50 protein-coding genes (1 of these 50 only partly in view) are annotated in these 57036 nt (G+C 72.5%); 26 read left to right on the forward strand and 24 right to left on the reverse strand.

Annotated elements, in window-relative coordinates; all coding sequences use genetic code 11:
* The 3 genes from FHS37_RS04485 to glgB form a co-directional block, all read left to right on the forward strand.
* Positions 1-135: alpha-glucosidase C-terminal domain-containing protein (locus FHS37_RS04485; RefSeq protein WP_184817725.1), on the forward strand; the 135-nt coding region annotated here is incomplete at its 5' end.
* 155 nt (positions 136-290) lie between these two features.
* Positions 291-1709 carry a maltokinase N-terminal cap-like domain-containing protein gene (locus FHS37_RS04490; RefSeq protein WP_184817726.1) on the forward strand — a complete coding sequence of 473 codons (1419 nt, stop codon included), beginning with the start codon at positions 291-293 and terminating at the stop codon, positions 1707-1709.
* A 41-nt stretch (positions 1710-1750) separates the two neighbouring features.
* Positions 1751-4441 carry a 1,4-alpha-glucan branching enzyme gene (gene glgB, locus FHS37_RS04495; RefSeq protein ID WP_184817727.1) on the forward strand — a complete coding sequence of 897 codons (2691 nt, stop codon included), beginning with the start codon at positions 1751-1753 and terminating at the stop codon, positions 4439-4441.
* A gap of 15 nt (positions 4442-4456) precedes the next feature.
* Here glgB and FHS37_RS04500 read toward each other — a convergent pair whose 3' ends face one another.
* The 4 genes from FHS37_RS04500 to FHS37_RS04515 form a co-directional block, all read right to left on the reverse strand.
* On the reverse strand, positions 4457-6688 hold the full coding sequence (locus FHS37_RS04500; protein WP_184818735.1) for a HelD family protein: 2232 nt from the start codon (positions 6686-6688) through the stop codon (positions 4457-4459).
* A gap of 161 nt (positions 6689-6849) precedes the next feature.
* Positions 6850-7182 (reverse strand): thioredoxin family protein, encoded by a 333-nt coding sequence (locus FHS37_RS04505; RefSeq protein WP_221499385.1) that lies wholly within the window; start codon positions 7180-7182, stop codon positions 6850-6852.
* On the reverse strand, positions 7179-7604 hold the full coding sequence (locus FHS37_RS04510; protein ID WP_184817728.1) for a MerR family transcriptional regulator: 426 nt from the start codon (positions 7602-7604) through the stop codon (positions 7179-7181). The genes FHS37_RS04505 and FHS37_RS04510 overlap by 4 nt, the downstream gene beginning before the upstream one ends.
* A 231-nt stretch (positions 7605-7835) precedes the next feature.
* Positions 7836-9230, reverse strand: coding sequence for a cation:dicarboxylate symporter family transporter (locus FHS37_RS04515; RefSeq protein ID WP_184817729.1), 1395 nt, complete (start codon positions 9228-9230; stop codon positions 7836-7838).
* Positions 9231-9384: 154 nt separating this feature from the next.
* Between FHS37_RS04515 and FHS37_RS04520 the strand changes: the two genes are divergently transcribed.
* The 4 genes from FHS37_RS04520 (at position 9385) to FHS37_RS39100 (ending at position 13028) form a co-directional block, all read left to right on the forward strand.
* The gene (locus FHS37_RS04520) at positions 9385-11073 is read left to right on the forward strand and encodes a sensor histidine kinase (RefSeq protein WP_184817730.1); all 1689 of its coding nucleotides are present in this window, start codon (positions 9385-9387) and stop codon (positions 11071-11073) included.
* A complete protein-coding gene (locus FHS37_RS04525) occupies positions 11070-11756 on the forward strand; it encodes a response regulator (protein WP_184817731.1) in 687 nt (228 codons plus the stop codon). The genes FHS37_RS04520 and FHS37_RS04525 overlap by 4 nt, the downstream gene beginning before the upstream one ends.
* Before the next feature lie 317 nt (positions 11757-12073).
* A complete protein-coding gene (locus FHS37_RS04530; protein ID WP_245005408.1) occupies positions 12074-12811 on the forward strand; it encodes an XRE family transcriptional regulator in 738 nt (245 codons plus the stop codon).
* Complete coding sequence (locus FHS37_RS39100) at positions 12801-13028, forward strand: phosphorylase family protein (protein ID WP_229889945.1); 228 nt, start codon at positions 12801-12803, stop codon at positions 13026-13028. The genes FHS37_RS04530 and FHS37_RS39100 overlap by 11 nt, the downstream gene beginning before the upstream one ends.
* A gap of 176 nt (positions 13029-13204) precedes the next feature.
* On the opposite strand, the gene FHS37_RS04540 is transcribed toward FHS37_RS39100, so the two are convergent.
* Together FHS37_RS04540 and FHS37_RS04545 are read right to left on the reverse strand one after the other, a co-directional pair.
* Positions 13205-15499 (reverse strand): N-acetylmuramoyl-L-alanine amidase, encoded by a 2295-nt coding sequence (locus FHS37_RS04540; protein ID WP_184817733.1) that lies wholly within the window; start codon positions 15497-15499, stop codon positions 13205-13207.
* Between the two features lie 442 nt (positions 15500-15941).
* Positions 15942-16967: an ATP-dependent 6-phosphofructokinase gene (locus FHS37_RS04545; protein WP_184817734.1), complete on the reverse strand. Its 1026-nt coding sequence runs from the start codon at positions 16965-16967 to the stop codon at positions 15942-15944.
* 177 nt (positions 16968-17144) lie between these two features.
* Between FHS37_RS04545 and pta the strand changes: the two genes are divergently transcribed.
* From pta to pyk, 3 genes are all read left to right on the forward strand, one after another.
* Entirely contained in the window at positions 17145-19247 is a 2103-nt protein-coding gene (gene pta, locus FHS37_RS04550) for a phosphate acetyltransferase (protein ID WP_184817735.1), read from the forward strand.
* Positions 19244-20503 (forward strand): acetate kinase, encoded by a 1260-nt coding sequence (locus FHS37_RS04555; RefSeq protein ID WP_308439477.1) that lies wholly within the window; start codon positions 19244-19246, stop codon positions 20501-20503. The genes pta and FHS37_RS04555 overlap by 4 nt, the downstream gene beginning before the upstream one ends.
* A gap of 74 nt (positions 20504-20577) precedes the next feature.
* Entirely contained in the window at positions 20578-22005 is a 1428-nt protein-coding gene (gene pyk / locus FHS37_RS04560) for a pyruvate kinase (RefSeq protein ID WP_184817736.1), read from the forward strand.
* A gap of 94 nt (positions 22006-22099) precedes the next feature.
* Here the strand turns inward: pyk and FHS37_RS04565 are convergent, their stop codons facing one another.
* The 4 genes from FHS37_RS04565 to FHS37_RS04580 all read right to left on the reverse strand — a co-directional run bounded on the left by FHS37_RS04565 (position 22100) and on the right by FHS37_RS04580 (position 26521).
* On the reverse strand, positions 22100-23473 hold the full coding sequence (locus tag FHS37_RS04565; protein ID WP_184817737.1) for a hypothetical protein: 1374 nt from the start codon (positions 23471-23473) through the stop codon (positions 22100-22102).
* The gene (locus tag FHS37_RS04570; protein WP_184817738.1) at positions 23463-24059 is read right to left on the reverse strand and encodes a DUF6114 domain-containing protein; all 597 of its coding nucleotides are present in this window, start codon (positions 24057-24059) and stop codon (positions 23463-23465) included. The genes FHS37_RS04565 and FHS37_RS04570 overlap by 11 nt, the downstream gene beginning before the upstream one ends.
* Before the next feature lie 187 nt (positions 24060-24246).
* Positions 24247-24888: a DUF6230 family protein gene (locus FHS37_RS04575; protein ID WP_184817739.1), complete on the reverse strand. Its 642-nt coding sequence runs from the start codon at positions 24886-24888 to the stop codon at positions 24247-24249.
* Between the two features lie 655 nt (positions 24889-25543).
* Positions 25544-26521, reverse strand: a complete 978-nt coding sequence (locus FHS37_RS04580) for a tetratricopeptide repeat protein (RefSeq protein ID WP_184817740.1) — start codon at positions 26519-26521, stop codon at positions 25544-25546.
* 237 nt (positions 26522-26758) lie between these two features.
* Between FHS37_RS04580 and FHS37_RS04585 the strand changes: the two genes are divergently transcribed.
* Both FHS37_RS04585 and FHS37_RS04590 read left to right on the forward strand, forming a co-directional pair.
* Positions 26759-27382, forward strand: a complete 624-nt coding sequence (locus FHS37_RS04585) for a TetR/AcrR family transcriptional regulator (protein ID WP_184817741.1) — start codon at positions 26759-26761, stop codon at positions 27380-27382.
* A 148-nt stretch (positions 27383-27530) separates the two neighbouring features.
* A complete protein-coding gene (locus tag FHS37_RS04590; protein ID WP_184817742.1) occupies positions 27531-28343 on the forward strand; it encodes an SAM-dependent methyltransferase in 813 nt (270 codons plus the stop codon).
* A 56-nt stretch (positions 28344-28399) separates the two neighbouring features.
* On the opposite strand, the gene icmA is transcribed toward FHS37_RS04590, so the two are convergent.
* The 5 genes from icmA to FHS37_RS04615 form a co-directional block, all read right to left on the reverse strand.
* Complete coding sequence (gene icmA / locus FHS37_RS04595) at positions 28400-30100, reverse strand: coenzyme B12-dependent isobutyryl-CoA mutase large subunit (RefSeq protein WP_184817743.1); 1701 nt, start codon at positions 30098-30100, stop codon at positions 28400-28402.
* An 84-nt stretch (positions 30101-30184) separates the two neighbouring features.
* Positions 30185-30523: a DUF3817 domain-containing protein gene (locus tag FHS37_RS04600; RefSeq protein WP_184817744.1), complete on the reverse strand. Its 339-nt coding sequence runs from the start codon at positions 30521-30523 to the stop codon at positions 30185-30187.
* Positions 30524-30580: 57 nt separating this feature from the next.
* Entirely contained in the window at positions 30581-31090 is a 510-nt protein-coding gene (locus tag FHS37_RS04605) for a MarR family winged helix-turn-helix transcriptional regulator (RefSeq protein ID WP_184817745.1), read from the reverse strand.
* Between the two features lie 102 nt (positions 31091-31192).
* Positions 31193-31495, reverse strand: coding sequence for an MTH1187 family thiamine-binding protein (locus FHS37_RS04610; protein WP_184817746.1), 303 nt, complete (start codon positions 31493-31495; stop codon positions 31193-31195).
* A complete protein-coding gene (locus FHS37_RS04615) occupies positions 31492-31836 on the reverse strand; it encodes a DUF3817 domain-containing protein (protein WP_184817747.1) in 345 nt (114 codons plus the stop codon). The genes FHS37_RS04610 and FHS37_RS04615 overlap by 4 nt, the downstream gene beginning before the upstream one ends.
* 218 nt (positions 31837-32054) lie before the next feature.
* Between FHS37_RS04615 and FHS37_RS04620 the strand changes: the two genes are divergently transcribed.
* The 4 genes from FHS37_RS04620 (at position 32055) to FHS37_RS04635 (ending at position 34709) form a co-directional block, all read left to right on the forward strand.
* On the forward strand, positions 32055-32687 hold the full coding sequence (locus FHS37_RS04620) for an AIM24 family protein (RefSeq protein ID WP_184818741.1): 633 nt from the start codon (positions 32055-32057) through the stop codon (positions 32685-32687).
* A gap of 1 nt (position 32688) precedes the next feature.
* Positions 32689-33339, forward strand: a complete 651-nt coding sequence (locus tag FHS37_RS04625; protein WP_184817748.1) for an AIM24 family protein — start codon at positions 32689-32691, stop codon at positions 33337-33339.
* On the forward strand, positions 33336-34136 hold the full coding sequence (locus FHS37_RS04630) for an AIM24 family protein (protein ID WP_184817749.1): 801 nt from the start codon (positions 33336-33338) through the stop codon (positions 34134-34136). The genes FHS37_RS04625 and FHS37_RS04630 overlap by 4 nt, the downstream gene beginning before the upstream one ends.
* A 96-nt stretch (positions 34137-34232) precedes the next feature.
* Positions 34233-34709 carry a MarR family winged helix-turn-helix transcriptional regulator gene (locus tag FHS37_RS04635; protein WP_184817750.1) on the forward strand — a complete coding sequence of 159 codons (477 nt, stop codon included), beginning with the start codon at positions 34233-34235 and terminating at the stop codon, positions 34707-34709.
* Positions 34710-34741: 32 nt separating this feature from the next.
* On the opposite strand, the gene FHS37_RS04640 is transcribed toward FHS37_RS04635, so the two are convergent.
* Positions 34742-36187, reverse strand: a complete 1446-nt coding sequence (locus tag FHS37_RS04640; protein ID WP_184817751.1) for a sensor histidine kinase — start codon at positions 36185-36187, stop codon at positions 34742-34744.
* The gene (locus FHS37_RS04645) at positions 36184-36849 is read right to left on the reverse strand and encodes a response regulator transcription factor (RefSeq protein ID WP_184817752.1); all 666 of its coding nucleotides are present in this window, start codon (positions 36847-36849) and stop codon (positions 36184-36186) included. Before FHS37_RS04645 ends, FHS37_RS04640 begins: the two co-directional genes overlap by 4 nt.
* A gap of 116 nt (positions 36850-36965) precedes the next feature.
* Here FHS37_RS04645 and FHS37_RS04650 point away from each other — a divergent pair, with 116 nt between their 5' ends.
* Positions 36966-37622, forward strand: coding sequence for a PepSY domain-containing protein (locus tag FHS37_RS04650; RefSeq protein WP_184817753.1), 657 nt, complete (start codon positions 36966-36968; stop codon positions 37620-37622).
* 193 nt (positions 37623-37815) lie between these two features.
* On the opposite strand, the gene meaB is transcribed toward FHS37_RS04650, so the two are convergent.
* Together meaB and FHS37_RS04660 are read right to left on the reverse strand one after the other, a co-directional pair.
* Positions 37816-38772: a methylmalonyl Co-A mutase-associated GTPase MeaB gene (gene meaB / locus FHS37_RS04655; protein ID WP_184817754.1), complete on the reverse strand. Its 957-nt coding sequence runs from the start codon at positions 38770-38772 to the stop codon at positions 37816-37818.
* A gap of 57 nt (positions 38773-38829) precedes the next feature.
* Positions 38830-40044: an acetyl-CoA C-acetyltransferase gene (locus FHS37_RS04660; RefSeq protein ID WP_184817755.1), complete on the reverse strand. Its 1215-nt coding sequence runs from the start codon at positions 40042-40044 to the stop codon at positions 38830-38832.
* Between the two features lie 149 nt (positions 40045-40193).
* Between FHS37_RS04660 and mce the strand changes: the two genes are divergently transcribed.
* From mce to FHS37_RS04695, 7 genes are all read left to right on the forward strand, one after another.
* Positions 40194-40634, forward strand: coding sequence for a methylmalonyl-CoA epimerase (gene mce, locus FHS37_RS04665; RefSeq protein ID WP_184817756.1), 441 nt, complete (start codon positions 40194-40196; stop codon positions 40632-40634).
* Between the two features lie 232 nt (positions 40635-40866).
* Complete coding sequence (gene scy, locus FHS37_RS04670) at positions 40867-44748, forward strand: polarized growth protein Scy (RefSeq protein WP_184817757.1); 3882 nt, start codon at positions 40867-40869, stop codon at positions 44746-44748.
* A gap of 183 nt (positions 44749-44931) precedes the next feature.
* On the forward strand, positions 44932-45870 hold the full coding sequence (locus FHS37_RS04675) for a coiled-coil domain-containing protein (protein ID WP_184817758.1): 939 nt from the start codon (positions 44932-44934) through the stop codon (positions 45868-45870).
* An 85-nt stretch (positions 45871-45955) separates the two neighbouring features.
* Entirely contained in the window at positions 45956-46909 is a 954-nt protein-coding gene (locus FHS37_RS04680; RefSeq protein ID WP_184817759.1) for an ABC transporter ATP-binding protein, read from the forward strand.
* 2 nt (positions 46910-46911) lie between these two features.
* A complete protein-coding gene (locus tag FHS37_RS04685) occupies positions 46912-47682 on the forward strand; it encodes an ABC transporter permease (RefSeq protein ID WP_184817760.1) in 771 nt (256 codons plus the stop codon).
* Positions 47683-47813: 131 nt separating this feature from the next.
* Entirely contained in the window at positions 47814-49121 is a 1308-nt protein-coding gene (locus tag FHS37_RS04690; protein WP_184817761.1) for an ABC transporter ATP-binding protein, read from the forward strand.
* Positions 49118-49993 carry an ABC-2 transporter permease gene (locus FHS37_RS04695; protein ID WP_184817762.1) on the forward strand — a complete coding sequence of 292 codons (876 nt, stop codon included), beginning with the start codon at positions 49118-49120 and terminating at the stop codon, positions 49991-49993. The genes FHS37_RS04690 and FHS37_RS04695 overlap by 4 nt, the downstream gene beginning before the upstream one ends.
* Before the next feature lie 19 nt (positions 49994-50012).
* Here the strand turns inward: FHS37_RS04695 and FHS37_RS04700 are convergent, their stop codons facing one another.
* Positions 50013-50345, reverse strand: a complete 333-nt coding sequence (locus tag FHS37_RS04700) for an Rv1322 family protein (protein WP_184817763.1) — start codon at positions 50343-50345, stop codon at positions 50013-50015.
* A gap of 240 nt (positions 50346-50585) precedes the next feature.
* Between FHS37_RS04700 and FHS37_RS04705 the strand changes: the two genes are divergently transcribed.
* The gene (locus FHS37_RS04705; protein ID WP_184817764.1) at positions 50586-51614 is read left to right on the forward strand and encodes an LLM class flavin-dependent oxidoreductase; all 1029 of its coding nucleotides are present in this window, start codon (positions 50586-50588) and stop codon (positions 51612-51614) included.
* An 85-nt stretch (positions 51615-51699) separates the two neighbouring features.
* Here FHS37_RS04705 and FHS37_RS04710 read toward each other — a convergent pair whose 3' ends face one another.
* On the reverse strand, positions 51700-52092 hold the full coding sequence (locus tag FHS37_RS04710) for an SCO5389 family protein (protein ID WP_184817765.1): 393 nt from the start codon (positions 52090-52092) through the stop codon (positions 51700-51702).
* A gap of 288 nt (positions 52093-52380) precedes the next feature.
* Between FHS37_RS04710 and nucS the strand changes: the two genes are divergently transcribed.
* Entirely contained in the window at positions 52381-53052 is a 672-nt protein-coding gene (nucS, locus tag FHS37_RS04715; RefSeq protein WP_184817766.1) for an endonuclease NucS, read from the forward strand.
* A 67-nt stretch (positions 53053-53119) separates the two neighbouring features.
* On the opposite strand, the gene FHS37_RS04720 is transcribed toward nucS, so the two are convergent.
* From FHS37_RS04720 to FHS37_RS04730, 3 genes are all read right to left on the reverse strand, one after another.
* Positions 53120-55690 carry an ATP-binding protein gene (locus FHS37_RS04720; RefSeq protein ID WP_184817767.1) on the reverse strand — a complete coding sequence of 857 codons (2571 nt, stop codon included), beginning with the start codon at positions 55688-55690 and terminating at the stop codon, positions 53120-53122.
* A gap of 311 nt (positions 55691-56001) precedes the next feature.
* Positions 56002-56325 (reverse strand): STAS domain-containing protein, encoded by a 324-nt coding sequence (locus tag FHS37_RS04725; protein WP_159535825.1) that lies wholly within the window; start codon positions 56323-56325, stop codon positions 56002-56004.
* A 153-nt stretch (positions 56326-56478) separates the two neighbouring features.
* Positions 56479-57036, reverse strand: partial view of a 3-hydroxyacyl-CoA dehydrogenase family protein gene (locus FHS37_RS04730; protein ID WP_184817768.1) — the 3' portion only. The gene runs 291 nt beyond the window's last position; the window shows 558 of its 849 coding nt (coding positions 292-849); the start codon falls outside the window, past its right edge — the gene reads right to left on this strand; it ends in the stop codon at positions 56479-56481.

The following is a 57036-nucleotide window of genomic DNA, read 5'->3' on the forward strand; positions in this document are numbered from 1 at the left end:
GAGTTCGACGGACGCCATCCGGTCGAGCTGTTCGGCGGGGTGCGCTTCCCGGCCATCGGCGAACTGCCGTACCTGCTGACCCTCGGGGGCCACGGGTTCTACTGGTTCCGGCTGCGCAAGGAGCACACCGCGTAGTACCGGGACCGAACGGCGAGGACGCCGACGGTGCCGGTTCCCGCGCTCGACGCCGGTTCCTCCGGCCGTATTCGGGGGCGGGGCGGTTTTCACCGCCCCGCCCTGGGCACGCATCATTCACCACCCCGACGACCCCGGGGAAAGGACGCGACGCCATGTCGGAAGCCGCCACACGCACCGTCACGACCCCGCCCGGCCTCCTTGCGTCACTGGATCCACTGCTGAGGGAATGGCTGCCGCGGCAGCGCTGGTTCGCGGGCAAGGGGCGTCCGGTCACCGGATTCAGCCTGGTCGCGGCCACCGAGCTGCTGCCGTCCACGGCCACACTGGGCCTGTACCACCTGCTGGTGCGCGCGCACCAGCCGCTCCTGCCGGGCCACGTCGGTGCGGAGCAGCCCGGCGACTGCTACCAACTGCTCATAGGCGTGCGCGAGGCGCTGCCGCCCCGGCTCGCGCCCGCGCTGATCGGTCATGTGACGCAGGGCCCCCTGGCCGGACGGACGGTCTACGAGGCCCTGCACGACACCCGGCCCGCCGAACTGCTCCTGGAGGCCCTGCGCACCCAGGCCCGGATCGGCGGGCTCCGTTTCGAGCGGGACCCGAACCGGGAGATCCGGTCCGGTCTGGTGCCGCGTCTGGTGACCGCCGAGCAGTCGAACTCGTCGATCGTCTACGGAGACACGTTCATCCTGAAACTGCTGCGCCGGGTCGTGCCCGGGATCAACCCGGACCTGGAGCTGCCGCTGGCGCTGGCCCGTGCGGGCTGCCCCCGGGTGCCCCCGCCCACGGCCTGGCTGGTCGCGGACCCCGAGGTGCCCGCCGGTGCGCCGCAGCCCGTCGAGCCGTACGTCCTGGGGGTGCTCCAGCCGTTCGTGCAGGGCGCGACGGACGGCTGGGAGCTGGCGCTGCGGGAACTCGCCAAGGGCGAGGACTTCGTCGCCGAGGCACGGGACCTGGGACGCGCCACCGCCGAGGTGCACACCGTGCTGGCCCGCGCGCTGCCGACGGTCACCCTGGGCCACTCCCAGCTGCGGCTGATGGTCGACGGCATGACCGAGCGGCTGGAGGCCGCCGTGCACGCGGTGCCCGCGCTGCGGCCGCACGCCTCCGGCCTGCGCTCGGCGTTCACCGCGCTGGACGACCTGGCCGCCGAGGGACACACCTGGACCGCCCAGCGGGTGCACGGCGACCTGCACCTCGGGCAGTGCCTGCGGTCCCCGGCCGGTGAGTGGTCGCTGATCGACTTCGAGGGCGAGCCGGCCCGGCCGCTGGCCGAACGGCGGATGCCGCAGCCCGCGGTGCGGGACGTGGCGGGCATGCTGCGGTCCTTCGACTACGCGGCGCGTTCGGCGGACCCGCCGCAGCCGGAGTGGGCCGAGCGGTGCCGGGCGGCGTACTGCTCCGGGTACGCGGAGGCCGCGGGCCGGGACCCGCGCACCGATCCGGTGCTGCTGCGCGCGTACGAGACCGACAAGGCGGTCTACGAGGTGCTCTACGAGGCCCGGCACCGGCCCGAGTGGCTCTCCGTGCCGCTGACCGCGGTACGCCGGCTCGCCGCGTCCGGCCTCACCTGATCCGACCCGACCACCCGACCTTCGTCCAGGAGGCTCTGCCCGTGACCCCCCGCCCCGAGTCCAGCGGTCCGCATCCGGAGCAGTCGGCCGAGCAGCGGCGCACCGAGCCGCCGACGGCCACGCGGAAGAAGGCGGCCGCGAAGAAGGCGGCCGTCGAGAAGGCAGCCGCGGCGTCGTCGACGGCGAAGGCGGCGGCACCCGAGAAGAAGGCCACGACCAGGAAAGCGGCGGCGAAGACGGCGGCCGTGCGGAAGGCGGCGGCGAAGACGCCCGCCGCCGAGAAGACCACCGCGAAGAAATCCGCCACCGGGAAGACCACCGCGAAGACCGCGGCCAAGAAGACCACCGCCAGGACCACCGCGGCCGAGAAGGCCACGGTGAAGAAGACCGTGGCGAAGAAGGCCGTGGCGAAGAAGGCCACGACGAAGAGGACCGTGGCGAAGAAGGCCACGACGAAGACGGCCGCGGCGACGGACGCCGTCCTTCGGCAGGCGCCGCCGACCGGGTCCGTCGCGCAGCCCGCCCCTCCCGAGATGGAGATCGCCGTCTCCCCCGCCGTGGAGGCCGCCGACCGGGAGCGGCTGCTCGGCGGGACGCACCACGCCCCGCACTCCGTGCTCGGCGCGCACCCGGTGCCCGGCGGGATCGTCTTCCGGGTGTTCAAGCCGTACGCCCTGGCGGTGACCGTCCTCTCCGGGGGCCTCACCGTCGAGCTGCACGACGACGGTGACGGGTTCTTCTCGGGCCTGCTGCCGCTGCGCGAGGTACCGGCGTACCGGCTGCTGGTGACGTACGAGGGGACGGTGCAGGAGACGGAGGACGCGTACCGCTTCCTGCCCACGCTCGGCGAGCTCGACCTGCACCTGATCGGCGAGGGCCGGCACGAGGAGCTGTGGACGGTGCTGGGCGCGCACCCGATGACCCACCAGGGCGTCACCGGCACCCGGTTCTCGGTGTGGGCGCCGAACGCCCGCGGGGTCCGGGTGGCCGGCACCTTCAACTTCTGGGACGGCACCGGCTTCCCCATGCGGTCGCTGGGCTCGTCCGGGGTGTGGGAGCTGTTCGTGCCGGGGATCGGCGAGGGCGAGCTGTACAAGTTCGAGATCACCCGCCCCGACGGCTCGAGGACGCTGCGCGCCGATCCGCTGGCCCGCCGCACGGAGGTCCCGCCGGCCACCTCGTCGATCGTCACGTCCTCGCACTACGAGTGGGGCGACGCCGAGTGGCTCCGGCGCCGGGCCGAGGTGCCCGCGCACCGGGCGCCGTTCTCCGTCTACGAGGTGCACCTGCCGTCCTGGCGGCCCGGACTGACCTACCGGCAGCTCGCCGAGCAGCTCCCCGCGTACGTCAAGGACCTCGGCTTCACGCACGTCGAGCTGATGCCGGTCGCCGAGCACCCCTTCGGCGGCTCCTGGGGCTACCAGGTCACCGGCTTCTACGCGCCCACGGCCCGCCTCGGCACCCCCGACGACTTCAGGTACCTGGTGGACCGGCTGCACCAGGCGGGCATCGGCGTCCTGATGGACTGGGTGCCGGCGCACTTCCCGCGCGACGAGTGGGCACTGGCCGAGTTCGACGGCCGGCCGCTGTACGAGCACGAGGATCCGCTGCGGGCCGCGCACCCCGACTGGGGCACCCTGGAGTTCGACTTCGGGCGGCGCGAGGTGCGCAACTTCCTCGTCGCCAACGCCCTGTACTGGTGCGAGGAGTTCCACATCGACGGGCTGCGGGTGGACGCGGTCGCCTCGATGCTCTACCTGGACTACTCGCGCGAGCCGGGCCAGTGGAAGCCGAACGAGCACGGCGGCCGGGAGAACCTGGACGCGGTGGCGTTCCTGCAGGAGATGAACGCGACCGTGTACCGCAGGGTGCCGGGCGTGGTGACGATCGCGGAGGAGTCCACGGCCTGGGACGGCGTCACCCGGGCCACCCACCACCAGGGCCCGAGCGGCTTCGGCGGGCTCGGGTTCGGGCTGAAGTGGAACATGGGCTGGATGCACGACTCGCTCCAGTACATGAGCCACGACCCGGTCCACCGCCGGTACCACCACCACGAGATGACCTTCTCGATGGTGTACGCCTACAGCGAGAACTACGTGCTGCCGATCTCCCACGACGAGGTGGTGCACGGCAAGCGGTCCCTGGTGTCGAAGATGCCCGGCGACTGGTGGCAGCAGCGCGCCAACCTGCGCGCCTACCTCGGCTTCATGTGGGCCCACCCCGGCAAGCAGCTGCTCTTCATGGGGCAGGAGTTCGCGCAGGGCGCCGAGTGGTCGGAGGCGCACGGCCCGGACTGGTGGCTGCTGGACCCGCACTACGGCGCCGAGGCCGACCACCGCGGGGTGCGCGACCTGGTGCGCGACCTCAACACCGTCTACGGGCACACCCCGGCGCTGTGGGAGCGCGACACCGAGCCGGACGGTTTCCGGTGGGTCGCCGGGGACGCGGCCGAGGACAATGTGCTCGCGTTCCTGCGGTACGACGGCGATGGCTCGCCGCTGCTCGCCGTGTCCCACTTCGCCCCGGTGGTCCGGCACGAGTACCGGATCGGCGTGCCCGACGACGTGCCCGCCTGGCACGAGGTCCTGAACACCGACGCCGGCCGGTACGGCGGCGGCGACGTCACCCGTCCGGACCCGGTCAAGCCGGAGCCGCAGGGGCGGCACGGCTACCCGGCGAGCATCCGGCTGACCCTGCCGCCCCTGGCGACGGTGTGGCTGCGTCCGGCCTGACCTCCCGCGTGCGGGTCACGCCAGGGCGTCGGCCAGCGCCTTCGGCAGCGGCTCGGTGTGCAGGACGCCGAGCCGCTGGGTGGCGCGGGTGAGCGCCACGTACAGGTCGCTGGTGCCGTAGCGCCCCGGTTCGACCACGAGGACCGAGTCGAACTCCAGTCCCTTGGCCTGGCGCGGGTCGAGCAGCACGACGCCGTGCGTCAGGTCGGGTTCGGCGCCCGCCGTCACCCCGTCCAGCCGGGCGGCCAGGGCGTGGTGCAGCGCGCGGGGGGCGATGACGGCGAGGCGGCCCTCCGCGGGGGTGAGTTCGCCGACGGCCTTGGCGACGGCGCCGGGCAGGTCGTCGGTGGCGCGGGCCCAGGGCCGTACACCCGTGGAGCGCACCGAGCCGGGCGGCTCGAAGTCGGGGTGCTCGGCGCGGACCACGGCCGCGGCGACGTCCATGATCTCGGCCGGGGTGCGGTAGTTGACGCCGAGCCGGGTGTGCTCCCAGCGGTCCTCGACGTAGGGGGTGAGGATGTCCGCCCAGGACCCGACTCCGCCCGCCTCCGAGGTCTGCGCCGGGTCGCCGACCAGGGTCATCGAGCGGGTCGGGCTGCGCCGCATCAGCAGCCGCCAGGCCATCGGGGAGAGCTCCTGCGCCTCGTCGACGATGATGTGCCCGAACGCCCAGGTGCGGTCGGCGGCGGCCCGCTCGGCGGCGCTGCGGTGGTCCTCCTCCTCGTGCCGTTCGGCGAAGCGCTCGGCGTCGATGATGTCGTGCGCGGACAGCACCTCGGAGGCCTCGGGGTCGTCCTCCTCCTTGTCCTCGAACTCGTAGGTGCGGGAGGCGTACGACACGTCCAGCACGCCCTGCGCGTAGGCGATCTGCGTCCGCCGCTCCCGTTCGGCCCGCTCGCGGACGAGCCGGTCGTCCTCGCCGAGGAGTTCGGCGGCCTCGTCGAGCAGCGGCACGTCGGAGACCGTCCAGTGCCGGGTCACCGGGCGGCGGACCGCGGCGGCGTCCTCGTCGCTCAGGAAGCCCTCGGGTTCGGCGAGGAAGTCGGCGACGAGGCGCTGCGGGGTGATCCTGGGCCACAGCTGGTCGATGGCGGACCACACCTCGGGGTTCTCGGCGAGTTCGTCGCGGATCTGGGTGAGGTCGCTGGGGTCGAGCAGGCTCGAGCCGTCGAACGGGTCGGTGCCGATGCGTTCGGCGTACAGGTCGGTGAGCGTGTTGAGGATGTGGCCCTCGAAGTGCTCGCGGGCCGCGTTGTGCGGCAGCTTGGCGGCGCGGGTGCGTTCCCGGGCGACGTTCACCAGGCCGTCGTCCAGCATGAGGACCTCGCGGTCGTGCTCGACGGTGATCACCGGGTCGGGCAGCGCCTGCCGGCTGCGGACGACCTCGGCGAGGACGTCGGCCATGTCGGCGCGGCCCTTCACGGCGGCCGCCTCGGGGGTGTCGGTCCTCGTGGCCCTCACGCCGGGGAACAGCTCGCCGACCGTGGCGAGGAGCACGCCGGTCTCGCCGAGGCTGGGCAGCACCTCGCCGATGTAGCCGAGGAACGCCGGGTTGGGGCCGACGATCAGGACGGCGCGGCGGGCCAGCAGCTCGCGGTGCTCGTAGAGCAGGTAGGCGGCGCGGTGCAGGGCGACGGCGGTCTTGCCAGTGCCGGGCCCGCCCTCGACCACCATGACCCCGCGGTGCGGGGCGCGGATGATGCGGTCCTGGTCGGCCTGGATGGTGCGCACGATGTCGCCCATGCGACCGGTGCGCGCGGAGTCGAGCGCGGCGAGCAGCACGGCGTCACCGGTCGGGTCCTCGTGGCCGGTGCGGGTCTCGTCGTCGAGATCGAGGATCTCGTCGTGCAGGGCGGTGACCCGGCGGCCCTCGGTGGAGATGTGCCGGCGGCGCCTGAGGCCCATCGGGGTGTGGCCGGTGGCCAGGTAGAACGGGCGGGCGACGTCGGCGCGCCAGTCGATGAGGACGGGGGTGCGCTCGGCGTCGTCGGCGCGCAGGCCGATGCGGCCGATGTGGTGGGTGGCGCCGGAGGAGAGGTCGATCCGGCCGAAGCAGAGGGAGCCGTCCACCGCGTTCAGGGCGGCGAGCAGCCCGGACCGCTCGGCGACGAGGATGTCCCGCTCCAGCCTGGCCTGCATGGGCGTGTTCCCCTGGGCGAGCGCGTCCGTGACGGACACCTCGGTGTCGCCGCGCAGGGCGTCCACGCGTGCGTACAGCCCGTCGATGAATTCCTGTTCCCGGCGCAATTCCTCGTCCGGAAATTCGGTGTTTGACAATTCCGCTCCCGCCCGGATATACTGTGCTCACTGAACTTCTCCACGGCTTCCCTCATGGAAGTCGCGAATCAATGAATATACGCAAGGAAAACCCCCGGGCGCAATTGCCCGGGGGTTTTCCTTGCCGTGGGTCAGAGCACGTCGGCCAGTTCCTCCAGCAGCCGCCGCTTGGGCCTGGCACCCACCGTGGACCACAGCGGCTCCCCGTCGCGGAACACCATGAACGTCGGCATCGACAGCACCCTGTACGCGTGGGTCGTGTCCGGGTTGGCGTCCACGTCCAGCTGGACGACCTTCAGCCGGCCGGCCTCCTCGGCGGCCAGTGCGCTGAGCACCGGCGCCATCTGCCGGCAGGGCGGGCACCAGTCGGCGGTGAACTCCACCAGCACCGGCAGCTCCGCCCCGATCACCTCCGCCGCGAAGTCCGCGTCGGTCACCTCGGTCACGCCGCTCGCCCTGCTCATCGTTCCCCTCCCAGTTCGCACACCGGCTCCGGACCCCCCGGAACCGCCGCCTCGGCGGCCAACGTGTCGCGTGCCGACTCCGCCCGCGCCAGCTGCCGGCCGACCTGTGCCCGTACCGCCCGCAGCTCGCCGATGAGCGCGTCCAGCTCGTCCAGCTTGCGGCGGTAGACCGCGAGCGAGGCGGGGCACGCGTCGCCCTCGGGGTGCCCGGCCCGCAGGCACTCCACGAAGGGCCGGGTCTCCTCCAGGTCGAACCCGAAGTCCTGGAGCGTGCGGATCTGCCGCAGCAGCTTCAGGTCGCTCTCGTCGTAGGTCCGGTATCCGTTGCCGGCCCGCCGCGCGGGCAGCAGTCCCCGTGACTCGTAGTACCGCAGCGTCCGCGTGGTGGTCCCGGCGCGTGCGGCCAGCTCGCCGATTCGCATGCCGACGAACGTACGCCTTGACGTCGGCGTCAGGGAAAGGCCGGAGGCGGCCCCGGCGCGAAGAAGCCGAGCGGCCAGGCTTCCGGGGGAGGAACCTGACCGCTCGGCGGTGGTGGAGACCCGGCGAAAAGGCGGCGCACCTGCGGGTCTCCGGTGACCGGGCGGCCGAGCGACGGGGGAGCTACTCGGCCGCCCGGGGTCTGCGGGGCGGGGCGGAACGGGCCGTCGGCGTCAGGCCCTGGCCAGCTCCTTCTCGCCGCCCGGTTCGGACGCCTCGGCTGCGGCGTCGTCCGGTCCGCCGGTGCCGTGGTCGTCCAGCAGGGTCTTCTCGTCGAAGGGCAGCCGGCCGGCGAGCACCTGGCCCACCCGCTCCTTGTCGATCTCCTTGGTCCAGGTGCCGACCAGGACCGTGGCGACCGCGTTGCCCGCGAAGTTGGTCAGGGCGCGGGCCTCGCTCATGAAGCGGTCGATGCCGACGATGAGGCCGATGCCGTCCACCAGGGCCGGCTTGTGCGACTGCAGACCACCGGCCAGGGTCGCGAGGCCGGCGCCGGTGACGCCGGCGGCGCCCTTGGAGGCGACCAGCAGGAAGAGCAGCAGCGGGATCTGCTCGCCGATCGACATCGGCGTGCCCATGGCGTCGGCGATGAACAGCGAGGCCATGGTCATGTAGATCATGGTGCCGTCGAGGTTGAAGGAGTAACCGGTCGGGACGGTGATGCCGACGACCGGCTTGCTGACGCCCAGGTGCTCCATCTTCGCGATGAGCCGCGGCAGCGCCGACTCGGAGGAGGAGGTGGACAGGATCAGCAGGAACTCGCGGCCCAGGTACTTGAACAGGGTCCAGATGTTCAGGCCCGCGACGATCCGCAGCATGGCGCCGAGCACCAGGAAGACGAACAGCACACAGGTGACGTAGAAGCCGAGCATCAGCACCGCGAGGCTCTTCAGCGCGTCCAGGCCGGCGGAACCGGTGACCGCGGCCATGGCGCCGAACGCGCCGATCGGGGCGGCCCACATGATCATGGCCAGGACCCGGAAGACCAGCCGCTGGATGTGCTCGACGCCCCGCAGGATCGGCTGCCCGGCGTTGCCCATGGCCTGCAGTGCGAAGCCGCACAGCAGGGCGATCAGCAGGGTCTGCAGGACCTCGCCCTGGGTGAAGGCGGACACGATCGTGGTCGGGATGATGCCGAGCAGGAACTCGGTGGTGTCCTTCGCCTCGGCGTCGACCTGGGCGTGGCCGGTCTCCTTGACCGAGTCGGTGATCGCGAGGCCGGTGCCCGGGTCCAGGATGTTGCCGACGACCAGGCCGATGGCGAGCGCGACGACCGACATCACCATGAAGTAGCCCAGGGCGATGCCGCCGACGGCGCCGACCTTGGCGGCCTTCCGCACGGAGCCGATGCCCAGCACGATCGTGCAGAAGATGATCGGCGAGATCATCATCTTGATCAGGTTCACGAAGCCGGTGCCGATCGGCTTCAGCCCGACCGCGAAGTCGGGTGCGATCAGACCGACGGCGATACCGAGGGCGACCGCGATGATCACCGCGATGTAGAGATAGTGCGTGCGGTCCCGCTTGGCTTGGGGTGCGGCAGGTGCCGTAGCGGTTGTGCTGGTCACGGCGGCCCTCCTTGACGACGTCGTCGGCATCACCGGCGTGCGGCTCACGTCCCGGGATGGGGTTGGGGAATGCGGTGACTATCTCCCGGCCTGTGAGTGCGGTCACCCTTCCGTTCATTTAGTTCATCGGTGAAACGGGAGGCAGACTGGCGGCATGCGCCTCCCCGTCCCCCGACCCCGCAGCCTGGCGGGCCAGCTGTTCGCCATGCAGGCCGTGCTGATAGCGGTCGTCGTCGCCGGGTACGCGCTGTTCACCTACGTCAGCGACCGCAGCCAGGCCGAGGAGGCCGCCGGCCGCCAGGCCACGGCGGTGGCCCGTTCGGTCGCCGACTCGCCCTCGGTGCGGGAGGCGATCCGTACCTCCGACCCGTCGTCGAGGCTCCAGCCGTACGCGCTGGCGGTGGTGCGGGGCACCGACGTCGACTTCGTCACGATCATGGATCCGCGGGGCACCCGCTGGACCCACCCCGATCCGGATCAGATCGGCCTGCCCTTCCAGGGCCACACCGCCCCCGCCCTGCGCGGCCGCACCTTCACCGAGACCTACACCGGCACCCTCGGCCCGTCCGTCCGCGCGGTCACCCCGATCCGGGACGGCGACCGGATCGTCGGCCTGGTCAGCGCGGGGATCCGGGTCGAGGAGATCAGCCAGCGCGTCCGGGGCCAGCTGGCGGCCCTGCTCGGGGTCGCGGCCGGCGCCCTCGGGCTCGGGGCGGTCGGGACGTACGTCATCAACGCCCGCCTGCGCCGGCACACCCACGGGATGAACGCGACCGAACTCAGCCACATGCACGACTACCATCAGGCCGCGCTCCACGCCGTGCGCGAGGGGCTGCTGATGCTGGACGGCCGGTACCGGGTCGCGCTGATCAACGACGGCGGGCGGGAGCTGCTGGGCGTGGCTCCGGAGGAGGACGTGGTGGGCAGGTCGGTGACGGAGCTGGGGCTGCCCGCACCGCTGACGGGGGCGCTGCTGGACTCGCAGCCGCGGGTGGACGAGGTGCACCTGACGGCGGACCGGGTGCTGGTGGTGAACACCTCGCCGGTCTCCGGCGGCCAGCGGCGCGGTTCGGTGGTGACCCTGCGGGACGTGACCGAGCTCCAGTCGCTGATGGGTGAGCTGGACTCCGAGCGGGGCTTCACCCAGGCGCTGCGTTCGCAGGCGCACGAGGCGGCGAACCGGCTGCACACCGTGGTCTCGCTGATCGAGCTGGGCCGGGCCGAGGAGGCGGTGGACTTCGCGACCGCCGAGCTGGAGCTGGCCCAGGCGCTCACCGACCAGGTGGTGGCGGCGGTGGGCGAGCCGGTGCTGGCGGCCCTGCTGCTGGGGAAGACGGCACAGGCCAACGAGCGGGGCGTGGAGCTGGTGGTGTCGCCCGAGAGCCGCCTGGACGACGGCCTGCTGCCCGACACCCTGCCCGCCCGTGATCTGGTCACCATCCTCGGCAACCTGATCGACAACGCCGTGGACGCGGCGCAGGGCGGGGTGCGGCCCCGGGTGACGGTGACGGCGCTGACCGAGGGGGGCGCGGAAGGCGCGGAGGGCACGGCGGGCGCCCGGGGCCCGGAGCTGATCCTGCGGGTGTCCGACACCGGTCCCGGCGTGGCCCCGGACCACGCGGAGGCGGTCTTCCAGCGGGGCTTCACGACCAAGCCGTCCGGTCCGGGCGGACGGGGGCTCGGCCTGGCGCTGGTCCGGCAGGCGGTGGGCCGGCACGGCGGGTCGCTGTCGGTGACGTCGGCGGAGGGGGACGGCGCCCGGTTCGAGGTACGGCTGCCGCTGCGGGCCGCCGACTCCGGCGGTGCGGTCGTGCGGGGCGGGAGACCGGGAGGCGACGCATGACGGACGAGCGGCCCATCAGGGTCCTGGTGGTGGAGGACGACCCGGTCGCCGCCGACGCCCACGTGATGTACGTCGGCAGGGTGCCGGGGTTCGTCGCCGTCGGCAAGGCGCACACCGGCGCGGAGGCCCGCCGGGCCCTGGAGCGCACGCCCGTCGACCTGCTGCTCCTCGACCTGCACCTGCCCGACGTGCACGGGCTGAAGCTGGCCCGCTCGCTGCGGGCTGCCGGACACCACGCCGACGTGATAGCGGTGACCTCGGCGCGGGACCTCGCGGTGGTGCGCGAGGGGGTGTCGCTGGGGGTCGTGCAGTACGTGCTGAAGCCCTTCACCTTCGCGACGCTGCGGGACCGCCTGGTGCGGTACGCCGAGTTCCGCGCGGCGGTCGGCGAGGCCAGCGGCCAGGCGGAGGTGGACCGCGCGCTGGCCGCGCTGCGCGCCCCGGGCCCGGCCGCGCTGCCCAAGGGGCTGAGCGCGCCCACCCTGGAACGGGTGTCCGTGGCCCTGCGGGACGCCGGGGAGGGCCTGACCGCCGCCGGGGTCGCGGAGGCCGTGGGCATCTCCCGCATCACCGCCCGCCGCTACCTGGAGCACCTGGTGGAGGCCGGCCGCGCGGCCCGGCGCCCGCAGTACGGGACCGTGGGCCGGCCGGAGCTGCAGTACCGGTGGGTGTCCGGGCCGTGAGCGCGGGGGGTCGGTTCGCGCCGCGGGAACGGCCGCCGTCCGGGTTCCGGCCGCTCCACTCCCCCGCACGGACGTTCGGCGACCGCACGCCCGACGCCGTCCGGGGCGCACCCGAGTCGGGGGCGCGCCACCGGTGCCGACTCCCCGCATATGCCCCCTGAGCTTTCCGTTCGCGCTCCGGTCACCCGGGAGGGCAGCGGCCGCCCCTTCGGGTGACCACCCTCCGCCCGGCGGCCGACCCGTCGGTAGCCGTACCTTCCTACAATCGGTGATCCTGGCCGAACAGACCGTAGTCATCCCCTCCGGGCGGTCCTAGCTTGTGGGCCGTGTCCCGACCCTCCGCACGGCCGAACCGTCCCCTGTCCCCCGGCGCCCGTCCGGCTCCGCCGTTCAACGCCCCCGCGGCCCGCCGGCTGCGGGCCGCCCTCGGCATGGGCCCGCACCACGTCGCCCACACCCTGCGCGCCTCGTACGGGCTGCCGTACGCCACCCCCGATCTCGTCGTCGCCTGGGAGCGCGGGACCGCCGCCCCCTCGCACTCGGAACTGACCGCGCTGGCGGGCGTGTTGTGGTGCTCGCCGGGCGAACTCATCGGACGGCCGCGCACCCTGCGCGAACACCGCGTCGCCCGCGGTCTGGCGCCCGAGGACGTCGCCCGCGCGGTCGGCCACGAACTGCAGGCCTACCTGCGGATGGAGGAGACCGGCCGGTGGCGCGGCACCGAGCGGCAGTCCGCCGCCCTGACCGAACTGCTCGCCCTGTCCCTGGCCGACGTCGTCACCGTCACCGGGCGGGAGGACAGGCTCGCGGAGCTGCTGCGCAGTGCGGCGACGACGCGCTGGCAGGCGTACGTACGGCCGGTGGCGAAGATCGCCCCGCTGGAGCGGCGGCTGCTGGAGAGGGTGCTCCAGCGGCTGCACCAGGACTACCAGGGCCACATGGCCGCGACCCTCAGCTGGGGCGGCGGCCACGGCGACGCGGGGGCCGGCGGCCGGGAGTTCCTCGACCGGATCGTCGAGCACTTCTGGGCGGCGGTCGAGCGCGGTGGCCGGTGAGGGCGCCGAGCGGGCCGCCGCCCTCACCGCACGGCTCGTCAACCGGCTGCACCCCGGGGCCGTGTTCTCCGTCGGTGTGGCCGGCGGCCTGAAGGACGACGCCGGGACCGGCGACGCCGTCGTGGGCACGAGGGTGTACGAGAGCCACGGCGGCAAGCGGACTCCGGGTCCGGGATCGCCCGGTTCCTCCGCGGGAACTGCGACGACGCGGGCGTGATCGAGGTGGAGGGCTCCGGTGCGCTCCGGGCGGCCACTCGAACGGCCGGTCGGACGCCCCGATGTTCCGAGGCGGAGTCCCGCGCGGGTCCGCCGTGCTTCCGAACGGCCCGGGGCCCGGCCGCACACACGCGGTCGGGCCCCGGGCCGTCGTGGTCCGCCGAGGGCGGACAGCCGTCACTTGAGGTAGACGACGCCGTCGGTGGTGACGGCCGGGCGGCCGCTGGTGCCGGCGACGACGATCTTGATCGTGTGCTTGGCGCTGCCGCTCCAGGTCTTGGTCCAGATCGCGTCGCGGTACTTGGTGGTGGACGACTTCAGGTCCACGGTGGCGGCCTTCTTGCCGTCCACGTAGATGTGGGCCTGGCCGGAGGTGGTGGCGCGGGAGACGGTCCAGGCGACGGACCGGCCGGTGAAGGTCCAGCTCAGCGAGGCGTTCCTGGAGGAGCTGGTGTACGACTTGCCGCCGAGGTAGCTGGAGGAGGACTTGGTCGTCCACTTCCCGGACCTGGTGGCGGAGCTCTCCTGGAGGATGACCGGGGTGCCGGCGACCGAGGCGGTGGCCGTGTTGCCGGCCCGGTCGTAGGCCTTCATCGACCAGGTGGTGGCGGAGCCGGACCTGGCGGTGTGGTTGGCGCTGGTGACCGTGGGCCCGTAGGTCCTGGCGGTCGGGGCGGTGAGCCGGACCTCCTTCAGCGCGACGCCGTCGGTGGCCTTCCACTTCAGCGTCAGCGGAACGGCGGCGGTGTTGACGGTGCCGGTGCGCAGGGCCAGGTTCGGCTTGGTGGTGAAGGCGGGGGCGGTGGTCTCGGCGACGACGGTCGCGGCCGCCGTCGTGGTCGTCCTGCCCGACTGGTGGACGGCGCGGACGGCCACCTGGTGGGTGCCGGCGGTCAGGGTGGCCTTGGCGGAGGTGGCGGTGCCGGCGGTGGTGGCCGCGGTCTTGCCGTCCACCAGGAGTTCGTACTTCGAGATGAGCGCGGCCGGGGTGGTGGCCGACCAGCTCACCGTGATGCCGGCCTTGGTGTAGGTGGTCGTGCCGGAGGTGCCGCCGCCGGTGACGGACTTCAGGGTGAGGCCGGAGACCGGTCCGCCCGCCCAGGTGCGGACGGTGGCGAGCTTGCCGTAGAAGGCGTCACCGGGGCACTGGGTGTTGTAGCCGTCGCGGTGGCCGTGGATCGCGGGCAGGGTCATCCGGTCGCCCTTGGCCCAGGTCTTCCCGGAGTAGCTGCGGCCGCTGTCGCCCGCGGTGAGGGTGGCGGTGCCGGTGGGGGCGACGCCGTACTGGCCGAGCTTCCACGCGGCGATCCGGGCGACGGAGGTCATGGCGGCCGTGGAGGGCGCGGTGGAGGTGTAGGTGCCCAGCACGGATATGCCGGTGGTCTCGCTGTTGAAGCCGTAGGCGTGGGCGCCCATCACCGGCCGGTCGACTCCGCCCTTGCGGCCCTCGTAGACCGTGCCGCACTTGTCGACCAGGAAGTTGTAGCCCAGGTCTTTCCAGCCCAGCTGCTTCACGTGGTACGCGTAGATGCCGCGCACCACGGCCGGGCCCTGGGCGCAGGTGTAGTCGTTGGACTCGGCGGTGTGGTGCACCACGACCGCCTTGATCTTCTCGCCGGGCAGGTAGCTCGGCTCCTCCGGGCTGATCGACTCGTCCGCGCCCCAGGCGGCGCGGGAGGTGATCGACGGGCGCGGCGCGGTGGACGGCGGCGCGGGCGGGGCGCTCACCGAAGGGCTGGGGGAGGCGGTGGGCGAGGGGGTGACCGGGGCGGACGACGGCTCGGTGACCGACGGCTCGGTGACCGAGGGCTCCGGCGCCGAGGGCTCGGAGGGGGACGGCACGGTCGGCGTCTCGGGGACGGGGGTCTCCGGGAGGGTGGCGTCCGGCTGCGGCTCGGTGCCGGTGCCGGTTCCCGGCTCGGTGGCCGCCGGGGTGGGCTCCTCGCTCCCCTCGACCGCGTACGCCGCCGGCTCCAGCGCGGTGACCTCGCCGCTGCCGGGGTCGACCATGTCCAGCCGCAGCCCCTTCGGCAGCCTGGTCGAATCCTTTCCGTCGACCCGTACTTCGACGCCGTCGGAGGGGCCCACCCACGCCGGTTCGGTACCGCCGCGCTCGGCGCCGCCCTCGCCCTGGCCGCTGTCACCGTCCAGCGTCAGCCACCGTGACCAGTTCTGCGTACCGGCGGCCCGGGTGCGGACCTCGACCGTGCCGCCGACGCGGGCGGACGGGTCGGACCAGGTCACGCCGAGCATGCTGAACGGCTTGGTGTCCCGCTTGCCCAGGGAGGCGGAGGTCCCGTCCCCGGAGACCCGCAGCGCGGTGGTCTCCGCCTTGCTGGTGACGGGTCCCGGCGCACCGCCGGCATGGGAGCCGCCGCTCTCCTGCCCCGTCATGGCCTGCAGGACGAGTGCCCCGGACAGGCCGGCCGCGACGACCGCGGACGCCTTCCAGAAATGCCGTGGTGTGCGCATGTCAGTTCGCGAGGTCCTTCTGCGTGAGGGAGGAGGAACGGAGCGGGAAGCCCGCCGCCCAGACAGGCGGCACACGAGAGACTCACACGACCGGGTGAAGGTTGTACGACGGCGCGGACCACGTGACACAGACCACGCCTTCGGGGGGACCGCCGTGGAACTCCACCCACGGCAAGGCCGGTTCCAGCGGCGCGGCCGGCGACGGCACGCTGCTCGAGGCCTGCCGCCCCGGCCGTCGCTGCACCGGATTCACCGCGGGTCCGGTAGAAGAGCCGGGCACCCGCCCCGGCAACACGAGGGGAGCGTCTCTCCCGGCGGAACACCGCGTGGGTGTCACGCCGGGAGAGACGCTCCCCTCATCGAACGACGGCAGGACGCGCCGACAGCATCCGGGAAGGGGCGGCGGGGGCGAGGAGCCCTCCCGCCCTCCGGCGCACCCGGCCTAGAAGACCGACTCCGCCTCGTCCATCCGGTCCTTGGGGACCGTCTTCAGTTCCGTGACCGCCTCCGCCAGCGGCACCATCACGATGTCCGTGCCGCGCAGCGCGGTCATCTTGCCGAACTCGCCCCGGTGCGCGGCCTCCACCGCGTGCCAGCCGAAGCGGGTGGCGAGGACGCGGTCGTACGCCGTCGGCACGCCGCCGCGCTGGACGTGGCCGAGGATGACCGGCTTGGCCTCCTTGCCCAGGCGCCGCTCCAGCTCGTGCGCCAGGGCCGTGCCGATGCCCTGGAAGCGCTCGTGACCGAACTTGTCGATCTCGCCCTTGCCGTAGTCCATGGTGCCGTCGGCCGGGTGTGCGCCCTCGGCGACGCAGATCACCGCGAACTTCTTGCCGCGGGAGAAGCGCTCCTCGACCATCTTGACCAGCTGGGCCGGGTCGAAGGGGCGCTCGGGCAGGCAGATGCCGTGGGCGCCGGCAGCCATGCCGGACTCCAGGGCGATCCAGCCCGCGTGCCGGCCCATCACCTCGACGACCATCACCCGCTGGTGGGACTCGGCGGTGGTCTTCAGCCGGTCCATCGCCTCCGTGGCGACGCCGACGGCGGTGTCGAAGCCGAAGGTGCGGTCGGTGGAGGAGATGTCGTTGTCGATCGTCTTCGGGACGCCGACCACCGGCAGGCCCGCGTCCGACAGCATGTGCGCCGCGGTCAGCGTGCCCTCGCCGCCGATCGGGATCAGCGCGTCGATGCCGAAGTCGCGGATCATGTCGGAGGCGTTCTCACAGGCCTCGCGCAGCCGGTCGCGCTCCAGCCGGGAGGAGCCGAGGATGGTGCCGCCGCGGGCCAGGATGCCGCTGACCGCGTCGAGGTCGAGCGTGCGGTAACGGCCGTCCAGCAGTCCCGAGTAGCCGTCCTCGAAGCCGATGACCTCGTCGCCGTAGTTGTCGACCGCTCGGTGCACGACCGACCGGATCACTGCGTTCAGGCCGGGGCAGTCGCCGCCTGCGGTGAGAACTCCGATACGCATCGCGCTGTGTCTCCTGGTCCCTGTCGATACCGGTGAGCCAGTCCCGATTGTTTCATGCCCTCCAGGGCCGTGCCGACACCGCAAGGAAGGCGCCTTAGCCATCGCCAGAGGTATTGTCAAGAGGGATCCGCTCACCTCGGTGGGTGATTTTTGTGGCCCCGACGAAACGGAGACCGCGTGACCCGCAGCGTGTACGTGACCGGTATCGACCGCGGCGACGGCCGCCAGGTCGTCGAGCTGGGAGTCATGGAGCTCCTGACCCGGCAGGTCGACCGGGTGGGCGTCTTCCGTCCCCTGGTGCACGACGGGCCCGACCGCCTCTTCGAGCTGCTGCGCGCCCGCTACCGGCTCACCCAGGACCCGGCGACCGTCTACGGCATGGACTACCAGGAGGCGTCCGCGCTCCAGGCCGAGCGGGGCACGGACGAGCTGGTGTCCACCCTCGTCGACCGGTTCCGCCTGGTCGCCCGCGACTACGACGTCGTCCTCGTCCTCGGCACCGACTACGCCGACACCCAGTTCCCGGACGAGCTGAGCCTGAACGCCCGGCTCGCCAACGAGTTCGGCGCCTCGGTGATCCCGGTCGTGGGCGGGCGCCGGCAGACCGCCGAGTCGGTGCGCGCCGAGACCCGCAACGCCTACCGCGCCTACGACACCCTCGGCTGCGACGTGCTCGCCGTGGTGGTCAACCGGGTGGCCCGGGAGGACCGGGACGAGATAGCCGAGCGACTCGGCAACCGGCTGCCCGTGCCCTGCTACGTCCTGCCGGACGAGCCGGCGCTGTCCGCCCCGACCGTCTCGCAGATCGCGCACGCCCTGGACGCGAAGGTGGTGCTCGGCGACGACTCCGGGCTGGCCCGCGACGCCCTCGACTTCGTCTTCGGCGGCGCCATGCTGCCCAACCTCCTCGCCGCCCTGACCCCGGGCTGCCTGGTGGTCACCCCCGGTGACCGCGCCGACCTGGTCGTCGGCTCGCTCGCCGCGCACAGCGCCGGCACCCCGCCGATCGCCGGGGTGCTGCTCACCCTGGACGAGGTCCCCGACGACGCCATCCTCACCCTCGCCGCCCGGCTCGCCCCCGGCACCCCGGTGCTGTCGGTGCCCGGCAACAGCTTCCCCACCGCCGAACAGCTGTTCTCCCTGGAGGGCAGGCTGAACGCGGCCACCCCGCGCAAGGCGGAGACCGCGCTCGGCCTCTTCGAGCGGTACACCGACACCGCGGAGCTCGACAAGCGGGTCTCCGCCCCCAGCAGCGACCGGGTGACGCCGATGATGTTCGAGCACAAGCTGCTCGAACAGGCCCGCTCCGACCTGCGGCGGGTCGTGCTCCCCGAGGGCACGGAGGAACGGGTGCTGCACGCGGCCGAGGTGCTGCTGCGCCGGGGCGTGTGCGAGCTGACCCTGCTCGGCGACGCCGACCAGATCCGCAAGAAGGCCGCCGACCTCGGCATCGACCTCGGCGGGAGCCGGCTGATCGACCCGGCCACCTCCGAGCTGCGCGACTCCTTCGCCGAGAAGTACGCGGCCCTGCGCGCCCACCGGGGCGTGACCGTGGAGCTGGCCTACGACGTCGTCTCCGACGTCAACTACTTCGGCACGCTGATGGTGCAGGAGGGCCTGGCCGACGGCATGGTGTCCGGGTCGGTGCACTCCACGGCCGCGACCATCCGGCCGGCGTTCGAGATCATCAAGACCAAGCCGGACGCCGGGATCGTCTCCTCCGTCTTCTTCATGTGCCTGGCCGACAAGGTCCTCGTCTACGGCGACTGCGCGGTCAACCCGGACCCGGACGCCGAACAGCTGGCCGACATCGCCGTGCAGTCGGCGGCCACCGCCGCGCGGTTCGGGGTGGAGCCGCGGATCGCGATGCTGTCGTACTCGACGGGCACGTCCGGCTCCGGCGCCGACGTCGACAAGGTGCGCCGGGCGACCGAGCTGGTGCGCGCACGCCGTCCCGACCTCAGGATCGAGGGGCCGATCCAGTACGACGCGGCGGTGGAGCCGTCGGTCGCGGCGACCAAGCTCCCGGACTCCGAGGTCGCCGGGCAGGCCACCGTGCTGATCTTCCCCGACCTGAACACCGGCAACAACACCTACAAGGCCGTGCAGCGCTCGGCCGGCGCGATCGCCGTCGGCCCGGTGCTCCAGGGCCTGCGCAAGCCGGTCAACGACCTGTCCCGGGGCGCCCTGGTCCAGGACATCGTCAACACCGTCGCCATCACGGCGATCCAGGCCCAGTCCCCCGTGCCGTCCCCGAGCGAGAAGGCAGCCGCCCAGTGAGCCCCGCCCACCCGTCCTCCACCACCCCGTCCGACGAGCCGCGCTCGACCCCTTCTCGAGTGCTCGTCCTCAACTCCGGTTCGTCGTCGGTGAAGTACCAGCTGTTCGACATGCGCGACGGCGGCCGGCTGGCCACCGGCCTGGTCGAGCGGATCGGCGAGCGGACCTCCCTCGTGCGGCACACGCCCCTCGCGACGGGCGGGGAGGTACGGGAGCGCACCGGCCCGGTCTCCGACCACGACGCCGCCCTGAAGGCGATGGCCGAGGAGCTGGCCGCCGACGGGCTGGGGCTGGACTCCCCGGAGCTGGCCGCGGTCGGGCACCGGGTGGTGCACGGCGGGAAGCGCTTCACCGAGCCGACCGTCGTCGACGACCGCGTGCTCGCCGAGGTCGAGCGGCTCATCCCGGTCGCCCCGCTGCACAACCCGGCCAACCTGACCGGCATCCGCACCGCCATGGCACTGCGCCCGGACCTGCCGCAGGTCGCGGTCTTCGACACCGCCTTCCACACCACCATGCCGGAGTCGGCCGCCCGCTACGCGATCGACGTGCGGACCGCCGACGAGCACCGCGTCCGCCGCTACGGCTTCCACGGCACCTCGCACGCGTACGTCTCCCGGGCGACGGCGGAGCTGCTCGGCAAGGCGCCCGAGGAGGTGAACGTCATCGTGCTGCACCTGGGCAACGGGGCGTCCGCCTCGGCCGTGCGGGGCGGCAGGTGCGTGGACACCTCCATGGGGCTGACGCCCTTGGAGGGGCTCGTGATGGGTACGCGGTCCGGAGACATGGACCCGGCCGTCATCTTCCATTTGATGCGTGTTGGCGGAATGTCCGCCGACGAGGTCGACACTCTGCTCAACAAGAAGAGCGGTCTGGTCGGACTGTGCGGTGACAACGACATGCGGGAGATCCGGCGTCGTATGGACGAGGGCGACGAACAGGCGAAGCTCGCGTTCGACATCTACATTCACCGTCTGAAGAAGTACATCGGCGCCTATTACGCCGTTCTCGGACGGGTGGACGCGGTGGCCTTCACCGCCGGCGTCGGCGAGAACGCCGCGCCGGTGCGGGAGGCCGCCGTGGCGGGCCTGGAGGGGATGGGCCTCGCGGTGGACGCCGGGCGCAACGCCGTGCGCGGCGACGGGCCGCGGCTGATCTCGCCCGAGGGCGCGCGGGTCGCGGTCGCCGTGGTCCCGACGGACGAGGAAAGGGAGATCGCCACCCAGACATACGCACTGGTCGGAAAGAACAACTGAGCGGCCGATTCCTCATTTGTATTTTCCGCCAGACGGAATATTCCGTAGCGAAACAAACCGATAGGATCGCCCCCATGCGCCGTTCGAAAATCGTCTGTACTCTCGGCCCCGCGGTCGACTCCCACGAGCAGCTCGTCGCTCTGATCGAAGCCGGCATGAACGTGGCCCGCTTCAACTTCAGCCACGGCACGCACGCCGAGCACCAGGGCCGGTACGACCGGGTCCGTGCCGCCGCCAAGGAGACCGGCCGGGCCATCGGTGTCCTCGCCGACCTCCAGGGCCCGAAGATCCGCCTGGAGACCTTCGCCGAAGGCCCCGTCGAGCTGGTGCGCGGTGACGAGTTCACCATCACCACCGAGGACGTCCCCGGCGACAAGACGATCTGCGGAACGACCTACAAGGGCCTGCCCGGCGACGTGGCCAAGGGCGACCAGGTGCTCATCAACGACGGCAACGTCGAACTGAAGGTCACCGAGGTCGAGGGCCCGCGGGTGAAGACGATCGTCATCGAGGGCGGCGTCATCTCCGACCACAAGGGCATCAACCTGCCGGGCGCGGCCGTCAACGTCCCCGCGCTGAGCGAGAAGGACGTCGAGGACCTGCGCTTCGCGCTGCGGATGGGCTGCGACCTGGTCGCCCTGTCCTTCGTCCGGGACGCCAAGGACGTCGCCGACGTGCACCGCGTGATGGACGAGGAGGGCCGCCGCGTCCCCGTCATCGCCAAGGTGGAGAAGCCGCAGGCGGTGCAGAACATGGAGGACGTCGTGATGGCGTTCGACGGCGTGATGGTCGCCCGCGGCGACCTCGCCGTCGAGTACCCGCTCGAGAAGGTCCCCATGGTGCAGAAGCGCCTGATCGAGCTGTGCCGGCGCAACGCCAAGCCGGTGATCGTGGCGACCCAGATGATGGAGTCGATGATCACCAACTCCCGCCCGACCCGCGCCGAGGCCTCCGACGTGGCCAACGCGATCCTGGACGGCGCCGACGCGGTGATGCTGTCGGCCGAGTCGAGCGTGGGCGCGTACCCGATCGAGACCGTGCGGACGATGTCGAAGATCGTCCAGGCGGCCGAGCAGGAGCTGCTGTCCAAGGGCCTGCAGCCGCTGGTGCCCGGCAAGAAGCCGCGCACCCAGGGCGGTTCGGTGGCCCGTGCCGCCTGCGAGATCGCCGACTTCCTCGGCGGCAAGGGCCTGGTGGCCTTCACCCAGTCCGGCGACACGGCCCGCCGGCTGTGCCGCTACCGCGTCGCCCAGCCGATCCTGGCGTTCACCACGGACGAGTCCACCCGCAACCAGCTGGCGCTCAGCTGGGGCGTGGAGCCGTACGTCGTGCCGTTCGTGAACAGCACCGACGAGATGGTCGACCTGGTGGACCAGGAGCTGGTCAAGCTGCACCGCTTCAACGAGGGCGACATCGTGGTCATCACCGCCGGTTCGCCGCCCGGCGTCCCCGGCACCACCAACATGGTCCGCGTCCACCACCTGGGCGGCCCGACGAGCTGACCCGGACGGCACGCGGACGAACACCGGGGGCGCCCCTGCGGACAGGGGCGCCCCCGGTGTTCCCGCGGCTCCCGGAAAGGTTCCTGACGGCGGGTCAGTCCGTGATGTACTGCTGCAGCCCGGGGATGAACAGGGTCCCGCCGAACTGGCCGGCCTGCTGCACCGTCACGTCGGTGAAGTAGATCAGCGGGATGTTCAGCGGCGGCGGGTGCTCCGGGTCGAAGGTGACCGGGATCAGCCCGAGCAGCTTGCCGGAGATCTTCTCCGTGTACATCACGGTGTCGCCGTCGCGGATCGTGGACGTCGACCCCTTGCGGGCCTGCACGTGGTAGGTCTTGCCGGTCTTCTCGTCCTTGACCGTCTGGTGCAGGTCGCCGATGTCGGTGCCGTCGGAGACGACGTACTTCAGCACCTTCTTCGTCCTGCCGCTCGAGGTCCGCACCTCGACGATGCCCTGGTAGTCGGCGCCCTTCAGCAGCAGCGAGCTGGCGTTCAGGTACCAGGGGTCCTCGGGCAACAGGATCTTGTTGTCGACCCCGCCCTCGGCGTCGGTGGCGACCGGGCAGTCCTCGAGATCGACCGTGGACGTCTCGGAGGGGCTCGGGGACGCGGTGGCCTCGGCGGTCGGCGTCGGGGCCGCCTCCTCGGCCGCCTCCTCGGCGTCCCCGGCCGCCTGCGGCACCTCGTCGGCAGCGACCTCCGCGGTGTCCTTCGCCGCTCCGGTGGCCTTCTCCGTGGTCTCCTCGGCGGTCTCCTTCACGGTGCCGGCCGCGTCCCGGCCCGCGCCCTCGGCCGACGGGGCGGAGGCGGACGGGGCGGAGGCGGACGGGGCGGGGCCCGGGCTCGCCTCCGCTTCCTTGTCCCCCGGAGTGAGGACGTCCTCGAGGGCGTCCCCGATCTTCTCCAGCACGTTGCGGTCGGTCTCCGACGGGGCGGGCGCGGGCGCGGCCTGCTCCGCCACGGCCTGCTCGCCCGCGGCCCCGGAGGGGGCCGGCGCGGGGACGTCCTCGTCGTCGGAACCTGAATCCGACGAAGAGGCCGCGCCCTCGTCCGCGCCCGTGCCGGTGTCCGCGCCCGTGTCCGTGCCGGCGGAGGCCGAGGGATCGGGCTCCGCGCCGGGGTCCTGGTCCGGGGAGGCGCCGTCGCTCGCCGAGGGGGACGGCGTGGGCGACGCGGAGGCGTCGTCCTTCTCCTCGCCCTTCTCGGCGTCCCCGATGGCGTCCAGGCACTCCTTGTACTCGTCCGCGGTCAGGCTCTTCGAGGACGGCTGGTCGTCGGCCTGGGCGAGCGTCGGCGTGAACCCCATCCCCATGAGGACCGCGGTCGGCATCGCCGCCAGGGCTATCACCTTGCCGCTCGGCACATGGAACCGGGTGAACAGCGGCTTCCTGGGGGCCGCGTGGCGCGGCCCCTTTCTCTCCGGGGTCAGGGCCGCCGTGGTCTGGTCGCGCGCCTCGTCAGCCGACACGGTGCCCCCTGTCGAGGTTCTCGGCCCGTGCGCCGTCCGCCTCACCGCCGTCGCCGGTCCCGTACGGGGCGGCCGGCTGCCCCGGCCCGCCCGTGGTGCTCCCGGGGGCGTCCGCCCGGACGTCCTCCCGGACGCCCTCCCCGGCGGGCCCGCCGGGGAACTCCTGGTGTCCGTCCGCCTCGGCCGCCGGCGTGCCCGGCGCCCAGGAGAGGGCGAGCGCGCCGCCGACCAGCGCGAGCAGGAAGCCGACCAGGAAGCCGCCTATGTTGGAGACCACCAGGGACACCAGGGCCAGGAGGATCGCCGCGACACCGGCGAAGATGCGTGTGGCCTGCTGGAACCACATGGTCAGGCCCAGCGTGATCAGCAGGACGCCGATGATCAGTGAGCCCGCGCCGGCGGTCGTCGCCATGGCGATCGACATGTGGCCCAGCTTCAGCGTGGCGTAGGGGAAGTAGGCGATCGGGATTCCGCCCAGCAGGGTGAACAGGCCGGCCCAGAACGGCCGGGTGCCCCGCCAGTCGCGGAACCGCAGACGCAGCCGGGTGAGGTTCCCGGCGCTCTGGACCGGAGTCTCGGCACTCATGGAAAAAGCTCCCTGGGTCCGGTGGAAGTACGTACCGGCTCGGCCGTAGGCGTGGAGAAGCCGGAAGTCTGGATCTGAGGGGGTGGCCCGGCACGCGGACCGGCCGGGCCGGCGGAGCGGGGAAGCGTCGGCTTCCCCGCCCCCGGGACGGCTCAGTCGCCCCGGAACACCCCGGCGACGGAAACCGTCAGTAGCACTCCATCTTGGAGTCCGTACCGAGACGCATCGACAGGCCGCTCAGCTTGAACGTGCCGGCCGTGGTCGCCCACGCCGTCTGCTTGACGTCGTAGAGGTCGGCCGTCTCCGCCTGCTGGGCGAAGCCGCCCGGCAGGGTGGTCTTCTCGTCCTTGTTCGCGGGGCCACGCGTCTTGTCCTTGACCGCGACGCCGATGTCGATGTTCTTGAACTCCGCGTCGGCGTCGAGCTGGGCGACGTCGATGTAGAGGTTCTTGGCCTCGACCGGCTTCTTCGCGTTGTTGCCCGCCTCAAGACGGAGGTAGACCGTTCCCACGAAGGGGACGTCCGTCTTGACCGACTGACACATCTTGGTGATCGTCGCGTCGTCGAACGACGAGATGGCGACCGGGACCTGCTTCTTGGCCTTGCCCTCGGTCGACGTGTAGACGCTGTCGACACCGCCGTACTGGGCGAAACCCTCACCGTGCAGGTGACCGGCCGTCACCTTGAACTGCTGGCCGGACACGCTGAACGACGCCGCGAGGGCGCCCTGCGCCAGACCGATGCCCACCGCAGCCGTGGCGGCCACGCTGGGCACCATGACGACGGCGAACCGCTTCCATCTGGTCCCGCCACGCACCTGGGACTTCATGTTTCCTCCTTCTCGGACGTACATCTCCTGTCCTGACCGGCCGCCATGGACGGCGGCTCAGCCGGGCAGGGATGGGAGAAGTGCTCCGTCCTCGGGAAGGAGAGCGCCCGTACCCGACGGCGCACGAAGCGCACGGATCACCGGCGATCACCCCCGAGCGACAACCACTGGTCGCGCCTGACACGCATCACGCACAACCCTGCTGGACAGGCTTCGCCGAGTGGGCGAAGACCCCCCTGTCCAAGAGCCGGCGACACTGCCGCCGGCTCTGCTCGGTGGGGACCCAGGGGACCCGCGGGCCCGACCGGCTGTCGGGGTGCGGGAAATGGACCGAGCGTCGCCGATCGTGGTGCATTCTCGTCGCCCGCACAAGGGGGTTCGTTACTCGCTAGTAACGGCCGGATAACCACGGGGCGACCCACCGATCCCGGTCGGCGACGCTGGGTGTCCCGGAAGGGGTGGACAAAACTGTTGACCCTTGGACGGAATCCGACAGATCAACGCCTGCGACTTACTCGCAGTAACAGCGGCCGCGATGACCAAGATTTGGTAAAGCGCGGCCGCATCGACCTCGACGGACCAGCCCTCCACTCGGGCCCCACCGGTCCGGACACCCGGCAAAACGGTCAGATCCGGACCTCGTCGCCCGGTCCGGTCAGAACAGGGCCCGCGCCAGCGCCCGGCGCGCGGCGATCACCCGCGGGTCCTCGGCGCCGACCACCTCGAACAGCTTCAGCAACCGCACCCGCACGGTCTCCCGGTCGTCGCCCGCGGTCCGTCCCACCGTCTCGATGAGCCGGCCGAAGGCGTCCTCGACATGACCGCCCACCAGGTCCAGGTCGGCGGCGACGATCTGCGCCTCGACGTCCTGCGGCTTCTCGGCGGCGTCCTTGCGCACCCGCACCGGGTCCAGGCCCTGCACCCGCTGGAGCAGTTCGGCCTGGGCGAGGCCCAGCGTGGCCTCCGGGTTGCCCGGATCGTCGGCGAGCACGTTCCTGTACGCCTGGACGGCACCGCTCAGGTCACCCGAGTCCAGCGCCCGGACGGCGGCCTCCAGCAGCGCGTCGTACGGACCGGCGGGCACGTCCTGCGCCGCCCGGTCACCGCCGCCCGGCTCGGCGTCGGGGTCGACGGTGAGACCGGTCAGGCCGAAGCGCTGCTCGGCCACCTGCACCAACTGGTCCAGGGTCTGGCGGATCTGCGCCTCGCCCGCGGCCCCCTGGAAGAGCGGCAGGGCCTGCCCGGCCACCACCGCGAAGACCGCCGGGATCCCCTGGACCCCGAACTGCTGCATCAGCAGTTGGTTGGCGTCGACGTCGATCTTGGCGAGGAGGAAGCGCCCGTCGTACTCGACGGCGAGCCGCTCCAGGACGGGGCTCAGCTGCTTGCAGGGCTGGCACCACTCGGCCCAGAAGTCGATGACGACCGGGACCTCGGTGGACCGCTGCAGGACGTCGCGCTCGAAGCCGGCCTCGTCGACGTCGATGACGAGATCGGCCGGGGAGACGGCACCCCCGCCGCCCTGCCGGGCGGCTTCGGCGCGTGCCTGCTCCGCCTTCGCCTTGGCCTCCTGGGCCGCCTTCACCGCGGCGAGGTCGACGACTCCGCTCATGGACATGTTCCGTGGCTGCATGCGTCTATCCTCCCCCGTACGGCGCGCGTGTGTGAAAACGCCCGGGGAAAGCCAGGCGTTCGTGTGCTGTCGGGCGCCGGGTCCCCACCCCACGCCGTGGTCGTCGCTCGGGCACGCCGGTCACACGTGCTTTCGCTACGAGTCGTAGCGTAATGCCGGGCGGGGCCCCCGGAACACCGTGCCCCGGTGATCTCCCTCACGCCCGGCCGCACGGGAACCGCCGGTTATGGTCGTCCCATGCAGAGCCGCACCCCAGCCAGTCGCACCGGACGCCCGCGCAGCACCGCCGCGGACGCCGCGATCCTGGCCGCGACGCGTCAGGCTCTGGTCGAACTGGGGTGGTCCAGGCTCACGTTGGGAGACGTGGCGGTCCGCGCCGGGGTGGCGAAGACCACCGTCTACCGGCGCTGGGCGGGCAAGAACGAACTGGTCGTGGACGCGGTCGCGGAACTCTTCGACGAGCTGTGCGTGCCCGACCGCGGCTCGCTGGCCGCCGACATCGAGGGCGTGGTGCTGCAGTTCGCCGCGATCCTGGCCCGGCCCGAGGCCCGGAGCGGGCTGATGGCGGTGGTCGCCGAGGCCACCCGCGACGACGCGCTGCGCGAGCGCATCCGGGCCTCGATCGTCGACCGGCAGAAGCGCCTGGTCCTCGCGGGCCGGGCGCGCGCCCAGGCGCGGGGCGAGCTGCCGGCCGAGGCCGACGTCGACCGGGCGGCCCGCACCGTCGACCTGATCTTCGACATGGTGGCCGGCGCGGTGGTGCACCGCACCCTGGTGAGCGCGGAGCCGGCGGACGAGGAGTGGGTGCACGGCTTCACCCGGGTCCTGCTGTCGGGGCTCGCCTCGGCCGGCTCCGCCTGACCGGACCCCGGGCCCCTCACGGGTGCGACCAGCGGTGAACTCCCGCTCCCCGGGCGGCAGTTGCTTGCCGCAGCGGTGTCGCCCTGCGAGGATCGGGTGATCGTCCGGGCCGGGACGTACGGCACGCCGAGCACCCAGGGAGCCTCGCATGACCGGGACCGAACCCGTCGCCGCACGCATCGACACCTCCAGGCCGCACCCGGCCCGGGTCTACGACTGGTTCCTCGGCGGCAAGGACAACTACCCCGTCGACGAGGAACTGGGCCGGCACATCATGAGCGTCGACGGGACCGCCCGGCACGTCGCCCGGACCAACCGCTGGTTCATGCAGCGCGTCACCCGGTGGCTGGCCGGCAGGGCGGGCATCCGCCAGTACCTGGACATCGGCACCGGCATCCCCACCGAGCCCAACCTGCACCAGGTGGCCCAGCGCATCGCACCGGAGTCCCGCGTCGTCTACGCCGACAACGACCCCATCGTGCTGGGGCACGCGGAGGCGCTCCTGCGCAGCACCCCCGAGGGGCTCACCGCCTACATCGAGGCCGATGTCCGCCGGCCCGACCGGATCCTGGAACAGGCCCGCGAGAGCCTCGACTTCACCCGGCCGCTGGCCCTGTCCCTGGTGGCGCTCACCCACTTCCTGGGCGACGAGGACGATCCGCACGGCCTGGTGGCCCGGCTGGTCGACGCCCTCCCCTCCGGCAGCCACCTCGTCCTGTCGCAGCTCACCGCCGACTTCGACCCCGTCGCGGTGGGGCGAGGCGTCGAGATGTACCGGGCGGGAGGCGTCACGCTCGCGCCGCGCACCCGCGCGGAGATCGCCCGCTTCTTCACCGGGCTCGAGTTCGTGGAGCCCGGACTGGTCCAGCTGACCGACTGGCATCCCGAGCTCGCCGACGGGGAGACCGCCGACGCGAACGCCGTGATCTCCCTGTACGGCGCGGTGGCCCGCAAGCCGTGACCGCCCTTCCCGCTCCGTCCGTCCGTCCGGCCGGCCGGACGGAGCGGGGGCACGGCCTAGAAACCGGCGGGCTCGGTGTACACGCCCCACTCGTCGCGCAGCACGCCGCAGATCTCGCCCAGCGTGGCCTCCGCGCGCACGGCGTCCAGCATCGGCTCGATCATGTTGGCGCCGGAGCGCGCGGCCGCCACCATGGCGTCGAGCGCGCCGCGCACCCTCGCGTCGTCGCGGGCGGCCTTGCGCTCGCCCAGCAGCCGGACCTGCTCGCGCTCCACCTCGTGGCTGACCCGCAGGATCTCCAGGTCGCCGGTGACGGATCCGGTGTGGACGTTGACGCCGACGACCTTCTTGTCGCCCTTCTCCAGCGCCTGCTGGTAGCGGAACGCCGACTCGGCGATCTCGCCGGTGAACCAGCCGTCCTCGATGCCGCGCAGGATCCCGGAGGTGATCGGCCCGATCGGGTGCTTCCCGTCCGGGTGGGCCCTGAGGCCCCGCTCCTTGATCTGCTCGAAGATCTTCTCGGCGTCCGCCTCGATGCGGTCGGTGAGCTGCTCGACGTACCAGGAACCGCCCAGCGGGTCGGCGACGTTGGCGACGCCGGTCTCCTCCATGAGCACCTGCTGGGTGCGCAGGGCGATCTCGGCGGCCTGCTCGCTGGGCAGCGCGAGGGTCTCGTCGAGGGCGTTGGTGTGCAGCGAGTTGGTCCCGCCGAGCACGGCGGCCAGCGCCTCCACGGCGGTGCGGACGACGTTGTTGTAGGGCTGCTGGGCGGTCAGCGAGACGCCGGCGGTCTGGGTGTGGAACCGCAGCCACTGCGCCTTCTCGCTCCGCGCGCCGTAGACGTCCCGCATCCAGCGGGCCCAGATGCGGCGGGCCGCGCGGAACTTGGCGATCTCCTCGAAGAAGTCGACGTGCGCGTCGAAGAAGAAGGACAGGCCGGGGGCGAAGACGTCCACGTCGAGTCCGCGGCTGAGTCCCAGCTCGACGTAGCCGAAGCCGTCGGCCAGGGTGTACGCCAGCTCCTGCGCGGCCGTCGCCCCGGCCTCGCGGATGTGGTAGCCGGAGACCGACAGCGGCTTGTAGGCGGGGATGCCGGCCGCGCAGTGCTCCATCAGGTCGCCGATCAGGCGCAGGTGCGGCTCGGGCTGGAAGAGCCACTCCTTCTGCGCGATGTACTCCTTGAAGATGTCCGTCTGCAGCGTGCCGTTGAGCACGGCGGGGTCGACGCCCTGGCGCTCGGCGGCGACGAGGTACATGCAGAACACGGGTACGGCGGGCCCGCTGATGGTCATCGACGTGGTGACGTCGCCGAGCGGGATGTCCCGGAACAGGACCTCCATGTCGGCCGCCGAGTCGATCGCCACCCCGCAGTGGCCGACCTCGCCCAGGGAGCGCGGGTCGTCGGAGTCGCGGCCCATGAGCGTCGGCATGTCGAAGGCGACGGAGAGGCCGCCCCCGCCGTTGCCGAGGATCATCTTGTAGCGCTCGTTGGTCTGCTCGGCGTTCCCGAACCCGGCGAACTGCCGGATGGTCCACGTGCGCCCCCGGTAGCCGGTCGGGTACAGACCGCGGGTGAAGGGGTACTCACCCGGCCAGCCGATCCGCTCGAACCCCTCGTAGGTGTCCCCGGGCCGGGGCCCGTACACCGGCTCCACGGGGTCGCCGGAGAGCGTGGTGAAGTCTGCGTCGCGCTTGCGCGCGGCGTCGTACCGGGCCTGCCAGCGTCGGCGGCCCTCCTCGATGGCGTCAGCGTCCATGCCTTCGAATTTACTTGGACGTCCTAGTAAATGTCGATGGCTGACCGCCGCACGCTGCTCCGTACGGCGGTGGCGCCCGGGACGTCAGGCCTCGGCGACCGCGGGCGCCTCGTCCGCGACCCTGGCCTCCAGCTCGCGGCTGATCCTGCGCTCCACGAAGAAGGCGGCCGTCGGGACGGTGCCGGCCAGCAGCACCCAGAGCTGCTTCTTGACCGGCCACTTCGCCTTGGAACCGAGGTCGAAGGCGAAGATCAGGTACACCACGTAGAGCCAGCCGTGGGCGATGCTGACCACCTGGGTGAAGTCGTCCGCGCCGTCGACGTCGAGCGCATACTTGCCGATCATGCCGAAGACCAGCAGGACGAGCAGGACACCGGTGACGTAGGCCATGACGCGGTAGCGCGTCAGCACGCTCTTCTTCATGCGGTCGAGCGTAACGGGCCGTTCCGGGAGATCCCGGACCGGGGCACGTGCCCCGCGTCACTTCTCCTCGAAGTCCCCCGCCGCGAGCCGCAGCGGGCGGAGCATCGCGAAGATCTCGCCGCACTCCTCGGCGTCGTAGGCGCCGAGGCCGAAGTCCATGGCCATCAGGTCGCGGGTGGCCGCCTCGACCACCTCACGGCCCTTGTCGGTGATGGTCGCGAGGGTGCCGCGGCCGTCGTTGGGGTTGGGGCGCTTGTCCACCAGGCCGGACCTCACCAGCCGGTCCACGGTGTTCGTCACCGACGTGGGGTGCACCATCAGCCGCTCGCCGATCTTGGACATCGGCAGCTCCCCCGACTTGGAGAAGGTCAGCAGCACCAGCGCCTCGTACCGCGCGAACGTCAGCCCGTACGGCTTGACCACCGCGTCGACCTCGGCCAGCAGGATCTGGTGCGCGCGCATGATCGACGTGATCGCGGCCATCGACGGCACGTTTCCCCAGCGCTGCTTCCAGAGCTCGTCGGCGCGGGCGATGGGGTCGAAGGAGAGACTGAGCGGCTTCGGCACGACCCAGACCCTACCGGCCGGTCATATGCCGGTCAGCCCCGTCTCGCCCTTCGGTCGGCGGGACCGCGCCGGCCCCGCCGACCGCTCTCGTGCGGCCGCCGGCTACCCGGCGCCCCGCGCCAGGTGCCGTTCCACGGTCTCCACCTTGGAGGTGAGACCGTCCGCCACGCCCGGGCGGATGTCGGCCTTGAGGACCACCGAGACCCGCGGGGCCCGCGCCTCCACCGCGGCGACGGCGCGCTTCACGACGTCCATCACCTCGTCCCACTCCCCCTCGATCGAGGTGAACATGGCGTCGGTGCGGTTCGGCAGCCCGGACTCGCGGACCACCCGCACGGCGTCGGCGACGTACTCCCCCACGTCCTCGCCCACGCCGAGCGGCGTCACGGAGAAGGCGACGATCACGCGTTCACGACCCCTTCGCCCCGGGCGCGGGAGGCGATCACCGCGTCCTCGGCCTCGCGCTTGAGCCGGCGGTCGGCGAAGAAGCCGCCGGCGGGCAGGACCGACATCAGGAAGTAGAAGGCGGCGGTCTTCAGCGGCCACTTGGCACGGTTCCAGGCGTCGGCCCAGAAGAGCACGTACACGACGAAGAGGAAGCCGTGGACCGCGCCCATCACCGGGACGGCGTTGAAGTCCGTGGTCCGCTTCAGGACCGAGCAGACGAGCAGGAGGAGGAACGAGATCGCCTCGGGGCCCGAGACCAGGCGGAGGCGGCGGAGGGCGGTGGCGGTCTTGATGTCCACGGATCACCTTCGGTGGGAGAGACGTCGGCGTCGACGGGTCGGACGGTTTGTGAACGCACGCACAAGCGCCCGCCCATTGTGGCAAACCGCTTCCGCGGCCGGCCGAGGGGCCCCGGGCCGTCGGCGGACCGTAGCCCGTAGGGGGCCGATCGGGGTCCGGTTCCCCCCGGGGTACCTGTCGGCGGGGCGGAGGGGCGGCTACCGTCGCAAGCGTGGCGATGTTCCGACTTCAGAGCAGCAAGGTGCTCGCCGTCGACATGACCGGGGATGCCGTGAAGGCGAAGAACGGCTCCATGGTCGCGTACGACGGTGACATGGCCTTCAAGAAGCTCAGCGGTGGCGGTGAGGGCCTGCGGGGGATGGTGACCCGGCGGCTGACGGGCGAGCAGATGACGGTGATGGAGGTGAAGGGGCACGGGACCTGCTGGTTCGCGGACCGCGCGTCCGAGATCAATCTCGTCGGGCTCCAGGGGGACAAGCTCTACGTGGAGTCGAGCAACCTGCTGGCGACCGACGGCGGGCTGCGCACCGGCACCGGCTTCACCGGGGTGCGCGGCGCCGCGCAGGGCAACGGGCTGTTCACGACCACCGTCGAGGGGCACGGCCAGGCGGCGCTCCTGTCGGACGGCCCCGCGGTGGTGCTCAGGGTCAGCCCGCAGTACCCGCTGACGGTGGACCCCGGCGCCTACGTGGCCCACCAGGGGAACCTGCGGCAGTCGTTCCAGTCCGGCGCGACCTTCCGCACCCTGCTCGGCGAGGGCGGCGGCGAGGCCTTCCAGATCCGGTTCGAGGGCGACGGGCTGGTCTACGTGCAGCCCAGTGAGCGGAACACGATCACGGGGGACGTCTGACATGGCCTTCCGGGAGATCAACGCGAAGATGATCGAGGCGACCGTGGTGCCGGGGCAGCGGCTGTTCAGCCAGCGCGGCGCGATGCTCGCGTACCGGGGGGAGGTGAGCTTCACCCCGAACACGGCGGGCGGCCCGGGCGGGCTGATGTCGATGATCGGCCGGCGCATGGCGAACGAGGACACGCCCCTGATGACCGTCGAGGGCAGCGGCACGGTCCTGTTCGGGCACGGCGGCCACCACGTGCAGGTGATCAACCTCACCGGGGACACCCTGTACGTCGAGGCGGACCGGCTGCTGGCCTTCGAGGGCACGCTGGAGCAGGGCACGGTGTTCCTGGGCTCGCAGGGCGGGGTGATGGGCATGGTCCGGGGGCAGGTCTCCGGGCAGGGGCTGTTCACGACCACGCTCAGGGGGCACGGCTCCGTCGCCGTGATGGCGCACGGCGGGGTGATCGAGATCCCGATCACCCCGCAGCGGCCGGTGCACGTCGACCCGCAGGCCTACGTCGCCCACCACGGCGACGTCCGCAACAAGCTGTCCACGGCCCTCGGCTGGCGGGACATGGTGGGCCGCGGCTCCGGCGAGGCGTTCCAGCTGGAGCTGAGCGGCAGCGGTGCGGTGTACGTCCAGGCGTCGGAGGAGAAGCTGTGAGCACCTACGGAACCCCGGGCGCCGGTCCCACGGTCTTCGACCCGGCGACGCTGCCGTCCGACGACAACGTCGACCACTACACCTTCTGCGTGGAGCTCAAGGGCACCCAGTGGTTCATGCAGAAGGGGAAGATGATCGCCTACTACGGCTCGATCGAGTTCAACGGCATCGGGAAGGGTCGGCTCGACCGACTTGTCCGAACCTCGTTCCATTCGCCTCTGCACGCGAGCGACTGGGTCGTGGCGGAGGGCTCGGGCAAGATGCTCCTCGCCGACCGGGCCTTCGACGTGAATTCGTACGACCTGGACGACGGCAACCTGACCATTCGCTCGGGCAACCTTCTCGCTTTTCAGCCAACTCTGTCGCTGAAGCAGTCGATCGTTCCGGGCTTCCTGACCCTGATCGGAACCGGAAAGTTCGTGGCCGCGTCCAACGGTCCGGTGGTGTTCATGGAGCCGCCGATCCGGGTGGACCCTCAGGCGCTGGTCGGATGGGCGGACTGCCCCTCCCCGTGCCATCACTACGACCACGGCTACATGACCGGCGTGATGGGCGGTCTGCGTGCGCTGACGGGCCTCGGCGGGGCCTCCGGCGAGGAGCACCAGTTCGAGTTCGTGGGGGCCGGCACGGTGCTGCTCCAGTCGTCCGAGACGCTGATGGCGGAGCAGGCCACGGGGGTCACTCCGCAGCAGCCGGGGGTGCCCGGGGGCGGGGCGTCCGGCGGGCACGGGCAGCCGTCCGGAACACCGCGCCTTCCCGGACAGCTGGGCGACCTCCAGCGTCGTTTCGGGCTGTGAGCGGTAGTCTGCGGAGCGTGACGTCGAACGCCTGCGCGTCGCGTCACACGGAAGCCTTATTAGTTCGCCTTTCAACTTCTTAGGTAGACTTCATTCATGGAGACCGAGACGGCCACCCGCTGGCTGACCAATGCGGAGCAGTGCGCCTGGCGCACCCACCTGGAGGTCAACAAGCTGTTGACCTACCAGCTCGAGAAAGATCTGCAGCCGTTCGGCCTGACAATGAACGACTACGAGATCCTGGTGAACCTCTCCGAGTCGGAGGACCGGCGGATGCGGATGAGCGACCTCGCCTCCGCCACCCTGCAGTCCAAGAGCCGCCTCTCGCACCAGATCACCCGGATGGAGAACGCGGACCTGGTCCGGCGGGAGAACTGCGAGTCCGACCGCCGCGGGCTCTACGCGGTCCTCACCGAGCACGGCATGGAGACCATGCAGAAGGTCGCGCCGCACCACGTGGCGTCCGTGCGCCGGCACTTCATCGACCTGCTCTCCCCCGAAGCCCTCACCGAACTCGACAAGGCCCTCAAACCCATCGCGGAGCACCTGCGCGGGCAGCGGGGACGCCCCTGACGCCCCGGGGACCTGACGCCCCGCCCCGGGCGTCACCCCTCCCCGGCGAGCGGCAGGCGGAGCTCGAACAGGGCTCCGCCCGTCGGCGCCGACCCGGCCGTGAGCGTCCCGCCGTGCCGTACGGCGACGTCCCGCGCGATGGCGAGGCCCAGCCCGGCGCCGCCGTCGTCGCGGCTGCGGGCGGCGTCCAGCCGGACGAACCGTTCGAAGATCCGCTCCCGGTCGGCCTCGGGCACCCCCTCGCCGTCGTCGGCCACGCCGAGCACCGCCCGGGCTCCCTCCCGCCGGACGGTCACCGTGACCCTCTCGCGGGCGTGCCGCCCGGCGTTGTCCAGCAGGTTGGCGAGCGCCCGCCCCAGCTGCCCCCGCGACCCGGTCACCTCCGCCGGTTCCGCGTCCACCGTCACGCCCGTCCGGCCCGCGGCCTCCTCCCGGGCCAGCGCGGCCAGGTCGACGCGGGCGTCGGCGGGCCGCTCCCCCGCGTCCAGCCGGGCGAGCAGCAGCAGGTCGGCGGCGAGGCGCTGGAGCCGCACGGTGTCCTCGACGGCGCCGTCCAGGTCGAGCAGTTCGGGGTGGGCGGCGGCCACCTCCAGCTGGGTGCGCAGGGAGGCGATCGGGCTGCGCAGCTCGTGCGAGGCGTCGGCGACGAACCGCCGCTGCCGCTCCACGGACGCCTCCAGCGCGGCGAGCGTCTCGTTGGTGGTGCGGGCGAGACGGGCGATCTCGTCGTGCGTGGCGGGTTCCGGGACCCGGCGGGCGAGGTCCTCGGAGGCGGTGATCGCGGCCATCTCCCGGCGGATGCCCGCCACCGGCCGCAGGGCCCGTCCGGTGACCGTCCAGGTCACGCCGGCGACCACGCCCAGCAGCAGCGGGAGGCCGAGGAGCATCGCGGTCTGCGCGGTGTCCACCGCGCTGTGCTCGGCGGAGAGCGGGGCTCCCGCGTAGACGGTGAGGCGGCCCCGGTCGCGGGTCTCCACGTCGACGGCCGCGAACCGGTAGTCCTCGGCGTCGCCGTCGATCGTCGCGGAGCCGCTGCCGAAGGTGGTCTCGCGGGCGATCTCACCGGGCTCGAGGTCCTCGCCGGAGCCGTCCGAGTCGTCGGAGTCACCGTCGCCGGAGCCGTCCGAGTCGTCGTCCTCACCGCCCGGGGCGGACGGGCGCGGCGCCACCTCGGCGGTCGCCGTGCCGCTGATCCGCTCCAGGTCCTCGCTGGCGGCGACCAGCCCGCCGTCCTCGTCGAGGACCTGCACCGGCCCGTCGTCGCCGTCCAGCCCCGAGAGGTCACCGTACGCCGTCCCGGCGGCCAGCTCGGAGGCGACCGCCCGGGCGGAGCGCTCCGCCCGGGTGCCCGCCTCGGCGGTCAGGTTGGAGCGCAGCGACAGCACCACGGCGATCCCCGCCGTGATGAGGGCCACGGCGACCACCAGGGTCGCGCCGAGCGTCGCCCGCGACCGGACCGAGCCGAACAGCCGGCTCACGGCGCCGTCTCCAGCCGGTACCCGGCGCCGCGCACGGTCCGGATCAGCCCGGCGCGCAGCTTGCGGCGCAGGGCGCTGACGTAGACCTCGACGATGTTCGGGTCGCCCTCGTAGGCGAAGTCCCAGACGTGCTCCAGGATCTCCGTCTTGGAGACCACCTCGCCGGCCCGCAGCACCAGCTGCTCCAGGACGGAGAACTCCTTGGCGGTCAGCGCCACCTCGTCCCCGTCCAGGAAGACCCGGCGGGCGGCGGTGTCCACCTTGAGGTCGCCGTGCACGTGCACCGGGGAGGCCCCGGCGCCCTGGCGGCGGCGCAGCAGCGCCTTGATCCGGGCGACGAGGACGACGTACGAGAACGGCTTGGTGAGGTAGTCGTCGGCGCCCGTGTCCAGGCCCTCGGCCTCGTCGTACTCGCCGTCCTTGGCGGTGAGCATCAGGATCGGCACGTCGTGCCCGGCGGCGCGCAGGGCGGCGCAGACCCGGTAGCCGTTCAGGCCGGGCAGCATGATGTCGAGGACCAGGAGGTCGTACGTCCCCTCCGTGGCCCGGTGCAGGCCCTCCCGGCCGTCGTGGACGACGTCCACGGCGTAGCCCTCGGCGGTCAGGCCCTTGGCGAGCGACAGGGCGAGCCGCTTCTCGTCCTCCACGATCAACAGGCGCATGCCGTAAAGGGTCGCAAAGCGAACCTGAAGATCCCTTCAGGCGGTTTCAGGTTCCCCTCAGCGTCGGTCGGCGAGATTGAGGACGTCGCAGACGAAGTGACTCGGGAGGAATCCACATGAAGCGCAACATCGTGATCGCCGTCGTCACGGCCGCGGCCCTCGTCGGGGGCGGTACGGCGACGGCCCTCGCGGTCTCGGGGGACGACGCGCCGACGACGCGGGCGACGGACACCCGGGCGGCGGACGACGGGCGCGACGACGACGCCCGTGACGACGACCGCGACGACGACGGAGCGCGTGACCGCGACGACGACGCGCAGGCGGTCCCCTCGGACGTGACCGCCGCCGACGCCGTCGCCGCCGCCCTGAAGCACACGCCGGGCACGGCCGTCTCCGCGGAGCTGGACGACGGGGACGACGGCGGCGAGGCGGCCTGGGAGGTCGACGTCCTCGCCGGCGGCGACACCTGGCACAGCGTGCGCGTCGACCCGGCCACCGGCAAGGTCCTGGGCGCCCACGAGGACGACGAGGACGACGCCGACGAGGTGCGGGCCGCGCTGAAGGGGGCGTCGGTGACGGCCGAGGAGGCCGCGAAGGCGGCGGCCGCCGAGGGCACGGTGGTCTCCGTCGACCTGGACGACGACGGGGACCAGGGCTGGGAGGCCGAGACCCGGACCTCCGGCGGGGACGAGCGGGACTGGCGCGTCGACCCGGCCAGCGGAAAGGTCACGGCGGACCGTGACGACTCCGGTGACGACGGGGACGACGACTGACCGTGCGGGTGAGCGGGGGCGGGCGCGGGAGGCTCTCGCCCCCGCCGCCCCTTCCCTCCCCCACTCTCGGCTTCGCTCGAGCGGGGGGACCCCCATCCGGTCCGGCCCGAACGGCCTCGTCCTCGAACCCCCCGAGCTCTGCGGGCAGGGGGTGCCCCCGGACCGGCTGGGACGTCCCACCGGCGCCGGTCGGTCAGCCCTGCGTCAGCCCCGCCACCAGTTCGTCCGCCGCGCGGTACGGGTCCAGCTCGCCGGCGATGATCCGTTCCGCCAACGCGCCCAGGCGGCGGTCGCCGTGGAGGTCTCCGATGCGTTCGCGCAGGGCGGTGACGGCGATCGTCTCGACCTCGCGGGAGGCGCGGGCCAGCCGGCGCTGCGCCAGGACGCCGCGCTCCTCCATCCAGGCGCGGTGCTTCTCCAGCGCCTCGACGACCTCGTCGACGCCCTCCTGGCGCGCGGCGACCGTCTTGACGATCGGCGGGCGCCAGTCGCCGGGGGCGCGGGACTCGCCGAGGCCGAGCATGTGGTTCAGCTCGCGGGCGGTGGCGTCGGCGCCGTCGCGGTCGGCCTTGTTGACGACGTAGACGTCACCGATCTCCAGGATCCCGGCCTTGGCGGCCTGGATGCCGTCGCCCATGCCGGGGGCCAGCAGGACGACGGAGGTGTCGGCCTGGGAGGCGATCTCCACCTCCGACTGGCCGACGCCGACCGTCTCGACCAGGATCACGTCGCAGCCCGCCGCGTCCAGCACGCGGATGGCCTGCGGCGCGGCCCAGGCGAGGCCGCCCAGATGGCCGCGGGTGGCCATGGAGCGGATGTAGACGCCGGGGTCGGAGGCGTGCTCCGACATCCGGACGCGGTCGCCGAGCAGGGCGCCGCCGGAGAACGGGGAGGACGGGTCGACGGCCAGGACGCCGACCCGCTTGCCCTGTTTGCGGTACGCGGTCACCAGCGCCGAGGTGGACGTCGACTTGCCGACGCCCGGCGAGCCGGTCAGGCCGACCACGTACGCGTTGCCGGTGAGCGGCGCCAGGGCCGCCATGACCTCCCTCAACTGCGGGGACGCCCCCTCCACCAGGGAGATCAGCCGGGCCACGGCCCGCGGCCTGCCCTCCCTGGCCTGGGCCACCAGGGTGGAGACGTCCTGCATCACAGCTCCGTTCACGAGAGAAGACCCTGCACACTGCACACCTGCGAAGAACCCGGCTCAGGCCTTGGGCACCCGCACGATCAGCGCGTCACCCTGGCCGCCGCCGCCGCACAGCGCCGCCGCGCCGACCCCGCCGCCGCGCCGCTTCAGCTCCAGCGCCAGGTGCAGCACGAGCCGTGCGCCGGACATGCCGATCGGGTGACCCAGGGCGATGGCACCGCCATTGACGTTCACCTTTTCGGTGGAAACACCGAGATCCTTCATTGACTGCACGGCCACCGCGGCGAAGGCCTCGTTGATCTCGATGAGGTCGAGGTCGGAGACCTCCAGGCCCTCCTTCTTCAGGGCGTGCAGGATCGCGTTGGACGGCTGCGACTGCAGGGAGTTGTCGGGACCGGCCACGTTGCCGTGGGCGCCGATCTCGGCGATCCAGTCGAGGCCCAGCTCCTGCGCCTTGGCCTTGCTCATCACGACCACGGCCGCCGCACCGTCCGAGATCTGCGAGGAGGAGCCGGCCGTGATGGTGCCGTCCTTGGCGAAGGCCGGGCGCAGCTTGCCCAGCGACTCGGCGGTGGTGTCGCCGCGGATGCCCTCGTCCTTGCTGAACAGGACCGGGTCGCCCTTGCGCTGCGGGATCTCGACCGGGGTGATCTCGGCGTCGAAGACGCCGTTCTTCTGGGCGGCGGCGGCCCGCTGGTGGGACAGGGCGGCGATCTCGTCCTGCTCGGCGCGGCCGATGCCCAGGCGCGTGTTGTGCTTCTCGGTGGACTCGCCCATGGCGATGCCCTCGAAGGAGTCGGTCAGACCGTCGTACGCCATGGCGTCGAGCATCTGGACCGCGCCGTACTTGAAGCCCTCGCGGGACTTCGGCAGCAGGTGCGGGGCGTTGGTCATGGACTCCTGGCCGCCGGCGACGACCACGTCGAACTCGCCGGCCCGGATCAGCTGGTCGGCCAGCGCGATGGCGTCGAGGCCGGAGAGGCACACCTTGTTGACGGTCAGCGCCGGGACGCTCATGGGGATGCCGGCCTTCACGGCGGCCTGGCGCGCCGGGATCTGCCCCGCCCCGGCCTGGAGCACCTGGCCCATGATCACGTACTGGACCTGGTCGCCGCCGATCCCCGCACGGTCGAGGGCGGCCTTGATCGCGAAGCCGCCGAGGTCGGCTCCGGAGAAGGACTTCAGCGAACCGAGCAGCCGCCCCATCGGGGTGCGGGCGCCCGCGACGATGACGGACGTCGTGCCGTTCGTTGCGGAAGATGCAGAAGACATGAGCTGCGATCCCCTTACCGGCCTGCACAGCCGAGGAGTGAACGAGGGTTTACTTCGAATGTACTGACGCCCGGCGGATCGCGTCATCGGCCTTTCGGTGTGATCGCGCGCACGTTGCGTAACCGCCCCGGGAGCGCTGCACTGAATCCATGCTGACGCGAATCGACCACATCGGGATCGCCTGCTTCGACCTCGACAAGACCGTCGAGTTCTACCGGGCCACCTACGGCTTCGAGGTGTTCCACTCCGAGGTCAACGAGGAGCAGGGCGTGCGCGAGGCCATGCTCAGGATCAACGGGACGTCCGACGGCGGCGCCTCCTACCTCCAGCTGCTGGAGCCGATCCGGGAGGACTCCACCGTCGCCAAGTGGCTGGCCAAGAACGGCGAGGGCGTCCACCACATCGCCTTCGGTACGGCGGACGTCGACGCCGACGCCGCCGACATCAAGGACAAGGGCGTACGCGTTCTGTACGAAGAGCCCCGGCGCGGCTCCATGGGGTCACGCATCACCTTCCTGCACCCCAAGGACTGCCACGGTGTACTGACGGAACTGGTCACTTCGGCGCCTGTTGAGTCACCTGAGCACTGACCCACGTACATATGGGCCGGTAGGGTTGGGTGCGGTCGCCGCTCGATCCAGGGTGACCGGGTCCTGCCGTCGACGGCGGCGGGACCGACCGGGGTCCGGGTTTCGGGGGGCGAGCGCCGGGGCAGCAGCCCATGCTCCGCCGTCGATCTGACACCATTCCCCGGTGAGCCCCGTTCGTCGGACGGACGGAGCTCGGCCAGACTTGTGACCAGGGGACGGATGGGACCGCGCAGTGCGGGGCTACGAGAGCCAGGAGCGAGAGCCGGCGGCTGACGTCGACCACCTCTCTCGGTTCGAAGCCGAGATGAAGCGGCTGAAGACCGAGCGGGAAAAGGCGATCCAGCACGCCGAGGACCTCGGCTACCAGGTCGAGGTGCTGCGCGCCAAGCTGCACGAGGCGCGCCGCACCATCATGTCCCGGCCCGCCTACGACGGCGGGGACATCGGCTACCAGGCCGAGCAGTTGCTGCGCAACGCGCAGCTGCAGGCCGACCAGTTGCGGGCGGACGCCGAGCGGGAGCTGAGCCAGGCGCGGGCGCAGACCCAGCGGATCCTGCAGGAGCACGCGGAGCAGGCGGCCCGGCTCCAGGCGGAGCTGCACCAGGAGGCGGTGACCCGGCGCCAGCAGCTCGACCAGGAACTGGCGGAGCGCCGGCAGACCGTCGAGTCGCACGTCAACGAGAACGTGGCGTGGGCGGAGCAGTTGCGCGCCCGCACCGAGCAGCAGGCCCGCCGGCTCCTCGAGGAGTCCCGCGCGGAGGCCGAGCAGGCCATGGCCGCCGCGCGTGCGGAGGCGGAGCGGCTGACCGCCGAGGCGCGCCAGCGGCTGCAGAACGAGGCCGAGGCGGCCCGCGCGGAGGCCGAGCAGCTCCTGCGCCGGGCCCGCGCGGACGCGGAGCGGCTGCTGAACGCCGCCTCCACGCAGGCGCAGGAGGCCACCGACCACGCCGAGCAGCTGCGGACGTCGACCGCCAGCGAGTCGGAGGCCGCGCGCCGTCAGGCGCAGGAGCTCAGCAGGGCCGCCGAGCAGCGGATGTCGGAGGCCGAGACCGCGCTGCGCGAGGCGCGCGCCGAGGCGGAGAAGGTGCTCGCCGAGGCGAAGGAGGCCGCGTCCAAGGCGCTCGCCTCCGCCGAGTCCGCGAACGAGACCCGGACGCGCACCGCCAAGGAGCAGGTGGCCCGGTTGGTCGAGGAGGCCACGAAGGAGGCCGAGCAGACCAAGTCCGAGGCCGAGCAGCTGGTCGCGGACGCCCGCGCGGAGGCCGAGAAGATCGTCGCCGAGGCCGCCGAGAAGGCCCGCGCGGTCACCGCCGAGGAGTCGGCCACCCAGCTGTCCAAGGCGGCCCGGACCGCCGAGGACGTGCTCAACAAGGCGTCGGAGGACGCCAAGAGGACCACCCGGGCCGCCGCCGAGGAGGCCGAGCGGATCCGCAAGGAGGCCGAGGCCGAGGCGGACCGGCTGCGGGCCGAGGCGCACGACATCGCCGAGCAGCTCAAGGGCGCGGCGAAGGACGACACCAAGGAGTACCGCGCCAAGACGGTCGAGCTGCAGGAGGAGGCCCGCCGGCTGCGCGGCGAGGCCGAGCAGCTGCGCGCCGACGCGGTCGCCGAGGGCGAGAAGATCCGCGCGGAGGCCCGCAAGGAGGCCGTGGCGCAGATCGAGGAGGCGGCGAAGACCGCCGAGGAGCTGCTCGCCAAGGCCAAGGCGGACGCGGACGAGCTGCGCTCCACCGCGCAGGCGGACAGCGAGAAGGTCCGCACCGAGGCCATCGAGCGCGCCACCACGCTGCGCCGGCAGGCCGAGGAGACGCTGGAGCGCACCCGCAAGGAGGCCGAGCGGCACCGCGCGGAGGTCGTCGAGCAGGCCGAGTCGCTCAGGGAGGACGCCGAACGGGCCGCGCGCGAACTGCGCGAGGAGACCGAGCGGGCCGTCGAGGCCCGGCGCGCGGAGGCCGCCGAGGAACTGACGCGGCTGCACACGGAGGCCGAGGAGCGGCTCGCCGCCGCCGAGCAGGCGCTGAGCGACGCCCGTGAGGAGGCCGCCCGGATCCGCCGGGAGGCGTCCGAGGAGAGCGAGCGGCTGCGCACCGAGGCCACCGAGCGGATCCGTGCGCTCCAGCAGCAGGCGGAGGCGGAGGCGGAGCGGCTGCGCACCGAGGCCGCCGCCGACGCGTCCGCGTCCCGCGCGGAGGGCGAGGCCGTCGCCGTACGGCTGCGTTCGGAGGCCGCGGCGGAGGCGGAGCGGCTGAAGTCGGAGGCGCAGGACAGCGCCGACCGGGTGCGGGCCGAGGCGCAGGCCGCCGCCGAGCGGCTGGGCGCGGAGGCGTCCCAGGCGCTGGCCGCCGCGCAGGAGGAGGCCGCCCGGCGCCGCCGCGAGGCCGAGGAACTCCTCGGCGCGGCGCGGCAGGAGGCCGACCAGGAGCGCGAGCGGGCCCGCGAGCAGAGCGAGGAGCTGCTGGCCTCGGCGCGCACGCGCGTGGAGGAGGCGCAGGCGGAGGCCGTGCGCCTGGTCGAGGAGGCCGACCGGCGCGCCACCGAGATGGTGTCGGCCGCCGAGCAGCACGCGGCGCAGGTGCGGGACTCCGTCGCGGGGCTGCACGAGCAGGCCCAGGAGGAGATCGCCGGGCTGCGCAGCGCCGCCGAGCACGCGGCGGAGCGCACCCGCCGCGAGGCCGAGGAGGAGGCGGACCGGGTCCGCGCCGACGCCTACGCGGAGCGGGAGCGGGCGTCCGAGGACGCGGGCCGGCTGCGGCGCGAGGCGCAGGAGGAGACGGAGGCCGCCAAGTCGCTGGCCGAGCGCACGGTGTCCGAGGCGATCACGGAGGCCGAGCGGATCCGTACGGAGGTCGCCGAGCACGCCCAGCGGGTGCGCACGGAGGCGTCGGACACCATCGCCGAGGCCGAGCAGAGCGCGGCGCGCACCCGGGCGGACGCCCGCGAGGACGCCAACCGGATCCGTTCGGACGCGGCGGCGCAGGCGGACGCCCTCATCACCGAGGCGCGCGGCGAGGCCGAGCGGCTCACCGCCGAGACGATCACGGACACCGACCGGCTGCGCACGGAGACGGTCGCCGAGGCCGAACGGGTGCGGTCGGAGTCGGTCGCCAAGGCGGAGAAGCTGATCGCGGACGCCACGGGCGACGCGGAGCGGCTGCGGGCCGAGGCCGCCGAGGCGGTGGGGTCGGCGCAGCAGCACGCGGAGCGGATCCGCGGCGAGGCCGAGCGCGTCCGGACCGACGCGGAGGCGGAGGCCGAGCGGCTGGTGTCGGCCGCGCGCGAGGAGGCCGAGCGGACGCTGGACGAGGCCCGCAAGGAGGCCAACAAGCGGCGTTCCGAGGCCGCCGAGCAGGTCGACACGCTCATCACGGAGACCACCGCCGAGGCGGACAAGCTGCTCGCCGAGGCGCAGCAGCAGGCGCAGAAGACGACCGCGGACGCCGAGGCGCAGGCGGACACGATGGTCGGCGCGGCCCGCAGCGAGGCCGAGCGGATCGTCTCCGAGGCGACCGTCGAGGGCAACGCGCGCGTGGAGAAGGCCCGCACGGACGCGGACGAGCTGCTGGTCGGCGCGCGCCGGGACGCGACGCAGATCCGGGAGCGCGCGGAGGAGCTGCGCGATCGCGTCACGAGCGAGATCGAGGAGCTGCACGAGCGGGCCCGCCGGGAGGCGGCCGAGACGATGAAGTCCACGGGCGACCGCTGCGACGCGCTCATCAAGGCCGCCGAGGAGCAGCTCGCCAAGGCCGAGGCGAAGGCGAAGGAGATCGTCTCCGAGGCCAACTCCGAGGCGGGCAAGGTGCGCATCGCCGCCGTGAAGAAGGCCGAGGGCCTGCTGAAGGAGGCGGAGCAGAAGAAGGCCACGCTCGTCAAGGAGGCCGAGGAGCTGAAGGCCGAGGCGGTCCGCGAGGCGCGGCGCACGGTCGAGGAGGGCAAGCGGGAGCTGGAGGTCCTGGTGCGGCGCCGGGAGGACATCCAGGCCGAGATCTCCCGGGTCCAGGACGTCCTGGAGGCGCTCGAGTCGTTCGAGGCGCCCTCGGGGAGCAAGGACAACGGGGCCAAGGCGGGGGCCGCCGCGGGCGCCGTCCGTTCGGGTGGCAAGTCATCGGATAGCTGACAAACCGGACGGAATCCCCCGTCGCCGGAGGGCTTTGACCAAGGCTTTGGCAAGCCCTCCGGCGATCAGCCACTCAAAAGGGGTGTCATTCTCCGTATCAAACGTGCATCCGCTCGATGACACACCGCTTCGGCCCCTAGGATTCCACCTATCACCTCACCGGTCTCTTTCGACAGGAACCCCATGAGCGACACTTCCCCCTACGGCTTCGAGCTTGTGCGGCGTGGGTACGACCGCGCTCAGGTGGACGAACGTATCTCCAAGCTCGTCTCCGACCGTGACAGCGCTCTCGCCCGCATCACCGCTCTGGAAAAGCGCATCGAGGAGCTCCACCTCGAGACGCAGAACGCCCAGGCCCAGGTCAACGACGCCGAGCCGTCGTACGCCGGCCTCGGCGCCCGGGTCGAGAAGATCCTGCGGCTCGCCGAGGAAGAGGCGAAGGACCTGCGCGAGGAGGCCCGGCGCGCGGCGGAGCAGCACCGCGAGCTCGCCGAGTCGGCCGCCCAGCAGGTGCGCAACGACGCCGAGGCGTACGCCGCCGAGCGCAAGGCGAAGGCCGAGGACGAGGGCGTACGGATCGTCGAGAAGGCTCAGGGCGAAGCCGCCCAGCTGCGGTCCGAGGCGCAGAAGGACGCGCAGTCCAAGCGGGAGGAGGCGGACGCCCTCTTCGAGGAGACCCGCGCCAAGGCCGCGCAGGCCGCCGCCGACTTCGAGACCAACCTCGCCAAGCGCCGCGAGCAGTCCGAGCGTGACCTGGCGTCCCGTCAGGCCAAGGCCGAGAAGCGCCTCGCCGAGATCGAGCACCGCGCGGAGCAGCTGCGCCTGGAGGCCGAGAAGCTGCGCACCGACGCCGAGCGCCGCGCCCGCCAGACGGTGGAGACCGCGCAGCGCCAGGCCGAGGACATCGTGGCCGACGCCAACGCCAAGGCCGACCGGATCCGTTCGGAATCGGAGCGCGAGCTCGCGGCGCTGACCAACCGCCGCGACTCCATCAACGCCCAGCTGACGAACGTCCGCGAGATGCTCGCCACGCTCACCGGCGCCGCGGTGGCCGCGACCGGCTCGCCCACCACCGAGGACGAGCCGATCTCCCGCGGGGTGCCGGCCCAGCAGTCCCGGTAACGTCCGGCCGTACGGCGTACGGACACCGGCGAAGCCCTCTGCCACTGGGGTGGCAGAGGGCTTTGTCCCGTTCTAGCGTGGCCGCATGATCGAGCTCGAGGGGCTGACCAAGCGGTACGGCGAGAAGGTGGCGGTCAACGACCTGACCTTCACGGTCAGGCCGGGCATCGTCACGGGCTTCCTCGGCCCCAACGGCGCGGGCAAGTCGACCACCATGCGGATGATCCTGGGCCTGGACCGCCCGACCGCCGGGGACGTGCGGATCGACGGCACGCACTACGACCGGCTCAAGGACCCGCTGACGTGCATCGGCGCCCTGCTGGAGGCGAAGGGCGTGCACCCCGGCCGCAGCGCCTACCACCACCTGCTGTGCCTCGCCCAGAGCAACGGCATCCCCCGGCGGCGGGTGCACGAGGTGCTGGACACCGTCGGGCTGACGGCGGTCGCGCGGAAGAAGGCCAAGGGCTTCTCGCTGGGCATGGGCCAGCGGCTCGGCATCGCCGCCGCGCTGCTCGGCGACCCGCGGATCCTGATGTTCGACGAGCCGGTCAACGGCCTCGACCCCGAGGGCATCCACTGGATCCGCACCCTGATGAAGACGCTCGCCGCCCAGGGCCGCACCGTCTTCGTCTCCTCCCACCTGATGAGCGAGATGGCGCTCACCGCCGACCACCTCGTCGTCATCGGCCAGGGCCGGCTGCTCGCCGACACCTCCATGGCCGACTTCATCGAGCGCAACTCCCGCTCGTACGTCCGCATCCGCAGCCCGCAGCGGGAACGGCTGCTGGACGTGCTGCACCGGGCCGGGATCACCGCCGTGGAGAGCGGGAACGGGGCGCTGGAGGTGGACGGTTCCAAGGCCGAGCACATCGGGGAGCTGGCGGCCCGGAACCAGCTGGTGCTGCACGAGCTGAGCCCGCAGCAGGCCTCCCTGGAGGAGGCGTTCATGCAGTTGACCGCGGAGTCGGTGGAGTACCACGCGCACGCCGACGCGCCCGTGCCCCGGCAGCAGTGGGGCGACGGCTGGAAGAGGGGATGAGCATGGCGGCTGCGCAGGTCGTCCGGTCCGAGTGGACCAAGATCCGGTCGGTGGCGTCCACGGTGTGGACGCTCTCCCTGGCGGTGGTCGTCACCATCGCGCTCGGCATGCTGATCTCCGCGCTGTCGAGGAGCGAGTTCGACGGGATGGGCGCGCGGGACCGGCTCTCCTTCGACCCGACGTTCATCAGCTTCGCCGGGATGAGCCTCGGTCAGCTCGCGATGGTCGTGTTCGGGGTGCTGGTGGTGTCGAACGAGTACAGCACCGGGATGATCCGCACCTCGCTGGCGGCGGTCCCGCAGCGCGGCACGTTCCTGTTCGGCAAGATCGCGGTCGCCACCGTGCTCGCGCTCGTGGTCTCCCTGGCCACCAGCTTCGCCGCGTTCTTCCTGGGCCAGGCGATGCTCGGTGAGCACCGGGCGTCCCTCGGGGACGACGGGGTGCTGCGCGCGGTCATCGGCGGCGGCCTCTACATGACCCTGATCGCGGTGTTCTCGATGGGCGTCGCCACGATGCTGCGCTCGCCGATGCTGTCGCTGGGCATCCTGGTGCCGTTCTTCTTCCTGATCTCCAGCGTCCTGGGCTACGTCGACGCGACGGAGGAGGTGGGCCGCTTCCTGCCCGACCAGGCCGGCAGCAGGATCATGCAGGTGGTCCCGCCGGTCGACGACGACACCCCGTACGGGCCCTGGGGCGGCCTCGGGATCATGGCGCTGTGGGTGGTCGCCGCGCTCGTCGGCGGCTACGCGCTGCTGAAGCGGCGCGACGCCTAGGGAGCGGCCGGGCGACCGGCCGGGACCGGTTTTTGCCTCGCCTTGAGCGGAACCGTCAGCGCCTGGATATCCTCCTAACCCTTACGGGGGCGTGTGCCCCGCTGTCCTGAACCTTTCGATGGGTGCGGAGCATGATCGAGGCAGTCGGCCTGACCAAGCGCTACGGCGACAAGACCGCTGTGCACAACTTGTCCTTCCAGGTGCGGCCCGGCGCCGTCACCGGTTTCCTGGGCCCCAACGGATCCGGCAAGTCGACGACGATGCGGATGATCCTCGGCCTGGACAACCCCACCGCGGGCCACGTCACGATCGGCGGCTACCCGTACCGCAAGCTGCCCAACGCCCCCCGCCAGGTCGGCGCGCTGCTGGACGCCAAGGCGGTGCACGGCGGCCGGTCCGCCCGCAACCACCTGCTGTCCCTGGCCCAGCTGTCCGGCATCCCGGCCCGGCGCGTGGACGAGGTGCTGGGCGTGGTCGGCCTGCACGACGTGGCCGGCCGGCGCTCGAAGGGCTTCTCGCTGGGCATGGGCCAGCGGCTCGGCATCGCCGCCGCGCTGCTCGGCGACCCGCAGGTGCTGCTGTTCGACGAGCCCGTCAACGGCCTCGACCCCGAGGGCATCCTCTGGGTGCGCAACCTGATGAAGGCACTGGCCGCCGAGGGCCGCACGGTGTTCGTCTCCTCCCACCTGATGAGCGAGATGGCGCTCACCGCCGACCACCTCATCGTCATCGGGCGCGGACAGCTGCTCGCCGACATGAGCGTGAAGGACTTCATCTCCGCCAACTCCGCCGACTTCGCGCGCGTGCGCACGCCCGACACCGAGCCGCAGCAGCGCGAGAAGCTGTCCGCCGCGATCACCGAGGCCGGCGGCCACGTCCTGCCCGAGCAGGACGGCGCGCTGCGGGTGACGGGACTGCCGCTGCCGCGCATCAGCGACATCGCCCACGACGCCGACGTGCGGCTGTGGGAGCTGTCGCCGCACCAGGCCTCGCTGGAGGAGGCGTACATGCGGATGACGCAGGGCGCCGTCGACTACCGCTCGACCGCCGACCAGAAGGCCGGGCTCCAGCAGCCGCTGCCGCCCGGCGCGCAGCCGCCGATGCCGGTGCCGGGTCAGGGCCAGCCCGGCTGGTACGCCCCGCCGCCGCCCCAGCAGGGCGGGCAGCCCTTCGCGGCGCCGCAGGCCCCGGCGGGCCCCTACGGCGCTCCGGGCGCCCCCGGCACCGCCCCGGGCGCCCCCGCGGCGAACCCGTACGCCCAGGCGGCCCCGCAGGGCCAGGCGCCCCAGGCCCCGACCGCCCCGCAAGCACCCCAAGCTCCGGCCACCCCGCAGGCCCCGGCCGTCCCACAGGCTCCGCAGGCCCCGGCCGCCCCGCCCTCCGTTGCCCCGACCGTCCCCACCGCCTCCGACGTGACCAAGCCCGAGGACGCCCGATGAGCACGCCCCAGCCCCCGATGCCGCAGGCCGCCGCACCCGAATGGCAGGCGGCGCCCGCTTCCCCCTACCCCGGCTACACCTCGCCGATCCCGGTGGTGCGCACGCACCTCGGGCACGCGATCGCCTCCGAGTGGACGAAGATCAAGTCGGTGCGCTCCACGATGTGGACGCTGGGCGTGTTCGTGCTGCTCGTGGTCGGCATCGGCCTGCTGACCGGCCTGGTCGTGGCCGGCCAGGACGCCGACCTGGGCGGGGAGAGCCCGCTGGGCCTGGGCTTCTTCGGACTGCTGCTGGGCAGCATGTGCGTCATGACGCTGGGCGTGCTGACCACAGCCTCGGAGTACGGCACCGGCATGATCCGCACCACGACGGTCGCCTGTCCCTCGCGCGCGCGGGTCCTCACGGCGAAGGCCGTGGTGTTCTTCCTCGTCGCCTTCGTGGTGACCCTGGTCTCCACCACGCTCATCGCCTTCGTGCACGTGGCGATGCTGGAGGGCAACAGCGGCGCGGGGGATCCCTCGGGCGAGGAGTGGCTGAAGGGCACGGTCGGCGTCTCGCTCTACCTCGCCCTGCTCGGCACGCTCTCGCTGGCCGTCGGCTCGATCATCCGGCACTCGGCGGGCGCCATCACCATCATGATCGGTGCCGTGCTCGCCCCGCTGGTGATCGCGCTGTTCATGTTCTCGTCCTCGCTGCGGGACGTCCAGCAGGCGCTGTTCGAGTACTCCATCCCGAACCAGATGAGCATCTTCTACGCCAACTCCCTGAGCGAGTCCGGCCCGTCCGGCTGGGACCCGCTGTGGATCATGCTCGGTGTCACGGCCGTGGCGCTGGGCGGCGCCTTCGCCCTGCTGGAGAGGCGGGACGTGTAGGGACGTACGGAGCCGCGGCTCAGAACCTCGGCGCGTTACGGGACCGCTGCACCCGCGTGGTGCGGCGGTCCTTGGCGTTCCAGCACGCCTTGTGCCAGTGCCGGCGCTCGTCGACGCCCGAGTGCTCCGGCCAGGCCACCACGTGCGGCACCCCGTCCGGGATCAACTGGTCGCAACCGGGGCAGCGGTAGGCCTTGCCCTGGGCGCTGGCGCCCGCCACGTGCCGTACGCTCCACTCCTCGTCCTGCCAGCTCTCCGTGGACTGCCAGCCGCCGTAGCGGCCGGAACGGTCGTCCTCGGCGCTGCGGCCGGACGAACCCTCTCCCTTGGGTCGGTTGCGACGCGGGGACACGGAACACCTCACGGGGCTGTACAGGATGCAGGGGCCGCGTCCAGCCTACGCGGCACGCTCAGGGGTACGCGTACACCGTCAACCGCCACAAGCTCCCTCCCCGGCACCACGGCGCCCTTCCGAGCGGCTCATTCTGCAGACAATCCGCAAAGCGCCCCGCCCGGCCGTGTCCTCGGCACGTGTCAGACGGTTATGCCCTGCGGGGGAGCTCCGCGTCGGGGCCAAGGAAGCAGGAAAGCAATGCGCGTTGGAAGTTTCGTGTTGGCCGCCCAGTTCCCCGGGCAGGGCGAGGGGGAGGCGCTGCACCGCGCGGTCCGCTCGGCCGAGGTGGCCGAGGAGGCGGGGCTCGACACGGTCTGGCTGGCCGAGCACCACTTCGTGCCGTACGGCACCTGCCCGTCGGCCGTCACCCTGGCCGCGTTACTGCTCGGCCGCACCCGCCGCCTGCGGGTCGGCACGGCGGTGAGCGTGCTGTCCACCACCCACCCCGTGACGCTCGGTGAACAGGCCGCGCTGCTGCACGTGACCAGCGGCGGCCGGTTCTCGCTGGGGGTCGGGCGCGGCGGGCCGTGGGTCGACCTGGAGGTGTTCGGGTCCGGCCTGGAGGCGTACGAGAAGGGGTTCCCGGAGTCCCTCGACCTGCTGGTGCGCTGGCTGCGCGAACCGTCCGTCGGGGCCGTCGGCGAGCGCTTCCGCTTCCGCGAAGTCCCGGTCGTGCCGCGCCCGTCGGAGTCCCTCACCGAGACCGAGGGTCCCGAGGTCGTGGTCGCCTGCACCTCCCCGGCCAGCGTGCGGCTGGCCGCCGAACGCGGGCTGCCGATGCTGCTCGGCATGCACATCGGGGACGAGGAGAAGGCCGAGATGGTCGCCCTGTGGCGGCAGCACGCGCGCGCGTGCGGACGGCCGGCCCGGGAGATCCACCGTGCCGCACACGTCTCGGCCGGCGTCTGCCAGGTCGCGGACCGGCGCACGGACGCGGTGGAGACGCTGACCAAGGCGATGCCGGGCTGGCTGCGCCAGGGACTCGAGGCGCACGTCACGGTGGACGGCCGGGCACGGCGGATGCGCGATCCGCTCGCGTACACCGAACTGCTCTGCGGACTGCACCCGGTGGGTCCCCCGCGGCTGTGCGCCGACCGGCTCGCCGCGACCAGCGAGCGGACCGGGATCTCCCGTTTCGCCCTGCTCGTCGAGGGTTCCGGCGACCTGGCGGCGACCGAGGAGAACGTACGGCGCCTCGGGGCCGAGGTGCTGCCCCGACTCGACTGAGCGAGCCGGGCCCCACGAGAGGCTTGCCGCCCCTGTACGAACCGCACCTCCCGCGTACGGAGCGGCAAGCGAACGACGGGGCGCGTCAGCAGTCGCGCAGTTCCGGCGACTGGTTCAGCAGCTGGTTGCGGACCGAGGTGAAGCGGGCCAGCGTCTCGTCGACCGAGGAGTCAAGCGGGAACACGGCCACCCGGTGGCAGTTCTGGAAGGCCAGCCGAACACCGAAGTGCCGTTGCAGCGCGCCGCGTATCGCGTCACTCGCTAGTGCACGCAGCAGCTGACCGCGTGCCTGCTCGTCCGGCGGGGGCGTCTGGTTGTCGGCGAAGGGTCCGCCGTCCACCTTCAGCTGGGCCACCAGGGAGCTGATCGTCTCCCACGCATAGGGCAGGGAGGTCCGGACGCAGTCGACGAAGTCAGCTTCGTCGACCTCGCCTCGCTCGGCCTGTTCGAGTAGGGCCGGTGAGACGTCGAGCGACATGGGTTCTCCTCTCGCACCCCCGACGAGCAGGGGTTGCCTGACAGATAAGGGAGTTCGCGATATCGGACACGCTGCGTACACATCTCGCGACCTCCCGTTCAATACCGTAAGCAACGGACCGTGACGGCACCAGGAGAATGCCCGGATGCGGAACTTCCTGTGGGCAGGTAATCGGCCACCACCGAACACGCGTTTTCCAGGAGATACAGGACGCACCTCATGGGGCCCACGAGGCCGTCACGAGGGCGAATCGCGTCGAGGCGGGCCGGTCGAGTAGCGTTGCCGACCATGCGTCTCGTCATTGCCCGCTGCTCCGTGGACTACGCCGGGCGGCTCACCGCGCACCTGCCCCCGGCACCCCGTCTGATCCTGGTCAAGGCGGACGGCAGCGTCTCGGTCCACGCCGACGACCGGGCCTACAAGCCCCTGAACTGGATGTCGCCGCCCTGCACGCTGAAGGAGGGCACCGGCGAGGAAGAGGGCGTCTGGACCGTCGTCAACAAGGCGGGCGAGAAACTCATCATCACGATGGAGGAGATCCTCCACGACTCCTCGCACGAACTGGGCGTCGATCCCGGCCTGATCAAGGACGGCGTGGAAGCGCACCTCCAGGAGCTGCTCGCCGACCGCATCGAGACCCTCGGCGAGGGCTACACCCTCATCCGCCGCGAGTACATGACCGCCATCGGTCCCGTCGACATCCTGTGCCGGGACGCCGAGGGGCGGACCGTGGCGGTGGAGATCAAGCGGCGCGGCGAGATCGACGGCGTGGAACAGCTCACGCGCTACCTGGAGCTGCTGAACCGCGACCCCCATCTCGCCCCGGTACGCGGCATCTTCGCCGCCCAGGAGATCAAGCCGCAGGCCCGCGTGCTCGCCACGGACCGGGGCATCGGCTGCCAGGTCCTCGACTACGACGCGCTGCGGGGCATCGAGGACGACAAGCTGCGGCTGTTCTGAGCGGCGCCGCGACGGCAGGAAGGGCCGGGTTCCCGCGGGAACCCGGCCCTTTCCGTGCGCCTGACCGTCAGATCACCGTCTCCGAGCCGCTGGGCGAACCGGGCGTGCCCGCGCCGGAGCTCTGCGGGGCGCTCGCCGAGGTGCTCGTCTCCACGGGGGAGGACGAGGCGGTGCCGCTCGCGGAGTCGCTGGTGGACGGCGGCGGGGTCCCGGGGTCGGTGGTCCCGGGGTCGGTCCCGGTCGGCTCCGGGTCCGGGTCGGTCCCGGTCGGGTCCGGGTCCGGATCCGGGTCCGGGTCCGGGTCGGTCGGATCGGGAGACACGGAGGTGGACGGCTTGCTCGTCTTCGTCGGCTTGGAACTCGGGGAACTCGCCGGCGGTTTCGAGGAGTCGTCCGGCTTCGTCGTGCCGCTCTCGTCGTCCGACGGCCCGCCCGACCCGGTGGCCGTCGACGTCGGGTCGTCGGAGGTGCCCAGGGTGCCGTCCGGGCCCGGGTCGGTCGGCCGGCTGGTGGCCTTCCCGGTGTCGCCGTCCCCCCCGGCCGCCGGGTCGGCGCCCAGGCTGCCGTCGTCGACGCCCTGGCTCGCGGACGGGTTGACGCCGACGTTCTCCGACGGGCTGCCGGCGTCGTTGTCCGACGTGGCGCCGAGGGTGACCACGGTGCCCAGCACGGCGACGAGCAGCGCGCCCGCGCCGGCCGCCACGAGGTTGCGCCGGGCCAGGCTCTTCAGGCCGCCGCCCGCCTTGCCCCGCGGCGCGGACGTGGGCGTGGACGTGGACGCGGTGCGGTGGATGACCAGGGGGGTGTCGGCGGGCGGCTGGAGGTCCGGGAAGGCCGTCGGCACCCCGCGGGGCGGCGGGGCCGACTCCTCGACGTGGGCCTCGGGCACCTCCTCCCCCGCGGTCGGCGCGAGCGCCAGCGGGGTTCCGGAGCGGTCGGCGACCAGGGCCAGCGCACGGCGGCCGGCGACGGTGCCGCGCTTGTCGGCGAGGGCGCCGCGCAGGCCGATGGACGCCTCCAGTTCGGCGCGCGACCGGTCGAGCTGTCCGGCGCACAGGGCGAGGATGCCGAGCTCGTGGTGGAAGTAGGCCTGCTCCGGCACGTCCCCGGCGAGCCGGGCGGCCTCCGCGCCGGACCGCAGCGCCTTCTCCCAGGCGCTCCAGTGCAGGCCCGCGGCGAACGCGGGGGCGGCGGCGCGGGCGAGCTGCACGGCCGTGCTCGGCTCGCCCTCGGTGGTGGCCGTGGTGAGCGGCGACAGCGCGGCGAGCACGGTGAGCACCGCGTCGGCCTCGGCGCACACCCGTTCCGGGGTCACCGAGGGGTGCCCGGCCCACCAGGCGTAGTGCTGGGCGGCGGCACGGGTCTGGGCCTCGGCCTCGTCGGCGTAACCGGCGGCCTCCAGCTGGGCCTGCACCCCGGCGGCGAGCCGGTAGCGGGAGCCGACCGGACAGACCAGCCCGCAGGCGGCCAGCTCGCCGAGCGCGGCGTCGGCGTGGGTGTCGCCGACCAGGGCGGGCAGATGCGCCTGGTGGGGCACCTCGCCGCCGAGCGCGACGGCGAACCGCAGGGTGGCGCGGGCGGAGGCGCTGAGCCGGGAGGCGAGCAGCGGGGCGGGGGCGGCGGCCTCGCCGAGCGCGGGCAGCGGCACCTCGTCGCCGTCGACGGCGTCGTACGGCGGTGCGTCGGGCCGGACGTCCTCGAAGACCCCGAACTCGTCGACGGCGCTGGTGCCGGCCCGCAGCCGGTCGCGCTGCCGCAGCAGGGCGCCGGCCTGGACGAAGCGCAGCGGCAGGCCCTCGGACTCGAACCAGAGGTCGCCGGCCCAGTTCCGCTCGTCCTCGGTGAGGCGGCGGCCGACGGCGTGCTCCAGCAGCTCGAGGCCGGCCGCGCGGTCGAGCCCGTCGAGGGCGACCTCCTCGACGCCGGAGTCGGCGGACGGGGCGGACACGTCCGGGGTGGCGCCGAACAGGAAGGCGCACTCGGGCGTGGCGTCCAGCAGCTCGTCGAGGGCGGCACCGCCGAACTCGAGGTCGTCGAGGACGACGACGGCGCCGATCTCGCGGACGCAGTCGACCAGTTCGTCCCGGTCCGGGCGGTGCAGCGGGGCGTTGTGGACGGCGTAGAACAGGTCGTACAGCAGGTCGTCGGCCGAGCGGCGGTGGCCGTTCAGCCGGACGACGCCGTCGGGGGCGAGGTCCGCGCAGTCCTCGGCGACGACGTCGAGGAGCCGGGTGCGGCCGGAGCCGGCGGGGCCGGTGAGGCGCACGGAGCGGCCGCGGGCGAGCAGCCGGACCAGCTTCTCGCGCTCGTCCTGACGGGCCAGCAGCGGCAGCACGGGCTGCGCCGGTCCGGGCGGGGCGGTCGGCCTGGCGGCCCGCTCGACCTCGGCTCGCCCGGCCTCGTCCAGCTTGGCCGGGCGGGCGGGCCGTTCGGCGGGCGGGCAGGGCTCGATCTCGCTGCCGTCGACGGGGTTGACGGTGAGCAGGAAGTCGCCGGAGACGAGCTGCACCGTGCGGGCGAGCGCCGGTGCGTGCTGTCCGAAGTCGGAAGTGAGGGATTCCCGGGGAGGGCGCTGGCGCGGCCCGTGGCCGTCACCGTCATGGCCGTACTCCTCGGGTCCCCGGCTGTTCGGGTCCATAGGTCCTAGCCCCCCAAAAGCGTCGTGTGCCTGGGTCCTGTCGCCGGACTCCCGCCTGCCGCGGGTCCGACAGTTCCCAGAGCCCCTCCCGGCCTTGCCGCACACCGCGCTGTCGCTTCTGGTCCGGGCCCGCTCGAGGGTTGCGAGGCAGCGGGCAGCCGCACCCTAAACCTTCGCTCAGTATCCACGACAGTCCGGGGTACCGCGCCGTCCGAGACGTCACGGTCTCGTGAGGATTGTGCGTGCGTCGCACGGTGCGCCGAGGCCGGTCCGGGTGGTGCCGGTCGTCCGGTTTCCCACCCGTACGGCCCTCACACGCGGGGCAGCGTGTCCACCCCGATGCCTCCCTCGATCGCCAGGATCCGGTGCAGCCGGGTGGCCACCAGCAGGCGCTGCATCTGCGGCGGTACGCCGCGCAGCACCAGCCGCCGGCCGCAGCGTCCGGCCCGCCGGTGGGCCCCCATGATCACGCCGAGTCCGGTGGCGTCCCAGGAGTCCAGTTCGGACAGGTCCAGCACCAGGTCGCCGGCTCCGTCGTCGACGGCCGAGTGCAGGACCGTACGGGCGTCCGCCGCGCTGCGGACGTCGAGGCGGCCCCCGACGACCAGCTCGGCGTGGTCGCCCCTGATGTGCATATGCGCTCCCCGTGCGTGCGTCTCGTGCTCCGCGTTGCTGATGCCGGTGATGCAACCTCTGACTGCGGGAAGGGGTCGGAGGTTGCTCGTTGTAAGCGAACCGATACCGAATTCACCCCGGCGTGTGATGCACGCCGGGGCGAATGCGCGAGATCAGTGCTCGTAGAAGCCCTGCCCGCTCTTGCGGCCGATGTCACCGGCGTCAACCATCCGGCGCATCAGCTCCGGGGCGGCGAACTTCTCGTCCTGCGACTCGGTGTAGATGTTGCTCGTGGCGTGCAGCAGGATGTCCACGCCGGTGAGGTCGGCGGTGGCCAGCGGGCCCATGGCGTGGCCGAAGCCCAGCTTGCACGCCAGGTCGATGTCCTCGGCGCTCGCCACACCCGACTCGTACAGCTTCGCCGCCTCGACGACGAGGGCGCAGATGAGGCGGGTGGTCACGAAGCCGGCGACGTCGCGGTTGACGACGATGCAGGTCTTGCCGACCGACTCGGCGAACTCCCGCGCCCTGGCGAGGGTTTCGTCGCTGGTCTTGTAGCCGCGGACCAGTTCGCACAGCTGCATCATGGGCACCGGCGAGAAGAAGTGGGTGCCGACGACCCGCTCCGGGTGCTCCGTCACGGCCGCGATCTTGGTGATCGGGATGGCGGAGGTGTTGGAGGCGAGCACGGTGTCCTCGCGCACGATCTTGTCGAGGGTGCGGAAGATCTC

The organism is Streptomyces griseomycini, assembly GCF_014203535.1.
In the GTDB taxonomy this organism is placed as follows: domain Bacteria; phylum Actinomycetota; class Actinomycetes; order Streptomycetales; family Streptomycetaceae; genus Streptomyces; species Streptomyces griseomycini.

Coding starts and splice junctions, on each gene's coding strand:
- FHS37_RS04490 (WP_184817726.1), top strand. CDS start 291: ATGTCGGAAGCCGCCACACGCACCGTCACGACCCCGCCCGGCCTCCTT.
- FHS37_RS04505 (WP_221499385.1), bottom strand. CDS start 7,182: ATGAGCAGGGCGAGCGGCGTGACCGAGGTGACCGACGCGGACTTCGCG.
- FHS37_RS04510 (WP_184817728.1), bottom strand. CDS start 7,604: ATGCGAATCGGCGAGCTGGCCGCACGCGCCGGGACCACCACGCGGACG.
- FHS37_RS04520 (WP_184817730.1), top strand. CDS start 9,385: ATGCGCCTCCCCGTCCCCCGACCCCGCAGCCTGGCGGGCCAGCTGTTC.
- FHS37_RS04525 (WP_184817731.1), top strand. CDS start 11,070: ATGACGGACGAGCGGCCCATCAGGGTCCTGGTGGTGGAGGACGACCCG.
- FHS37_RS04540 (WP_184817733.1), bottom strand. CDS start 15,499: ATGCGCACACCACGGCATTTCTGGAAGGCGTCCGCGGTCGTCGCGGCC.
- FHS37_RS04545 (WP_184817734.1), bottom strand. CDS start 16,967: ATGCGTATCGGAGTTCTCACCGCAGGCGGCGACTGCCCCGGCCTGAAC.
- pyk (WP_184817736.1), top strand. CDS start 20,578: ATGCGCCGTTCGAAAATCGTCTGTACTCTCGGCCCCGCGGTCGACTCC.
- FHS37_RS04570 (WP_184817738.1), bottom strand. CDS start 24,059: ATGAGTGCCGAGACTCCGGTCCAGAGCGCCGGGAACCTCACCCGGCTG.
- FHS37_RS04575 (WP_184817739.1), bottom strand. CDS start 24,888: ATGAAGTCCCAGGTGCGTGGCGGGACCAGATGGAAGCGGTTCGCCGTC.
- FHS37_RS04580 (WP_184817740.1), bottom strand. CDS start 26,521: ATGCAGCCACGGAACATGTCCATGAGCGGAGTCGTCGACCTCGCCGCG.
- FHS37_RS04585 (WP_184817741.1), top strand. CDS start 26,759: ATGCAGAGCCGCACCCCAGCCAGTCGCACCGGACGCCCGCGCAGCACC.
- FHS37_RS04590 (WP_184817742.1), top strand. CDS start 27,531: ATGACCGGGACCGAACCCGTCGCCGCACGCATCGACACCTCCAGGCCG.
- icmA (WP_184817743.1), bottom strand. CDS start 30,100: ATGGACGCTGACGCCATCGAGGAGGGCCGCCGACGCTGGCAGGCCCGG.
- FHS37_RS04600 (WP_184817744.1), bottom strand. CDS start 30,523: ATGAAGAAGAGCGTGCTGACGCGCTACCGCGTCATGGCCTACGTCACC.
- FHS37_RS04620 (WP_184818741.1), top strand. CDS start 32,055: ATGTTCCGACTTCAGAGCAGCAAGGTGCTCGCCGTCGACATGACCGGG.
- FHS37_RS04625 (WP_184817748.1), top strand. CDS start 32,689: ATGGCCTTCCGGGAGATCAACGCGAAGATGATCGAGGCGACCGTGGTG.
- FHS37_RS04635 (WP_184817750.1), top strand. CDS start 34,233: ATGGAGACCGAGACGGCCACCCGCTGGCTGACCAATGCGGAGCAGTGC.
- FHS37_RS04645 (WP_184817752.1), bottom strand. CDS start 36,849: ATGCGCCTGTTGATCGTGGAGGACGAGAAGCGGCTCGCCCTGTCGCTC.
- FHS37_RS04650 (WP_184817753.1), top strand. CDS start 36,966: ATGAAGCGCAACATCGTGATCGCCGTCGTCACGGCCGCGGCCCTCGTC.
- meaB (WP_184817754.1), bottom strand. CDS start 38,772: ATGCAGGACGTCTCCACCCTGGTGGCCCAGGCCAGGGAGGGCAGGCCG.
- FHS37_RS04660 (WP_184817755.1), bottom strand. CDS start 40,044: ATGTCTTCTGCATCTTCCGCAACGAACGGCACGACGTCCGTCATCGTC.
- mce (WP_184817756.1), top strand. CDS start 40,194: ATGCTGACGCGAATCGACCACATCGGGATCGCCTGCTTCGACCTCGAC.
- FHS37_RS04675 (WP_184817758.1), top strand. CDS start 44,932: ATGAGCGACACTTCCCCCTACGGCTTCGAGCTTGTGCGGCGTGGGTAC.
- FHS37_RS04680 (WP_184817759.1), top strand. CDS start 45,956: ATGATCGAGCTCGAGGGGCTGACCAAGCGGTACGGCGAGAAGGTGGCG.
- FHS37_RS04685 (WP_184817760.1), top strand. CDS start 46,912: ATGGCGGCTGCGCAGGTCGTCCGGTCCGAGTGGACCAAGATCCGGTCG.
- FHS37_RS04690 (WP_184817761.1), top strand. CDS start 47,814: ATGATCGAGGCAGTCGGCCTGACCAAGCGCTACGGCGACAAGACCGCT.
- FHS37_RS04695 (WP_184817762.1), top strand. CDS start 49,118: ATGAGCACGCCCCAGCCCCCGATGCCGCAGGCCGCCGCACCCGAATGG.
- FHS37_RS04705 (WP_184817764.1), top strand. CDS start 50,586: ATGCGCGTTGGAAGTTTCGTGTTGGCCGCCCAGTTCCCCGGGCAGGGC.
- FHS37_RS04710 (WP_184817765.1), bottom strand. CDS start 52,092: ATGTCGCTCGACGTCTCACCGGCCCTACTCGAACAGGCCGAGCGAGGC.
- nucS (WP_184817766.1), top strand. CDS start 52,381: ATGCGTCTCGTCATTGCCCGCTGCTCCGTGGACTACGCCGGGCGGCTC.
- FHS37_RS04720 (WP_184817767.1), bottom strand. CDS start 55,690: ATGGACCCGAACAGCCGGGGACCCGAGGAGTACGGCCATGACGGTGAC.
- FHS37_RS04725 (WP_159535825.1), bottom strand. CDS start 56,325: ATGCACATCAGGGGCGACCACGCCGAGCTGGTCGTCGGGGGCCGCCTC.